This window comes from Caulobacter sp. 05L422, from assembly GCF_056397765.1.
Genome location: NZ_JBFTOB010000012.1, coordinates 106,857 through 158,998, shown reverse-complemented (window position 1 = coordinate 158,998; position 52,142 = coordinate 106,857). Strand labels below are relative to the sequence as shown.

General features: G+C 68.5%; 48 protein-coding genes, 2 tRNA genes and 1 pseudogene (1 of these 51 only partly in view). 23 read left to right on the top strand and 28 right to left on the bottom strand.

What is annotated here, in order from left to right; translation table 11 throughout:
- Window positions 1-182: 182 nt before the first annotated feature.
- The 5 genes and pseudogenes from AC1DMQ_RS13405 to AC1DMQ_RS13385 form a co-directional block, all read right to left on the bottom strand.
- A pseudogene (locus AC1DMQ_RS13405) lies at window positions 183-308 on the bottom strand (hypothetical protein); the annotation flags it as partial.
- Window positions 309-403: 95 nt separating this feature from the next.
- The gene (locus AC1DMQ_RS13400; RefSeq protein WP_477034052.1) at window positions 404-2,359 is read right to left on the bottom strand and encodes an ATP-binding protein; all 1,956 of its coding nucleotides are present in this window, start codon (window positions 2,357-2,359) and stop codon (window positions 404-406) included.
- Between the two features lie 105 nt (window positions 2,360-2,464).
- The gene (locus tag AC1DMQ_RS13395; RefSeq protein ID WP_477034051.1) at window positions 2,465-4,123 is read right to left on the bottom strand and encodes a flavin-containing monooxygenase; all 1,659 of its coding nucleotides are present in this window, start codon (window positions 4,121-4,123) and stop codon (window positions 2,465-2,467) included.
- Window positions 4,124-4,211: 88 nt separating this feature from the next.
- On the bottom strand, window positions 4,212-5,879 hold the full coding sequence (locus tag AC1DMQ_RS13390) for a sensor histidine kinase (protein WP_477034050.1): 1,668 nt from the start codon (window positions 5,877-5,879) through the stop codon (window positions 4,212-4,214).
- 64 nt (window positions 5,880-5,943) lie between these two features.
- Window positions 5,944-7,755: a methyl-accepting chemotaxis protein gene (locus AC1DMQ_RS13385; RefSeq protein ID WP_477034049.1), complete on the bottom strand. Its 1,812-nt coding sequence runs from the start codon at window positions 7,753-7,755 to the stop codon at window positions 5,944-5,946.
- A gap of 180 nt (window positions 7,756-7,935) precedes the next feature.
- Here AC1DMQ_RS13385 and AC1DMQ_RS13380 point away from each other — a divergent pair, with 180 nt between their 5' ends.
- The 4 genes from AC1DMQ_RS13380 to AC1DMQ_RS13365 all read left to right on the top strand — a co-directional run bounded on the left by AC1DMQ_RS13380 (window position 7,936) and on the right by AC1DMQ_RS13365 (window position 14,285).
- Window positions 7,936-9,123: a carbohydrate porin gene (locus AC1DMQ_RS13380; RefSeq protein ID WP_477034048.1), complete on the top strand. Its 1,188-nt coding sequence runs from the start codon at window positions 7,936-7,938 to the stop codon at window positions 9,121-9,123.
- Window positions 9,124-9,423: 300 nt separating this feature from the next.
- Window positions 9,424-12,111, top strand: a complete 2,688-nt coding sequence (gene ppdK / locus AC1DMQ_RS13375) for a pyruvate, phosphate dikinase (RefSeq protein ID WP_477034047.1) — start codon at window positions 9,424-9,426, stop codon at window positions 12,109-12,111.
- A gap of 111 nt (window positions 12,112-12,222) precedes the next feature.
- Entirely contained in the window at window positions 12,223-13,368 is a 1,146-nt protein-coding gene (locus AC1DMQ_RS13370) for a heme-binding protein (protein ID WP_477034046.1), read from the top strand.
- 2 nt (window positions 13,369-13,370) lie between these two features.
- Window positions 13,371-14,285 carry a glucosamine inositolphosphorylceramide transferase family protein gene (locus AC1DMQ_RS13365; RefSeq protein WP_477034045.1) on the top strand — a complete coding sequence of 305 codons (915 nt, stop codon included), beginning with the start codon at window positions 13,371-13,373 and terminating at the stop codon, window positions 14,283-14,285.
- Here AC1DMQ_RS13365 and AC1DMQ_RS13360 read toward each other — a convergent pair.
- Window positions 14,179-15,402, bottom strand: coding sequence for a glycosyltransferase (locus tag AC1DMQ_RS13360; protein WP_477034044.1), 1,224 nt, complete (start codon window positions 15,400-15,402; stop codon window positions 14,179-14,181). The two genes, AC1DMQ_RS13365 and AC1DMQ_RS13360, sit on opposite strands and share 107 nt — an antisense overlap.
- A 146-nt stretch (window positions 15,403-15,548) precedes the next feature.
- On the bottom strand, window positions 15,549-16,892 hold the full coding sequence (locus AC1DMQ_RS13355) for an Hsp70 family protein (protein ID WP_477034043.1): 1,344 nt from the start codon (window positions 16,890-16,892) through the stop codon (window positions 15,549-15,551).
- 121 nt (window positions 16,893-17,013) lie between these two features.
- Here AC1DMQ_RS13355 and AC1DMQ_RS13350 point away from each other — a divergent pair, with 121 nt between their 5' ends.
- Complete coding sequence (locus tag AC1DMQ_RS13350; protein WP_477034042.1) at window positions 17,014-17,823, top strand: alpha/beta hydrolase; 810 nt, start codon at window positions 17,014-17,016, stop codon at window positions 17,821-17,823.
- Window positions 17,824-17,914: 91 nt separating this feature from the next.
- Window positions 17,915-19,744, top strand: a complete 1,830-nt coding sequence (locus AC1DMQ_RS13345; protein WP_477034041.1) for a methyl-accepting chemotaxis protein — start codon at window positions 17,915-17,917, stop codon at window positions 19,742-19,744.
- 120 nt (window positions 19,745-19,864) lie between these two features.
- Here the strand turns inward: AC1DMQ_RS13345 and AC1DMQ_RS13340 are convergent, their stop codons facing one another.
- Complete coding sequence (locus AC1DMQ_RS13340) at window positions 19,865-20,149, bottom strand: type II toxin-antitoxin system RelE/ParE family toxin (RefSeq protein WP_477034040.1); 285 nt, start codon at window positions 20,147-20,149, stop codon at window positions 19,865-19,867.
- Window positions 20,146-20,394, bottom strand: a complete 249-nt coding sequence (locus AC1DMQ_RS13335; RefSeq protein ID WP_477034039.1) for a hypothetical protein — start codon at window positions 20,392-20,394, stop codon at window positions 20,146-20,148. The genes AC1DMQ_RS13340 and AC1DMQ_RS13335 overlap by 4 nt, the downstream gene beginning before the upstream one ends.
- 101 nt (window positions 20,395-20,495) lie before the next feature.
- On the opposite strand from AC1DMQ_RS13335, the gene AC1DMQ_RS13330 reads away from it, so the two are divergent.
- The gene (locus AC1DMQ_RS13330; RefSeq protein WP_477034057.1) at window positions 20,496-21,686 is read left to right on the top strand and encodes a BaiN/RdsA family NAD(P)/FAD-dependent oxidoreductase; all 1,191 of its coding nucleotides are present in this window, start codon (window positions 20,496-20,498) and stop codon (window positions 21,684-21,686) included.
- A 145-nt stretch (window positions 21,687-21,831) separates the two neighbouring features.
- Here AC1DMQ_RS13330 and AC1DMQ_RS13325 read toward each other — a convergent pair whose 3' ends face one another.
- The 3 genes from AC1DMQ_RS13325 to parE all read right to left on the bottom strand — a co-directional run bounded on the left by AC1DMQ_RS13325 (window position 21,832) and on the right by parE (window position 27,374).
- Window positions 21,832-24,174: a DEAD/DEAH box helicase gene (locus AC1DMQ_RS13325; protein ID WP_477034038.1), complete on the bottom strand. Its 2,343-nt coding sequence runs from the start codon at window positions 24,172-24,174 to the stop codon at window positions 21,832-21,834.
- Window positions 24,175-24,513: 339 nt separating this feature from the next.
- Window positions 24,514-24,951 (bottom strand): hypothetical protein, encoded by a 438-nt coding sequence (locus tag AC1DMQ_RS13320; protein WP_477034037.1) that lies wholly within the window; start codon window positions 24,949-24,951, stop codon window positions 24,514-24,516.
- A gap of 326 nt (window positions 24,952-25,277) precedes the next feature.
- Window positions 25,278-27,374, bottom strand: coding sequence for a DNA topoisomerase IV subunit B (gene parE / locus AC1DMQ_RS13315; protein ID WP_477034036.1), 2,097 nt, complete (start codon window positions 27,372-27,374; stop codon window positions 25,278-25,280).
- A gap of 157 nt (window positions 27,375-27,531) precedes the next feature.
- On the opposite strand from parE, the gene AC1DMQ_RS13310 reads away from it, so the two are divergent.
- From AC1DMQ_RS13310 to AC1DMQ_RS13300, 3 genes are all read left to right on the top strand, one after another.
- On the top strand, window positions 27,532-27,885 hold the full coding sequence (locus AC1DMQ_RS13310) for a Kazal-type serine protease inhibitor domain-containing protein (protein ID WP_477034035.1): 354 nt from the start codon (window positions 27,532-27,534) through the stop codon (window positions 27,883-27,885).
- Window positions 27,886-28,708: 823 nt separating this feature from the next.
- Complete coding sequence (locus AC1DMQ_RS13305) at window positions 28,709-29,599, top strand: LysR family transcriptional regulator (RefSeq protein WP_477034034.1); 891 nt, start codon at window positions 28,709-28,711, stop codon at window positions 29,597-29,599.
- Complete coding sequence (locus AC1DMQ_RS13300) at window positions 29,596-30,018, top strand: putative quinol monooxygenase (RefSeq protein ID WP_477034033.1); 423 nt, start codon at window positions 29,596-29,598, stop codon at window positions 30,016-30,018. The genes AC1DMQ_RS13305 and AC1DMQ_RS13300 overlap by 4 nt, the downstream gene beginning before the upstream one ends.
- A 56-nt stretch (window positions 30,019-30,074) precedes the next feature.
- Here AC1DMQ_RS13300 and glnA read toward each other — a convergent pair whose 3' ends face one another.
- Together glnA and AC1DMQ_RS13290 are read right to left on the bottom strand one after the other, a co-directional pair.
- Window positions 30,075-31,484 (bottom strand): type I glutamate--ammonia ligase, encoded by a 1,410-nt coding sequence (gene glnA / locus AC1DMQ_RS13295; RefSeq protein ID WP_477034032.1) that lies wholly within the window; start codon window positions 31,482-31,484, stop codon window positions 30,075-30,077.
- Window positions 31,485-31,523: 39 nt separating this feature from the next.
- The gene (locus AC1DMQ_RS13290; RefSeq protein ID WP_035089775.1) at window positions 31,524-31,862 is read right to left on the bottom strand and encodes a P-II family nitrogen regulator; all 339 of its coding nucleotides are present in this window, start codon (window positions 31,860-31,862) and stop codon (window positions 31,524-31,526) included.
- Between the two features lie 211 nt (window positions 31,863-32,073).
- On the opposite strand from AC1DMQ_RS13290, the gene AC1DMQ_RS13285 reads away from it, so the two are divergent.
- From AC1DMQ_RS13285 to AC1DMQ_RS13275, 3 genes are all read left to right on the top strand, one after another.
- Complete coding sequence (locus AC1DMQ_RS13285; protein WP_477034031.1) at window positions 32,074-32,295, top strand: hypothetical protein; 222 nt, start codon at window positions 32,074-32,076, stop codon at window positions 32,293-32,295.
- A 72-nt stretch (window positions 32,296-32,367) separates the two neighbouring features.
- Window positions 32,368-32,937, top strand: a complete 570-nt coding sequence (locus AC1DMQ_RS13280; protein WP_477034030.1) for a histidine phosphatase family protein — start codon at window positions 32,368-32,370, stop codon at window positions 32,935-32,937.
- Between the two features lie 17 nt (window positions 32,938-32,954).
- A complete protein-coding gene (locus AC1DMQ_RS13275; RefSeq protein ID WP_477034029.1) occupies window positions 32,955-34,412 on the top strand; it encodes an NAD(P)H-hydrate dehydratase in 1,458 nt (485 codons plus the stop codon).
- Here the strand turns inward: AC1DMQ_RS13275 and AC1DMQ_RS13270 are convergent.
- The gene (locus AC1DMQ_RS13270) at window positions 34,409-34,585 is read right to left on the bottom strand and encodes a hypothetical protein (protein ID WP_477034028.1); all 177 of its coding nucleotides are present in this window, start codon (window positions 34,583-34,585) and stop codon (window positions 34,409-34,411) included. The two genes, AC1DMQ_RS13275 and AC1DMQ_RS13270, sit on opposite strands and share 4 nt — an antisense overlap.
- Window positions 34,586-34,893: 308 nt before the next feature.
- Here AC1DMQ_RS13270 and AC1DMQ_RS13265 point away from each other — a divergent pair.
- The 6 genes from AC1DMQ_RS13265 (at window position 34,894) to AC1DMQ_RS13240 (ending at window position 39,476) form a co-directional block, all read left to right on the top strand.
- Window positions 34,894-34,978: transfer RNA gene (locus tag AC1DMQ_RS13265), tRNA-Leu, on the top strand.
- A 205-nt stretch (window positions 34,979-35,183) separates the two neighbouring features.
- Window positions 35,184-36,542: a trigger factor gene (gene tig / locus AC1DMQ_RS13260; RefSeq protein ID WP_477034027.1), complete on the top strand. Its 1,359-nt coding sequence runs from the start codon at window positions 35,184-35,186 to the stop codon at window positions 36,540-36,542.
- A 177-nt stretch (window positions 36,543-36,719) separates the two neighbouring features.
- Window positions 36,720-37,349 carry an ATP-dependent Clp protease proteolytic subunit gene (locus AC1DMQ_RS13255; protein ID WP_477034026.1) on the top strand — a complete coding sequence of 210 codons (630 nt, stop codon included), beginning with the start codon at window positions 36,720-36,722 and terminating at the stop codon, window positions 37,347-37,349.
- Between the two features lie 129 nt (window positions 37,350-37,478).
- Window positions 37,479-37,826 carry a hypothetical protein gene (locus tag AC1DMQ_RS13250; protein WP_477034025.1) on the top strand — a complete coding sequence of 116 codons (348 nt, stop codon included), beginning with the start codon at window positions 37,479-37,481 and terminating at the stop codon, window positions 37,824-37,826.
- A gap of 70 nt (window positions 37,827-37,896) precedes the next feature.
- Window positions 37,897-38,478, top strand: coding sequence for a nicotinamide riboside transporter PnuC (gene pnuC, locus AC1DMQ_RS13245; RefSeq protein ID WP_477034024.1), 582 nt, complete (start codon window positions 37,897-37,899; stop codon window positions 38,476-38,478).
- A complete protein-coding gene (locus tag AC1DMQ_RS13240) occupies window positions 38,475-39,476 on the top strand; it encodes an AAA family ATPase (protein ID WP_477034023.1) in 1,002 nt (333 codons plus the stop codon). Before pnuC ends, AC1DMQ_RS13240 begins: the two co-directional genes overlap by 4 nt.
- Here the strand turns inward: AC1DMQ_RS13240 and AC1DMQ_RS13235 are convergent, their stop codons facing one another.
- Complete coding sequence (locus AC1DMQ_RS13235) at window positions 39,477-40,148, bottom strand: HAD-IB family hydrolase (protein ID WP_477034022.1); 672 nt, start codon at window positions 40,146-40,148, stop codon at window positions 39,477-39,479. It lies immediately after the preceding gene.
- A 381-nt stretch (window positions 40,149-40,529) separates the two neighbouring features.
- On the opposite strand from AC1DMQ_RS13235, the gene clpX reads away from it, so the two are divergent.
- The 4 genes from clpX (at window position 40,530) to AC1DMQ_RS13215 (ending at window position 45,256) form a co-directional block, all read left to right on the top strand.
- Complete coding sequence (gene clpX, locus AC1DMQ_RS13230) at window positions 40,530-41,792, top strand: ATP-dependent Clp protease ATP-binding subunit ClpX (protein ID WP_056750002.1); 1,263 nt, start codon at window positions 40,530-40,532, stop codon at window positions 41,790-41,792.
- 402 nt (window positions 41,793-42,194) lie between these two features.
- A complete protein-coding gene (lon, locus tag AC1DMQ_RS13225) occupies window positions 42,195-44,594 on the top strand; it encodes an endopeptidase La (protein ID WP_477034021.1) in 2,400 nt (799 codons plus the stop codon).
- Window positions 44,595-44,741: 147 nt separating this feature from the next.
- Entirely contained in the window at window positions 44,742-45,020 is a 279-nt protein-coding gene (locus AC1DMQ_RS13220; RefSeq protein WP_007676465.1) for an HU family DNA-binding protein, read from the top strand.
- Window positions 45,021-45,181: 161 nt separating this feature from the next.
- Window positions 45,182-45,256, top strand: a tRNA-Val gene (locus tag AC1DMQ_RS13215).
- A gap of 46 nt (window positions 45,257-45,302) precedes the next feature.
- Here AC1DMQ_RS13215 and AC1DMQ_RS13210 read toward each other — a convergent pair.
- From AC1DMQ_RS13210 to AC1DMQ_RS13155, 12 genes are all read right to left on the bottom strand, one after another.
- Window positions 45,303-46,592, bottom strand: a complete 1,290-nt coding sequence (locus AC1DMQ_RS13210; RefSeq protein WP_477034020.1) for a tyrosine-type recombinase/integrase — start codon at window positions 46,590-46,592, stop codon at window positions 45,303-45,305.
- Between the two features lie 226 nt (window positions 46,593-46,818).
- On the bottom strand, window positions 46,819-47,037 hold the full coding sequence (locus tag AC1DMQ_RS13205) for a hypothetical protein (protein ID WP_477034019.1): 219 nt from the start codon (window positions 47,035-47,037) through the stop codon (window positions 46,819-46,821).
- Window positions 47,038-47,274: 237 nt separating this feature from the next.
- The gene (locus AC1DMQ_RS13200) at window positions 47,275-47,589 is read right to left on the bottom strand and encodes a hypothetical protein (protein ID WP_477034018.1); all 315 of its coding nucleotides are present in this window, start codon (window positions 47,587-47,589) and stop codon (window positions 47,275-47,277) included.
- A 1-nt stretch (window position 47,590) separates the two neighbouring features.
- On the bottom strand, window positions 47,591-47,911 hold the full coding sequence (locus AC1DMQ_RS13195) for a hypothetical protein (protein WP_477034017.1): 321 nt from the start codon (window positions 47,909-47,911) through the stop codon (window positions 47,591-47,593).
- On the bottom strand, window positions 47,908-48,162 hold the full coding sequence (locus AC1DMQ_RS13190; RefSeq protein ID WP_477034016.1) for a hypothetical protein: 255 nt from the start codon (window positions 48,160-48,162) through the stop codon (window positions 47,908-47,910). The genes AC1DMQ_RS13195 and AC1DMQ_RS13190 overlap by 4 nt, the downstream gene beginning before the upstream one ends.
- Complete coding sequence (locus AC1DMQ_RS13185) at window positions 48,152-48,406, bottom strand: hypothetical protein (protein WP_477034015.1); 255 nt, start codon at window positions 48,404-48,406, stop codon at window positions 48,152-48,154. The genes AC1DMQ_RS13190 and AC1DMQ_RS13185 overlap by 11 nt, the downstream gene beginning before the upstream one ends.
- Window positions 48,399-50,009, bottom strand: coding sequence for an ATP-binding protein (locus AC1DMQ_RS13180; protein WP_477034014.1), 1,611 nt, complete (start codon window positions 50,007-50,009; stop codon window positions 48,399-48,401). The genes AC1DMQ_RS13185 and AC1DMQ_RS13180 overlap by 8 nt, the downstream gene beginning before the upstream one ends.
- A 16-nt stretch (window positions 50,010-50,025) precedes the next feature.
- Entirely contained in the window at window positions 50,026-50,304 is a 279-nt protein-coding gene (locus tag AC1DMQ_RS13175; RefSeq protein WP_477034013.1) for a hypothetical protein, read from the bottom strand.
- Complete coding sequence (locus AC1DMQ_RS13170; RefSeq protein ID WP_477034012.1) at window positions 50,304-50,822, bottom strand: hypothetical protein; 519 nt, start codon at window positions 50,820-50,822, stop codon at window positions 50,304-50,306. The genes AC1DMQ_RS13175 and AC1DMQ_RS13170 overlap by 1 nt, the downstream gene beginning before the upstream one ends.
- Window positions 50,819-51,637: an ASCH/PUA domain-containing protein gene (locus AC1DMQ_RS13165; RefSeq protein ID WP_477034011.1), complete on the bottom strand. Its 819-nt coding sequence runs from the start codon at window positions 51,635-51,637 to the stop codon at window positions 50,819-50,821. Before AC1DMQ_RS13165 ends, AC1DMQ_RS13170 begins: the two co-directional genes overlap by 4 nt.
- On the bottom strand, window positions 51,634-51,909 hold the full coding sequence (locus tag AC1DMQ_RS13160) for a hypothetical protein (protein WP_477034010.1): 276 nt from the start codon (window positions 51,907-51,909) through the stop codon (window positions 51,634-51,636). The genes AC1DMQ_RS13165 and AC1DMQ_RS13160 overlap by 4 nt, the downstream gene beginning before the upstream one ends.
- Window positions 51,906-52,142, bottom strand: partial view of a hypothetical protein gene (locus tag AC1DMQ_RS13155; RefSeq protein WP_477034009.1) — the 3' portion only. 27 nt of this gene lie beyond the right edge of the window; the window shows 237 of its 264 coding nt (coding positions 28-264); its start codon lies beyond the right edge, outside the window; its stop codon occupies window positions 51,906-51,908. The genes AC1DMQ_RS13160 and AC1DMQ_RS13155 overlap by 4 nt, the downstream gene beginning before the upstream one ends.

Here is a 52,142-nt window from a genome sequence, read left to right as displayed (position 1 = left end):
GCGGCGGGGGGCGATCGAGCGGGACTGGGCTGGAGGGGGTTACTTCAGCGTGTCCGGGGACTCCTGTCGTTGGGGAGCCCGCCCGCCGTCGGCGTCGAACGGGGACAAAGCGCGTGTATTGCCCATTGGCCCGCGCCCTCGGCGGCTGGGACTGGCTCGAAAGGGTCGGTTCCGGGTCCGGCTAAGCCTCAACAGGGCTGCCCACCGGAAGCTGGCGGATAACGATGGCGCGGAGCGATCGGCTTCGTCGAAACGGTATTCATTCAAAGATCTCCGGACGTTGTCCGGCGCTCCGCGTCCCTTTCCATCAGCTCACAGCCGAAGGCGTGAGATCACACCTACTTGCCCCCACCTGACGGCTTCGCCGTCTGTCCGCCCCCATAGGGGGCGGAGGGCGCGCGCTCTAGCCCAGCTCCAGCGCCGCGTTGATCGCTCCGAACAGGCCGTGGATGCTGATGGGCTTGGCCAGGTGCAGGTCGGCGCCGGCCGCCAGGCAGGCCTGGACCTGGTGGGGCATGGCGTTGGCGGTCAGGGAGATGATCGGCGTTCGCGCCAGGCCCTGGTCGCGCTCGCGGGCGCGGATGGCGGCCGTCGCGGCCAGGCCGTCCATCACCGGCATCTGGGTGTCCATCAGGATCAGGTCGAACGGCTGGGCGGCGAAGGCGGCCAGGGCCGCCTGGCCGTCGGGGGCGATGGTCAGGTCCGCGGCGTCGCCCAGCATCAGGTCGACGACCTGCTGGTTGGTCGGATGATCCTCGGCCAGCAGGATCCGCAGGCGACGCTCGATCTCCGGCTGGGCTGCGGTCGGTTCCGGCTTGGGCTTGCAAGGGCAGGCCGCGTCGCCTTCGCATGCGCCCAGGATCGCCTGGAAGGTGAAGGTGGCGCCGTGTCCGGGCCGGGCCGCGCAGGCGATGTCGCCGTCCATCAGCCGCGCCAGGCGCCGGGCGATCGGCAGGCCCAGGCCCGAGCCGCCGGCCTGGCGGGTCACCGAGCCGTCGGCCTGCTGGAAGCGCTCGAACAACTGGTCGCTGCTGGCCGGATCGAAGCCCTCGCCGCTGTCCTGCACCGAGACGCTCAGCGCCACCCCGCCGCCGGGCGCGGCGGCGGTCGCGGCGTGGACGTGGACGCGGCCGGCGCTGGTGAACTTGACGGCGTTGCTGGTCAGGTTCGCGACGATCTGGCGGATGCGCAGGGCGTCGCCCACCACCTCGTCGTGGAAGCCGTCGGCGAAGTCCAACTGGAACCCGAGGTCCTTGTCGCGGGCCACGGCCTCGAACACCGCCGCCGCGGCCGTCACCGCCTCGCGCAGGTTCATCGGCTCCTCGACCAGCTCCAGCGCGCCGGCCTCGATCTTCGACAGGTCGAGGATGTCGCTGAGCAACAGGTTCAAGGTCCGACCCGAACCGAGGATCACCGACATCATCTCGCGCTGGCGCGGGGTGAGGGGGGTGCGGCTCAGCACCTCGGCCATGCCGATCACCCCGTTCAGCGGCGTGCGGATCTCGTGGCTCATATTGGCCAGGAACTCGCTCTTGGCGACGCTGGCCGCCTCGGCCCGATGCAGGGCCGCGTCCAGGGCGGCCGCGCTCAGCTTGCGCTCGGTGATGTCTTCGCAGATCGCCAGCAGATGGCGGCGCCCGTCCTCGCCGGAAATGGCGATCTTGCGGGTCTGCAGCCAGCGCCGGCCGTTGTGCGGGGTGTCGAGCGGCTCCTCGGGGATCGTCCGCAGTTCGCCGCTCTCGATCACCTCCCGGTCCTTGGCGACGAAGAAGTCGGCCTGGTCGGCGGGAAAGAAATCGTGGTCCGAGCGGCCCAGCAGCGCCTCGCGGGGCACGCCCAGAACCTCTTCGGCGGTCCGGTTGACGAGCAGGAACTTGCCGGTCGCGCCGTCCTTGACGAACAGCATGGCCGGGACGTTCTCGATCACGGTGTCCAGGAAGGTCTGGGGCGGCGTCGAGCGTTCCGACGAACCGGCGGGCTCGAGGCTGACGCAGCTGGTGATCCGCCCGCCCGACGGCGTGCGGCGCGTGGCGAAGCGCAGGCGCTCGCCGTGCTCCACGCGCTCGTCACGCATCTGCTCCAGGGTGGCGCGGCGATGGATCTGCTCGGCCAGCCAGGCCTCCGGGCGAGCGCCCGCGTCCGGATAGCGACCGGCGGCCAGTCCGGCCCGGAGCAGGGCCTCGAACGTCATGCCCTCGACGACCTGGACGCCCCATCGCGACCAGAGCTCGGCGTAGCGTTGGTTCCAGGCCACGCACCGATCCGCCGCGTCGAACACGGCCAGGCCCTCGGAAGCCGTGTCGAAGGCTTCGCGCATCAGGGTATGGAGGGCCGAGGGCGCGGCCGGATCGTCGATCATCGTGGGCGGCTCGTGCACGAATATGGATGGGCAGCTAGGACCCAAGTGTCTTTCCAGACTGAGAAAATCGTCGTTCTGCGACAATATGTCCGGCCTGGTCGCCGATCAGGATTTCAGGGCGAACCCCGCGTAGCCCCGCGTGGCCACGGCGTCGCAGCGCCGCTTATAGCCCTCGCCGACATAGGGCATGAACACCCGGGGCTTTCCGGGGATGTTGGCGCCCATGTACCAGGAGGCCGCGCGGGGGAAGAGGGTCTTGTCGGCCTCGTCGTTGACGTGGGCGACCCAGTCCTCCTGGGCGTCGACCGTGGCTTCCAGCGTCGCGGCGTTGATGCTCCGCACGTGGGTGATGGCGTCCATGATCCAGTCGACGTGCTGCTCGCAGGCCGTCAGCACGTTGGTCAGCACCGACGGGCTGCCGGGACCGGTGACGGTGAACAGGTTGGGGAAGCCCGCCACCGCCAGGCCCAGATAGGTCTTGGGACCCTCGGCCCAGGCGTCCTTCAGGCTCAGGCCGTCGCGGCCGCGGATGTCCATGCGCAGCAGGGCGCCGGTCATGGCGTCGAAGCCCATGGCGCTGACGATGACGTCGACCGGATAGTCCCGCTCGGTGGTGCGCACGCCCGTGGGGATGATCGCCGTGATCGGCGTTTCGCGCAGGTCGACCAGCTCGACGTTGTCGCGGTTGAAGGTCTCGTACCAGCCGGTGTCGACGCAGGCCCGCTTGGTCATGATCGGGAAGTCGCGCGGGGTCAGCTTCTCGGCCAGGGCCGGGTCCTTGACGGTCTGCGCGATCCTGGCGCGGACGAAGTCGCCGGCCGCCTGGTTGCAGCGCTCGTCGCGCACGATGTTGGGGATCTGCACGGCCGAGATCAGGCCCCAGCCGTTCCACAGCTGGGCGACCAGGGCGTTCAGCTCCTCATCGGACGGGACATAGTCGGCGGGCGGGATGGGCAGGGGCGGCTGGCCGCTGCGCAGCAGCTCCACATAGGCCGGGAAGTTGGCGCGGAACCCGGCGACCTCCTCGTCGGTCAGCGGGGCGTTCAGGGCCGGCAGGCTGTAGTTGGGCGTGCGCTGGAAGACATGGACCCGGTCGGCCTGCTCGGCGATCAGCGGCGTCGACTGGACCGCCGACGAGCCCGTGCCGATCACCGCCACCCGCTTGCCGCTGAAGTCGATCGGCTGGTGCGGCCACAGGCCGGTGACGTAGGTCTCGCCCTCGAAGGTTTCCGCGCCCGGCAGGTCGAAGTCGCGCGGAGCCGACAGGCATCCGGTGGCCATCACGCAGAACCGGGCGGCGATCTCGTCGCCCCGGTCGGTCGTCACCCGCCAGAGGCTGGCGGCCTCGTCGAAGACCGCCGAGGTCACGCGGGTCTCGAACAGGAAGGCGGGGCGAAGGTCGAAGCGGTCGGCCACGTGCTGGGCGTAGGCCAGGATCTCGGGCTGGGTGGCGTACTTCTCGCTCCAGCGCCATTCGGCCTGCAGGTCGTCGGAGAAGGTGTAGGAATAAAGCAGGCTGGGGATGTCGCAGCGGGCGCCGGGATAGCGGTTCCACCACCAGGTGCCGCCGACGTCGCCGGCCGCCTCGATCCCCTGGACGCTCAGTCCGGCCTCGCGCAGCCGGTGGACCATGTAGAGCCCGCCGAAGCCGGCCCCGACCACCACGGCGTCCAAGGGCGCGCCATTCTTGGTGATTGCGGGGGTCGTGCGAACGGGCTCGCGAGCGGCCGCGCTCGTCCCCGGACGGGTCGTTGCTGGCGCCATGGTTTCCTCCCCGGTTCTTGTTCTCGTCCTGCGGACGACCGGTGAGTTCAAGGCTACGGAACTGCCCTAGGGGCAGTCCATCCCTGTCTTAGGCGTTGACCACCCGCAGCGTCGGCCGATCAGGGCGGGCGCGGCGCAGGGGGACGTCGAAATAGAAGGTCGAGCCCGCGTCGGGGGCGCTGTCGACGCCGATCGAGCCGCCCATCAGGGCGACGACGTCGCGGCTGATCGCCAGGCCCAGGCCCGAACCCTCGTGGGCGCGGGTCAGGGAGCTGTCGACCTGCGAGAAGATCTTGAACAACTGCGGGCGATGCTCCGGCGCGATGCCGACGCCGGTGTCGCGCACCTCGAACCGCAGGCCGGTCTTCGACGGCGTCACCTCGATCCGCACCGAGCCCTGGCGGGTGAACTTCACGGCGTTGGCCACCAGATTGCCCAGCACCTGTCGCAGGCGGATCGGATCGCCGATCCAGACCCCCTCGCAGCCGGGCGCCACGCCGCAGGTCAGGTCGATGCCCTTGTTGGCGGCCGCGCCCGAGAACAGGGCGCAGGTCGAGTCCACCAGGACCGGCAGGTCGAAGGGCTCGGCCCGCAGGCGGACCCCGCCGCGCTCCAGCCGCGCCATGTCCAGGATGTCGTTCAGCAGGGCCAGCAGCGCCTGGCCGGAATGGTGGATCACGTCGAGGCGGCCACGCTGGCGGTCCGGAAGTTGGTCCGCCTGCATGACCTGCGTCATGCCCAGCACGCCGTTCAGCGGCGTGCGGATCTCGTGGCTCATATTGGCCAGGAACTGGGTCTTGGCGGCGTTGGCCGCCTCGGCCTCCTCCTTGGCCGCGATCAGGGCCTGGCGGCTGGCGGCGAGCTTGGTCAGGGTGTCGGTGACGCGAAGGAACAGGACCAGGGCGGCGGCGAGCAGCGCGGTGAAGACCAGGGCGATCCAGGGCGCGCCGGCCCGGAGGAGCGACATGCCTGGATCGCGCGCTGGCCAGCTGAGCGCACCCACGGGCCGACCTTGGATATCGTGCAGCGGCACGCTGGAATCGCTGGATCGGCTTTCGGCGATCAAGGCCAGGCCCTCGATCCCCAGATCTTTCTGCAGGCCGCGGGTATAGGCCGTACTGACCCGGCGCGCGGTGACCACCACCGAGGGCGGGGTTCGTTGCTGGAGCGCGGCGAGCTGGGCGGTTTCGGCGATCGCGTCGGCGGCCACCACCAGGTAGATTTCGTCGCCGGACCGCACCAGGCCTTCGCCGGTGGTCGAGCCCTCCAGGCTGAAGCGCTTGTCGCGGTGCGCGGCCCGCGCCTGGGCGGCGACCCGGGCGACCAGCGGCGCGGCGTCCTGCGGCAAGGCGCCGAGGGCGCCGGCGGACACCCGCGCGCCGGCCAGCGAGCCGTAGACCACCTGGCCGTCACGAACCACGTAGGTCAGGTCGTGCTGGAAATACTCGTGATAATACTCGCCGAAATTGACGTCGGCCCAGGCCGGGTCGAGCGGCGGGCCCATGGCCTTGGCGGCGTCGTCCCAGACCGTCGCCGAGGTCAATTCGCGGGCCATGCGGCTGAGGTCGCGCTGGATCGTCCGTTGGACCAGCGCACGCTCGTCCTGGCTCTCCATGCGGTCCAGCGAGCGGGCGGCGAACAGCATCAGCGCGATGCTGCCCAGGACCGAGACGGCCACCAGGACGATCGTCGCGCCCACGATCCAGTGCAGGGACCTCAGGCCGCGCGTCACGGAGGAGGGATTTAGCCACGCCATGCCACAATCTACTTCATTCTCGGGCGCGGCGGCGGTCGGCGCGGCTCTTGGCCGCAGCGACGCTTCAGCCCGCCCGGCGCAGGGCCGGCTGTTCCTCGCCGCCGATCTTGAAGCGGCCGACCAGCGAGACCAGCTGGGCCGTCTCGCCCTTCAGGGAGTGGGTGGCGGCGGTGGCCTGTTCGACCATGGCGGCATTCTGCTGCACCACCTGGTCCATGTGGTTGACGGCGGTGTTGACCTCGGCCAGGCCCGAAGCCTGCTCCTGGCTGGACGAGCTGATCTGGCGGACCAGGTCGTCGATCGCGGCCACCCGGCCGACGATGCGATTCAGCGCCTCGCCGGTCTGGCCGACCAGGTTCACGCCCGCGTCGACCTGCTGCGAGGAGGTCGAGATCAGGGTCTTGATCTCCTTGGCCGCCTCGGCCGAGCGCTGGGCCAGGGCCCGGACTTCCTGGGCGACGACCGCGAAGCCGCGCCCCGCGTCGCCGGCCCGGGCGGCTTCCACGCCCGCATTGAGGGCCAGCAGATTGGTCTGGAAGGCGATCTCGTCGATCACGCCGATGATCTGGGTGATCTGGCGCGAGGAGTCCTCGATGGCGCCCATGGCCGAGACGGCCTGGCCGACCACCTGGCCCGAGCGCTCGGCGTCGGTCCGGGCCGAGGCCACCTCGGCGGTGGCGCGGGTGGCGCCGTCGGCGGTCTGGCGCACGGTGGCGGCGATCTCGTCCAGGGCGGCGGCGGTCTCCTCCAGGCTTGCCGCCTGCTGTTCGGTGCGGCGCGACAGGTCGTTGGAGGCCGAGGCGATTTCCTGGGTGCCCGAACCAATTTGGCCGGCGACAGCGGAGATCGTGCGGATGGCGTCTTCCAGCCCTGCGGCGGCGGCGTTGAAGTCGTTCTTCAGGGCGATGTAGTCGCTGGCCACCTGGGCTGCGATGCGGGTGGACAGGTCGCCGCCGGCCAGGCTGGCCAGGCCCTTGGCCATCACGTCGACGACGGCCTTCTGTTCGCGGCCGGCCACTTCGAAGGCGGCTTCCATGTCGCGCAGCTTGCGGTCCAGCTCCTGCTGGAAGCCGGCCGCCTCGGCTTCGAGCCGGGCGCGCTCGATGCCCGACTGGCGGAACACCTCGACGCTCTTGGCCATCTCGCCGATCTCGTCGGCGCGACCGGCCCCCGAGACGGTGATGTCGTTCTGGCCGGCCGCCAGGCGGCGCATGTCGCCGGCCAGGTTCAGCACGGGCCGCACGATGGCGGCGCGCGAGATCATGATCAGGATGCCGGCGAAGATCACGCCCGCCACCACGGCGGCGGTCATCAGGATCTCGGAAAACAGGGCCACGCTCTTGGCGCGGGCGGCGGCGGCGGTCGATGCGGTCTCGATCCGGTCCGACGCGTTGCTCATCGCGCCTTCCAGCGTCGTGAACTGCTGCATGAAGCCGGGCATGGCGGCGACGGCCTGGGCGTGGTCGCTCGCGGCCAGGTCGACCATCTGGCCGGCGGACTTGATATAGGTGTCGAGCGGCGCCTTGAGCTCGGCCAGGGCGGCGCGGCTGGCCGGATCGGTGGCCAGCGCGTCGTTGGCGGTGATCGCCTCGCGGAAGTTGCCGACGTGGGTGGTCAGGTCCTTGCGGACGTCGTCGATCGCGATGCCCGACCCGGCGTCGCCGGCCAACTGGCTGGACAGCACGTCGGCGCGCAGGGCGTCGTGCATCATGTCGGCTTCCATGTGGTTGCGCAGCACGGCGGCCGAGACGTTGGCGTCGCGCAGCGCGCCGTCCAGCCGCGTGGTCGACCACAGGCCCGCGCCCGCGCTGGCCGTGCACAGCACCATGACGGCCGCGCCGGCGCCCATCACCTTGTGGTTGATCGTCCGAAGCATTGCCGGCCCCTGCGTCCCGTTTTGGTGCGCTCACCTTCGTGCAATGGGGTTAACGACGCCTTCGTTGTCCGTGCTCAGGGCTGTAAAACGCCCAAGTGAGGCAAAAGGCCGCGCCTCGAGAACTTTAAGGGGTGCTTCAAGCCGTGCCGGTATTTGTCCCGATGTTGATGGGGCAAGACCATGACTTCGATTAGATCAATCTGTTCCTGCGCGGCATTCGCAATTGGCGTCGCCACGGGACCGGCCGCGCTGGCCCAAACCGAAGCCGGGCAAGGCGCATGGACCCATGAGGTCACCTATACGGCCGACGTCGCCGGCACGGTGCGGGGCGGGACCGCCCACGCCGGCCGCGTCCTGGACAATCTCGACGTGATCGTCGACGGCGACCTGGAAAAGCTGGTCGGCTGGCGCGGGGCCACCGTGCACGGCTACCTGCTCAACAACAGCGGCGGCGCGCCCAACGACCTGGCCGGCACCCTGCAGGGCGTCGACAACATCGAGGTCGGACGACCCCGGGCCCGGCTCTACGAGCTTTGGGTCCAGTCCCGCTTCGCCGGCGATCGCGGCTCGGTTCTGGCCGGGCTCTACGACCTCAACAGCGAGTTCTATTCCACCGAGGCCTCGGGCCTGCTGCTGGCGCCGCCGTTCGGCATCGGCTCGGAGTTCGCCTCGACCGGTCCCAACGGGCCGTCGATCTTCCCATCGACCGCCCTGGCGGTTCGCGCCCGGATCGAGGGCGGGCAGGGCGCCTATCTCCAGGCCGCGGCGCTCAACGCCCATGCCGGCACGGTGGGCGATCCGGACGGGCCGTCGACCGACTTCGACAACGGCGCCCTGATGATCGCCGAGGCCGGGTTCGGCGACAACTGGCGCCTGGCGGCCGGCGGCTGGTTCTATACCGAGCGTCAGCCGGACCTGCGCGCCCTGGACGCCAACGGCGATCCGGCGCTGAGCAAGGCGCGGGGCGGCTACGTGCTGGCCGAATATCCGTTCGTCGACGGCGGCGAGGCGGGGCGGTCGGTGCGCGGCTTCGCCCGCCTGGGCTTCTCGGACGGCGACACCACGCCCTTCAGTTCGGGCTGGCAGGCCGGCGTTCTGGTCGAGCGGGTCTTCGCCTCGCGTCCGGACAGCGCGTTCTCGATCGGGGTGGAGCAGGGCGTCCTGTCGTCCAAGCAGCGCGCCAACACCTTCGACGAGGGCCTGTCGCCGGCCGACGCCGAATCCAGCGTCGAGATCACCTATTCGGACAAGGTCGCGCCCCGCGTCGCCCTGCAGCCCGACCTGCAGGTGATCCGCCGGGCCGGCGGCGACCAGGACGCGCGGACGGTGGTCGTGATGGCCCTGCGGATGACCGTCAGTCTGTTCTAGATCGGCCGCCGAGACTGGCTTCGACCGTCGCGAACGTCCGATCTCGAGACTCGGGTTGATCTTCGCCATATCGGTATTCGCGCAAATCTCGATCAGGACAACGTTGTCATTGGAAGAATTTGCCGAAATTTCGCTTTAGACTGCGAACCGCAAACCGCCGGTGGACGGCTTCTTTGACAAGGTGCTACTGAACCCCCGGATATTGCAGTGCGGGATGGGCGTTAACGCTCGTTGTCCCAGGCCAGGACAGCTCCAATAGAGGGCTGCCGGCTTTTTCACTTATCGCAGGGTGAACCAGAAATGCCGGTTGATACGCTGACCAAGACGCAGTGGGTCTATTCGTTCGGGGGGGGCGGCGCCGACGGCGACGCCAAGATGAAGAACTTGCTGGGGGGCAAGGGAGCCAATCTCGCCGAGATGTCGTCCCTGGGCCTGCCGGTGCCGCCGGGCTTCACGGTGACCACCGAGGCCTGCGTCCACTACTACGCCAACGGCAAGCAGTACCCGGCCGAACTGACCGATCAGCTCAACGCCGGCCTGGCCACGGTGGAGCAGTTGACCGGCAAGAGCTTCGGCGACGTGAAGAACCCGCTGCTGGTCTCGGTGCGCTCGGGCGCCCGGGCCTCGATGCCGGGCATGATGGACACCGTCCTGAACCTGGGCCTCAACGACGAGACCGTCGAAGGCCTGGCGATCCTCTCCGGCGACCGTCGCTTCGCCTATGACAGCTATCGCCGCTTCATCCAGATGTACTCGAACGTCGTGCTCGACCTGGAGCACCACATGTTCGAGGAGATCCTGGACGACCACAAGGATCGCCTGGACGTCACCGTCGACACGGCCCTGACCGCCGACGACTGGGCCGCGGTGATCAAGGACTACAAGGCCGCCGTGCGCGACGCCCTTGGCAAGCCTTTCCCGCAAGATGCCCAGGAGCAGCTGTGGGGCGCGATCGGCGCGGTGTTCGCCAGCTGGATGAACGACCGGGCCAAGTTCTATCGCCGCATGCACGACATCCCCGAGGCCTGGGGCACCGCCGTCAACATCCAGTCGATGGTGTTCGGCAACATGGGCGAGACCTCGGCGACCGGCGTGGCCTTCACCCGCAACCCGTCGAACGGCGACGGCCGCCTTTACGGCGAGTTCCTGATCAACGCCCAGGGCGAGGACGTGGTGGCGGGCATCCGCACGCCGCAGTCCCTGACCAAGGCCGCCCGCGAGGAGATGGGCGACACCGCCCCCTCGATGGAAGAGGCGATGCCGACGGTCTTCCAGCAGTTCAAGACCGTGGTCGAGACGCTGGAACGCCACTACCGCGACATGCAGGACATCGAGTTCACGGTCGAGCAAGGCAAGCTCTACATGCTGCAGACCCGCAGCGGTAAGCGCACGGCCAAGGCCGCCCTGAAGATCGCCGTCGACATGGCCGCCGAGGGCGTGATCAGCCGCGAAGAGGCCATCGGCCGCGTCGAGCCGGCCTCGCTGGACCAGCTGCTGCACCCGACCATCGATCCGACCGCCCATCGCGAACTGATCGCCAAGGGCTTGCCGGCGTCGCCCGGCGCGGCCACCGGCAAGATCGTCTTCGACAGCGACGCCGCCGAAAAGGCCGCCGCCGCCGGCGAGGCCGTGATCCTGGTGCGCGAGGAGACGTCTCCGGAAGACATCCACGGCATGCACGCGGCGCGGGGCATCATCACCGCCCGCGGCGGCATGACCAGCCACGCCGCCGTCGTGGCGCGCGGCATGGGCCGGGCCTGCGTCAGCGGCGCCGGCGACGTGGCGATCTTCCCGAAGGAAGCGCTCTTCCGGGTTCGCGGCCGCGACTACAAGGCCGGCGAGACCATCACCATCGACGGCTCGACCGGCGAGATTCTGGTCGGCTCGCCCAAGATGATCGAGCCCGAGCTGACCGGCGACTTCGCCACCCTGATGGAGTGGGCCGACGCGGCGCGCCGCATGAAGGTCCGCGCCAACGCCGAGACCCCGCTGGACGCCAAGACCGCCCGCCAGTTCGGCGCGGAAGGCATCGGCCTGTGCCGCACCGAGCACATGTTCTTCGACGACACCCGGATCGCCGCCGTGCGCGAGATGATCCTGGCCGACGACGAAGCCGGTCGCCGCACGGCCCTGGCCAAGATCGCGCCCTTCCAGAAGGCCGACTTCGTCGAGCTGTTCACGATCATGGAAGGCCTGCCGGTCACCATCCGCCTGCTGGACCCGCCGCTGCACGAATTCCTGCCGCATACGGAAGAAGACGTCGTGGCCGTGGCCAAGGCCACCGGCCTGGACGCTCAGAAGCTGATGCAGCGGGCCAAGGAGCTGCACGAGACCAACCCCATGCTCGGCCACCGCGGCTGCCGCCTGGGCGTGTCCTATCCCGAGATCTACGAGATGCAGGTCCGGGCCATCGTCGAGGCCGCCTGCGATATCGCCAAGTCTGGCAAGGCCGCGCCGATCCCCGAGATCATGCACCCGCTGGTCGCCAAGGGCGAGGAGATGAAGTACCTGCGCGACTTGACCGACCGCACCGCCAAGGCGGTGCTGGAAGAGCAGGGCGTTGATCTTCAGTACACGGTCGGAACCATGATCGAGCTGCCCCGCGCCGCCCTGCGGGCCGGCGACCTGGCGGCCAACGCCGAGTTCTTCAGCTTCGGCACCAACGACCTGACCCAGACCACCTTCGGCATCAGCCGCGACGACGCCGGCAAGTTCCTGGGCGCCTATATCGACAAGGGCATCTTCGACAAGGACCCCTTCGTCAGCCTCGATCAGGAAGGCGTCGGCGACCTGATCCGCATCGCCGCCGAACGCGGCCGCGCGGCCCGTCCGGGCGTCAAGCTGGGCATCTGCGGCGAGCACGGCGGCGACCCCGCCTCGATCAGCTTCTGCGAGACGGTGGGCCTGGACTACGTGTCCTGCTCGCCCTACCGCGTGCCGATCGCCCGCCTGGCGGCGGCTCAGGCGGCGCTGGCCAACAAGGGTTGATTATGTTGATCGCCGGGCGGGCTTCGTCCGTCCGGCGATGACAGCCTAGAGATGCTGGACACTTAGGGGCGGGGCGCCTATCCGGGTATCGAGGATATCCCGGGGGAATGCATGGCCTATCTGCGCTGGCGGCGGTTTGTCGAACTGGTCTCGCTGGACCGGCCCTGGGTCGGCGAGCTGTTCATGCGCAAGCGCCACAAACCGATCGTTCCGGCCTCCGTGGAGAAATGGGACCGCGAATATCGCGAGGGCGTCTATGACCGCCTGGCCCGCTCGGACCAGCGCCACCACCATCGCCTGCTGGCCGCCATGATCGCCGACCGCTGGCCCAATCCCCGCGTGCTCGAGATCGGGGCCGGGGAGGGCGTGCTGTTCGAGGCCTTCCGCCCGCACGTGCCCGCCCGCTATGTCGGCGTCGACTTCTCGGCCCCCGCCGTCGAGCAAGGCCTGCGGCGCCTGGCGGCCGAGCGCGCGTCGGGGCAGGTGGACCTGCTGCTGGGCGACGGGCGGACGTTCCGCAGCGACGAGACCTTCGACGTGGTCGTGTTCTCCGAGTGCATCGAGCATCTGGGCGAGGTCGAGGACCTGGTCGCCTACTACGCGCCGAACCTGAAGCCCGACGGCGGGGTGGGCCTGACAATGTGGCTGGCGCTCAAGCCCCTGCGGCTGTGGCATCGGCTCAAGGCCCTGGGCCCGGTCCTCGACGAGGCGGTGGTCAACACCCCGTGGGGCGGCGGCTGGCTGGTGGCCGTGGTTCGTCCGGTGAAGGCCGCCGTGACGGCGCTGGCGGTGACCCTGGCCGGCCTGATGACGGTGGTCCCGATCGACGCCTTCGCCGCCGAGCCGCCCGCGCTCGACCTGCCGCTGTCCATCGACCTGGCCCGCGCCGCCGTCGACGCCTGCGCGGCCAAGGGCGCGCCGATCAGCGTCGCCGTGGTCGACGACAAGGGCAATCCGCTGGTCGTGCTGCGCGCGCCCGGCAGCCCCAAGCCGCCGGTCGCCGCGCCGCGCAAGGCCGCCACCGCCGTTCAGTTCGACGCGCCCGGCAGCGAGATGGAGCCGCGCGAGAAGGCCGACCCGGCCTTCGCCGCCCTGATCAAGGCCGAACCCGAGCGCCTGAACCCGCACGCCGGGTCTCTGCCCTTGCACATCGACGGCAAGCTGGTGGGCGGCCTGGCCGTGGCCGACACCACCCACGAGACCGCCGACGCCTGCGCCCGCGCGGCCCTGGCCAAGTTCTCCGACAAGGTGCGCTAGGCGTGGGCGTCGTGAAGGACATGTGGCGTATCGGCCTGGTCCGCGCGCCGATGGCGGACCTGCTGGAGCCCGGCGCCCTGGCCCGGCATCCGGTGACCTGGATCCCCGATCCCGGCCCGCTGTGCTTCCTGGCCGACCCGATGGGCGTCTGGCGCGACGGCCGGCTCTACGTGTTCGCCGAGATCTACGACTATCGCGACCGGGTGGGCGCCATCGAGGTGCTGACCTTCGACGCGGACCTGAACCTGCTGAGCCGTGAGCCCGCGCTCAAGGAGCCCTGGCACCTGTCGTACCCCTTCATCATCGAAGAGGACGGCCAGACCTACATGCTGCCCGAGGCGCACAAGTCGGGACGGCTGACCCTTTACCGCGCCGAGCACTTCCCGACGAAGTGGACGCCGGTCCAGACGATCGAACTGGATCAGGTCGCCATCGACGCCACGCCGGTGCTCCACGACGGGCGGTGGTGGCTGTTCTACACCCCGGCCACGACCAAGGCCGACAAGGTCAGCGCCCTGCACGTGGCCTGGGCGGACAGGATCACCGGCCCCTGGACGCCGCACGCCGGCAATCCGGTGCGCTTCGATCCCTCCAGCTCACGACCGGGCGGCACGCCGGTCGCGGTCGACGGCGCGATCGTGCTGCCGATGCAGGACTGCCGGAAGACCTATGGCGGTGCGATCCGCGCGCTGCGGGTCACCGCGCTGACGCCGGACCACTTTGAAGCCGAAGCTGACGAACCGATCACGGCGCCGCCCAGCTTCGGCCGCCTGACCGACGGGCTGCACACCCTGTCGGCCGCGGGGCCGGTCACGCTGATCGACGCCAAGCGCTTCGAAGTCTCGCCGCGCTCGCTGGCCCTGGACGTGCGCCGGGAATGGCGAAAGCGCGTCCCGGGAAAGGCGCGAACCGCGTAGTCTTCGCCGCGCTGGTTCGCTTGGCGACCACGGCGTCGAACACGTCCAGATAGGTCTCGGCGATCGGCCCGAGCCGGTAGGCGTCGACCGAGCGGGCCAGGGCGCGAGGATCGGGCGCGGGGGCTTCCAGCACTTGGCGCAGGCTCTCGGCCAGGCTCTCGGCGCAGCCGATCGGGGCCACGCGGCCATTGAAGGGAACACCCAGCAGCTCCCGCGCCGCCGGCGTGCAGTCGGTGCTGACCACCGGCCGTCCGGCCCCCAGCGCCTCGACGATCACCGCCGCATAGCCCTCGTAGAACGACGTCAGCAGGAAGGCCCGGGCGGTCTCCAGCCACGGCCGGATGTCGGGGACATAGCCGGGCAGGCGCACGCGCTCGGCCACGCCCAGTTCGACGGCCAGGGCCTCCAGCTCGGCCCGCCGCTCGCCTTCGCCGACGATCACCAGGCTGGCGTCCTTGTCGTCCAATCGGGCGAAGGCGCGCAGGGCGACGTCGAAGCCCTTCTCCTTGACCAGCCGGCCGGCCGCCAGGATGACCTTGCCCTCGGCCGGCGGGACGAAGGCGTGATCGTCGTCGTCCAGGGCCGGCAGGCGGATGCACTGGGTGACGCGGCGGCCCAGGGCGCGGTTGGCGTCTTCGGTCATGCTGTCCGACAGCGAGATCGCCCGGTCGATCCGGCGCAGCTGCCAGCGGGTCTTCAGATTGTACGGAATCTGGGCCAGGGCGCTGCGGCCGTGCCGGTAGAGCGGGGTGCCGATCTGGGCGACGACGCCGGGCCGCTGGTCGGCGGGCAGGGCGTCCACGGCCGGCAGGATCGGCCAGTGATAGTTGCCGGGCACGAACAGGATGTCGGGCCGCCGCTGGGCCACGAAGGCGGCCGTGGCCCGGCCCAGGGCCTTGCGCGAGCCGCGTCCGCGCGGAATGGGCGGATCGGCCTCGACCACCTCGACGTCGGCCTGGATCAGGTCGGCCAGCGGCCCTTCACGCGTCCCGCAGAACAGGACGACCCGTCGTCCCAGCGTCGCCCAGCGGTTGGCCAGCCGCACCGCGATCCGTTCCGAACCGCCCAAAGGCAGGTCATGCAGCACGATCGCGATCGTGCGCGCGTTGTCGCCCATTTCAGCAGGTCCCCCGACCTCGACGTGATGGCGCGTCGGGCGCGGACGAACCGCGGACTTCCAAGCTCCACTAAGGGCTAGACGTCACGGGCGGGGTGGGACCGGAAACATTTGTTGCGAGTCCGCAATATTTCGAAACCTGGCCGTCAGGCGGCTGGAGCGGCCTTCTCGCTCCACAGGTCAAGGTCGTCCTCGCGGCCAATCAGGGCCAGGCCCGAGGCGATGGATTCGAACTCGCCGCCGCTCTCGATCTTGGCCGTCCCGAAGCGGCGCACGAAGATCTCGCGCACGGCCGGAACGAACGAGCTGCCGCCGGTCAGGAACACCCGGTCGACGCCGTCGGGGCCTAGGCCCGAGCGCTCCAGCGCCTGGTTGACCGCGGTCTCGATGGCCTTCAGTTCCGGGGCGATCCAGCCCTCGAAGTCGGTGCGCTTGACGGTCTTCTCGATCAGCACCGAGCCGGCCTCGAAGCGGAACGTCGCCTCGTCCTGGCTCGACAGCGCCTCCTTCAGCGCCGAGACCGCGCGGTAGAGCGCGTAGCCGTGGTTGTCGTCCAGCACCTCGATGAGCCGGCGGATCTTCTCCGGCTCCATGGCCGTGCGCTCCAGGGCGCGGATGTCGCGCATGTCCTTGGAGGCCCGCAGCAGGGCCAGCTGATCCCAGCGGGCGAAGGCGGTGTAGTAGCGCTGGGGGATCGGCAGGCGGTTGTCGAAGGCGCGGTAGAGGCTGCCCTTGCCCAGCTCAGGGGAAACAAGCTGGTCGATGATCCGGTAGTCGAAGGCGTCGCCGGCCAGGCCCACGCCCGACCGGGCCAGGGCGGTGGAGCGCAGCTTGCCGTCGCCGTTTTCGGAAGGGGCGCGCTCGAACCGCACGATCGAGAAGTCGCTGGTGCCGCCGCCGAAGTCGGCGACCAGCACGGTGGCGTCCTGCTTCAGCTGTCGGGCGAAGAAGAACGCCGCCCCGACCGGCTCGTAGGCGTAGCGGATGTCGGTGAAGCCCAGGCGACGGAAGCCGGCCTCGTAGCGCGACAGGGCCAGGGCCTCGTCGGGGTTGCCGCCGGCGAAGGTCACGGGCCGGCCGACGATCACCCGCGTCGGCAGGGTCTCCATGGCCGCGCCGCCGTGGCTCTTCAGCTTCAGCAGGAAGTCCGACAGCAGGTCCTCGAACAGGTAGCGCTTGTTGAGGATCTTGGTCTCGGTGAAGGCGGCGCTGGCGGCGAAGGTCTTGAACGACTGGATGAAGCGGGTTTCCAGCGGGTCCTCGACATAGGCCTCGATCGCCCAGGGGCCGGCCTCGGTCACCAGTTCGTTGGCGCGGCCGCCCACGCCCATGATCGCGTGGAAGCTCAGGGCCGAGCGGAACGCGAAGATGTCGCCGCCCGCCGTCGGGAACTTCACCAGCGTGGCGGGACCGTCGCCGCGGGTCATCGAGACCACGGTGTTGGTCGTGCCGAAATCGATGCCGATCGTCGCTTGGGGAACGGACGTCATGGGAGCGCCTGGGCGGGAGGAGGGCAGGGTTCCTAACCCCCCAGGCGCTGGCGTCAAGCGCGCGAGGGCGCTTTCTGCGAACGGCCCTTGGCGATCGCCGTTTCATGGCTAAGCCTTGGGCATGCATCGCAGACGATTCCTCGCCGCCGCCGGCGCCGCCGCCGCCCTGGTTCCTTCCGTGTCTCGCGCCGTCACGCCGGACGGGACCTTCATGGTCGACAGCCGCGTGTTGGGCGGCCAGCGCCGGGTCAATGTGGCCCTGCCGCCGGGCTATGCGGCGTCGAAACAGCGGTTTCCGGTGCTGTACCTGCTCGATGGCGGCACGGTTCAGGAGGACTTCCCCAAGATCACCGACTTCGTCGCCCAACTGACCGCCGCCGGAACCCTGGCGCCGATGATCGTCGTCGGGATCGAGGGCGTCGACCGCAAGCACGACCTGACCCATCCGGCCACGTTCGCCGACGACCTCAAGCTGCTGCCGCAGTCGGGCGGCTCCGCGGCGTATCGCCGCTTCCTGGTCGACGAACTCCAGCCCTGGGTGGAGGCGCGCTACCGCACCAGCGGCCGCAACGGCCTGATCGGCGAGTCCCTGGCCGGGCTGTTCGTGGTCGAGACCTTCCTGCGCGAACCCCAGGCCTTCGACGCCTACCTCGCCGCCAGCCCCAGCCTGTGGTGGGACGACCAGAGCCTGTCGCGTGAGGCGTCTTCCTTGCTGGCCAAGGGGAAGTTCGGCGGGCGCCGGCTCTACCTGTCGATCGGCGACGAAGGCACGACGATGCAGGCGGGCGTGGACCGGGTCGTCGCGGCGCTGAAAGCCATGCCGCACAAGGGTTTGGTCTGGCGCTACGACCCCATGCCCGACCAGCATCACGCCACGATCTACGACCCTTCCGCCAAGGCCGGCCTGCCCTGGCTGTTTCCCCCGCGTTAACCCGTCTTTCACGCGGTCAGGCGGAGAATTCCCTCAAATCACGACACTGGCCGCGCTTGTTTTCAGCGTTCAAGGCCCGACGGGGGAAGCCATGGGTCTCGACGACCTCAAGATCTCGACCAAGGTCCTGTTGCCCGCCGCCATCCTGGCCGTCGCCGTTCTCGGCTGCACGGGCATGGGGGTCTGGCAGGAAAAGAGCCTGCAGGATGCCACGCGCATCCTGGTCGAGCATCGCTCGCCGGCCGAGGTCCAGTCCGCCCGCTTCAGCCGTCGCCTGAGCATGATGGGCCACGCCGCCCACCGCGCGGTGACCTACGAAGGGACCTCGGAAGCGGCCCAGTCGGCCTCCAAGGAACTCGACAAGGTCTATGCCGAGGGAAAGGACAGCCTGGACAAGATGGTCAAGGCCGACCCGGCCATCGGCCCGACCGCCGACGGTTTCCGCCAGCGCATCGACGCCCTCTACGCCGACGGCCGCGCCGCCGCCGACCTCGGCCTGGCCAATGATGACACCGGTGCCATCGCGCGCCTCTCGGCGCTGGATCCGGCCATCGAGAGCCTGTCCAAGGACGCCAAGGCCTGGGGCGACGGCTACCACGTCGAAACCGACGCCCTGGTGGCCGGCGCCAACAAGAAGGCCAATCAGGGCGCTCTGACCACCATGCTGCTGGGCCTGGTCGCCGCGATCGGCGGCATGGGCTTCGCGCTGTGGATCGGCGCGACCAAGATCTCGCGTCCGGTGGCCTCGCTGTCCAAGACCATGACCACCCTGGCCCAGGGCGAGCTGGACGTGACCGTCGCCGCCACGGGCCGCAAGGACGAGGTCGGGCTGATGGCTCGCGCCGTCCAGGTGTTCAAGGACAACGCCGTGGCCCTGCGCACGTCGCAGGCCGAGCAGCAGCGGATCAGCGCCTCCAGCGAGGCCGAGCGCCTGCGCAACGAGGCGGCCAGCCAGGGCGCGGCCCAGGACCAGGCCTTCGTCATGGAGCGGATCGCCCAGGGCCTGGCCCGCCTGTCGGAGGGCGACCTGACCGTTCGCCTCGTCGACCAGTTCCCGCAGGGCTACGGCCAGCTGCGCACAGACTTCAACGGCGCCATGGATCACCTCGACCAGGCCATGGGCCAGGTCCTGGCCGCCGTCGGCGGGATCGGCCGCAACTCCGACGAGATCACCGCCGCCGCCGACAACACCGCTCGCCGCAGCGAGCAGCAGGCCGCCAGCCTCGAAGAGACCGCCGCCGCCCTGGACGAGATCACCGCCACCGTCCGCCGCGCCTCGCAGGGGGCCAACGACGCCGCCCGCGTGGTCGGCTCCACCCGCGAGGACGCCGAACGCTCGGGCGAGGTCGTGCGCGGCGCCGTCGCGGCCATGACCGGCATCGAGCAGTCTTCGCAGCAGATCGGCCAGATCATCGGGGTGATCGACGAGATCGCCTTCCAGACCAACCTGCTGGCCCTCAACGCCGGTGTCGAAGCGGCGCGGGCCGGTGACGCCGGTCGCGGCTTCGCGGTGGTCGCCCAGGAAGTGCGGGCCCTGGCCCAGCGCTCCGCCGAAGCCGCCAAGGAGATCAAGACCCTGATCTCGACCTCGGCCGGCCAGGTCGGCCAGGGCGTCAAGCTGGTCGGCCAGACCGGCGAGGCCCTGGAAGGCATCGTGTTCAAGGTGGGCGAGATCGACGCCCTGGTGAAGGAGTTGGCCGCCTCGGCCGGCGAGCAGGCCACGGGCCTCAACGAGGTCAACGCCGCCGTCAACCAGATGGATCAGGGCGTGCAACAGAACGCCGCCATGATCGAGCAAGCGACGGCCGTCAGCCATTCCCTCAAGACCGAGATTGGCGGCCTGGTTCAGATGATGAGCCGCTTCCAGGTCAGCGGCGGCCACGCGGCGTCGAGCTCCGCGCCGATGCGCCGGGCCGGCTAGGCCATGGCTCGCCGCCTGGCCAGGGCGCGGTGGATCGCGGTGTCGATCTGGTGCGGCCTGGTCCTGCTGCTGATCGGCATCGGGGTGTTCGTGCTGAACGAGCCGACGGCGGGGTGATCGCTAGGGCCGTTCGAGCGCGTGTTTGATCCGCGCTATAAGGACGGCTTCTCGGGACACGCGATACTGAATCACATAGCCGGAATTGCCGAACACAACGGGGATCTGCCGCAGGTCGGGTCGTGGACCCGAGAGACCTCGCTCGGCGTGATCCGCCAGCGACTGGACCGCGCTGGCGATCGCATCGACGGCTCGCCGCGCCGCATCCGGGCTTTTCTCGATGAGAAAGGCTTCAAGGCGCGAAAGGTCATGTCTGGCCCGAGCCGTCAGCCGGACCTCGCGCTTCATTTCCGTTTCGCTAGCCCGACTTCGACGTTCGCGCGGAATTCGGCGATGGCGTCCTCGGCGGCATAGGAAACGCCGGTGCGGTCATGGTCTTCCAGCGCCGCGACCGCTTCCGACCATTCGTCGTCCAAGGCTTGGTCGAGGGCTTGCAAGGCGTAGGTCTCAAGAGAGACGCCCGCGGCCTCTGCCGCGGCCCGGAGCCGGGCCGCGCGTTCGGGGTCGAGATGGATGTCAGCGCCGTCGGCCATGGGCGCAGGATCGCGCCCGCGGCCCTGAACGTCAACGTCGCCGCATTGACTTCCCGGCCGCCCTCCTGTCGATACGCCGCTCAATAGAGAGGGCGATGGCCTTGGAAGATTTCGACGTCGTGGTGCTGGGCGCCGGCGCGGCCGGCATGATGTGCGCCATCGAGGCGGGCAAGCGCGGCCGCTCGGTGCTGATCGTCGACCACGCCAAGGCTCCCGGCGAGAAGATCCGCATCAGCGGCGGCGGGCGCTGCAACTTCACCAACGTCAACACCGCCCCGGCCAACTTCCTGTCGGCCAATCCGAAGTTCTGCGTCTCGGCCCTGCGCCGCTATCGACCGGCCGACTTCATTGCCCTGGTCCAGAAGTACGGCATCGCCTTCCACGAGAAGACCCTGGGCCAGCTGTTCTGCGACGGCTCGGCAAAGCAGGTCATCGAGATGCTGCTGACCGAGATGGACAAGGCCGGCGTCAAGCTGCGCCTGGAGACCGAGGTCAAGAGCGTGGCCAAGGACGACACTAAACAAGAGGGGGGCTGGCGTGTCAGCTTCGCCCACGGGCCGGTGTCCTGCCGTTCGGTCGTGGTCGCCACCGGCGGCAAGTCGATCCCGAAGATGGGCGCGACGGGCCTGGGCTACGAGATCGCCCAGCAGTTCGGCCTCGCCATCCAGGAGACCCGGCCGGCCCTGGTGCCGCTGACCTTCGAGGTGAAGACGCTCGAGCGCCTGGCCCCGCTGTCGGGCGTGGCCTTGGACGCGGTGGTCTCCAGCGGCAAGACCAAGTTCGCCGAGGCCATGCTGTTCACCCATCGCGGCCTGTCGGGTCCGTCGATCCTGCAGATTTCGTCCTTCTGGCGCGAGGGCGGCGAGATCAGCGTGAACATGGCGCCGGGCGTCGACGTCTTCCAGGTCCTGCGCACCGCGCGGACCGCCACGCCGAAGCGGGCGCTGTCGACCGTGCTGGGCGAGATGCTGCCCAAGCGCCTGGCCCAGCTGATCGCCGAGGACGCCGGGGCCTACGGCAACATGGCCGACTGCTCGGACGTGCTGCTGCGCGGCGTGGCCGCCACGGTCAACGCCTGGACCTTCAAGCCGGTGGGCTCGGAAGGCTACCGGACGGCGGAAGTGACCTTGGGCGGGGTCGACACCGACGGCCTGGACTCGCGGACCATGGAGGCGAAGGCGGTCCCGGGGCTGTACTTCATCGGCGAGGTGGTGGACGTCACCGGCTGGCTGGGCGGGTATAACTTCCAGTGGGCCTGGGCGTCTGGGTGGTGCGCGGGCCAGGCGGTTTAGAACCGGCGGACTTGCCCCCACCTGACCGCTTCGCGGTCTGTCCGCCCCCATAGGGGGCGGAGGACGCGCGCGACGCCTCTTCCCCCTTTGGGGGAGGAGCGCCGAAGGCGCGGAGGGGGCAAGTGATCACCCCCTCCACGTCAAACTACTTCTTCTTGAACGGCGCCTTGCCGGCCGGCTTCTTGCCGAATGCGGGCTTGGCGCCGAACGCCGGCTTGTCACCAAACGAACCCTTGGCCTTGAAGGGCTTGGGGCCCTTGAACGGCTTGGCGGGGCCATCGGCGCTCTTGCCGACATAGGGCTTGCCGCCCGGCGCGCCGTCGCGAGGACGGGCGACATAGGGCGCCTTGGCCGGCTTGGCTTCCGGATCGTAGGGCACGCTCTCACGAGCTTCACGCGGGGCGCGGCGCGGGGCCGGGCCTTCGTTCAGCGGCGAATAGGCCTTGGGGGCCTCATCGCGCGGGGCGCGGGGCTTGAAGTCGCGCGGGGCGTCGTCGCGGGCCGGGCGCGGCTTGAAGTCACGCTTCGGGCCCTCGTCGCGGTCGCGCGGCTTGTAGTCGCGCTTGGGCTCTTCGCCGCGGGCATAGGGCTTGGCGTTGCTGACGCCGTCGGCGCCGTAGCTCGACGGACGCGGGCTGCTGTCGCGCGAACCTGGCGCGTTGGCGCGCGGACCACGGGGGCCGGCGTTGTCGCGCGGCGGACGCGGCGTGAATTCGCGACGCGGGGCGTCGTTGTCGTCACGCGGCGGACGGGGCGCGTATTCCTTGCGCGGACCCGAAGCGTCCCGGGCGGCCGGGGCCGTGGTCGGGGTGATGGTCACGTCGTCGCGCACGGTGGCCTGGACGGCCGCCCCGAACTTCACTTCCGCCTCGGCCGAGATCTCGAACTTGGTGTCGTAGTCGAAGATCCGGATCGAGCCGATGTCCTTCTTGGTGATGTGGCCCAGGCGGCAGATCAGCGGGATCAGCCACTTGGGGTCGGCGTTGTTGCGGCGGCCGGTGTTGAGGCGGAACCAGGCCGAGTTGCTCATGTCGGCGCGCGGTTCGCGTTCCGGACGGTCCCCGAAGTCACGGGCGTCGCGGCCGCCGAAGTCGCGGGGCGCGCGGTCGGCGAAGCGGTCGCCGGCGTCATTGGAACGCTCCCCGCGCACGCGCGGGCCTGGGTCAGCGCCGTGGCGCGGGTCGTCGTAGATCTCTTCCGGGGCCGGCAGCTTGGCGCGGCGGGTGCGGATCAGGGCGGCGGCGATCTCCAGCGGCGTGCGCTTGGCCAGCATGGCTTCGGCCAGGGCGGTGTCTTCCTCGACCACGGCCTCGTTGAAGATCGGATCGTCGAGCAGGCGCTCGGTGTCCTTGACGCGGATCTCGTCGGCGGTCGGGGCGCCGCCCCAGTTGCCTTCGACGCCGGCGGCCATCAGCAGCTGCTCGGCCTTGCGGCGGCGGGTGTAGGGGACGACTAGGGCGCTGACGCCCTTCTTGCCGGCCCGGCCGGTGCGGCCCGAACGGTGCAGCAGGGTGGCCTTGTTGACCGGCAGTTCGGCGTGGATGACCAGGCCGAGGTCCGGCAGGTCCAGGCCGCGGGCGGCGACGTCGGTGGCGACGCAGACGCGGGCGTGGCCGTCGCGCAGCGCCTGCAGGGCGTCGGCGCGTTCACGTTGGCTCAGCTCGCCCGACAGGCCGACCACGGCGAAGCCACGCTCGCGCAGCTTGCTGTGCAGGGCGCGGACGCTTTCGCGGGTGTTGCAGAACACCAGGGCGCCGGGGCTTTCGAAATAGCGCAGCAGGTTGACGATCGCGTGCTCGGTCTCGTTGGGCGCGACGCGGACGGCGCGATATTCGATGTCGCGGTGCGGCTCGTTGCGGCCCAGGGTGTCGATGCGCAGGGCGTCGTTCTGGTAGCTCTTGGCCAGCTGCACGATCTCGCGGGCCAGGGTGGCCGAGAACAGCAGGGTGCGGCGCTCGGCCGGGGCGGCGTCGAGGATGAATTCCAGGTCTTCGCGGAAGCCCATGTCGAGCATCTCGTCGGCCTCGTCGAGGACGGCGACCTTCAGCTCCGACAGGTCCAGGTGGCCGCGCTCGATGTGGTCGCGCAGGCGGCCCGGGGTGCCGACCACGATGTGGGCGCCGAAGTTCAGGGCGCGCTGCTCGCGACGGGCGTCCATGCCGCCCACGCAGTTGACGACCACGGCGCCGGCCTCGGCGTAAAGCCAGGTCAGCTCGCGATTGACCTGGATGGCCAGTTCGCGGGTCGGGGCGATCACCAGGCACATCGGGGCGCCGGCCTTGCCCAGCTTCTCGGCGTCGCCGATCAGGGTGGGGGCGGCGGCCAGGCCGAAGGCCACGGTCTTGCCCGAGCCGGTCTGGGCGCTGACCAGCAGGTCGCGGCCTTCGGCGTCGGCTTCCAGCACGGCGGCCTGGACGGGGGTGGGCTCGAGGTAACCTTGAGCGGCAAGAGCCCGCTCAAGAGCGGGGTGGGAGGCGGGGAAGGGCATGCGGGTCCAGTTCGTTTCAAGCGGACGGCGCACACACAAACGCACGCGGCCCGCACCACGACCAAATACGACCCCCAAACGGACCGTGTTCTTGGTCAATATCTTCAGAGAATAGACCTTTTTCGCCGGGATGCCGATGAGGCGCGGTGAAACACGGTCTGATGGGCGGCCTAAGGAGGCTAAAACCGTCTGGAAAGCAAGGGCGCCGGGGAAAGAATGCTGCGGTGCGGCGAAATGGTCGCGCGGGGCGCGGTGCGAACGAGGGGGACGCGTACTCACTCCGAGGCGCTCGCCAGGACGGCCTGGGCCTTGCCATGAGTACGCGTCCCCGACTGATCCTCAGGCCAGGCCGCGCGGCTTGGCCAGTTCGCGGCAGACCACGGCCGAGAAGGTGGCCAGGGCGCCCAGGATCAGCAGCAGCAGGCTTTCGGCCAGGCCCGGGGCCAGCACGGTCAGGGACGGGACGACCGGGCTGTTGGCGATCCCGACCGCTCCGGCCAGCAGGGTGAACAGGCAGGCGGCGACCGCCAGCAACGGCGCGCCCTTGGCCAGCACGCCCAGCTTCGAGGCGCGACCGAAGGCCAGCAGGACCGGCGCGGCGACGATGGTGGCCAGCAGGAGCAGGATGACGAACTGCACCGGCGCCGCGGCGTCGCCGAAGATGTCGCCGATGCCGAGGTGGCGGGCAGGAGCGGCGGCTCCCGCCGAGGCCAGGGCGGGGCTGGCGAGGAGCAGGGGCAGGGCGGTCAGGGCGGTGATCTTGAGGTTCAGGCGCATCGGTTTCTCCGTTTATTTACATTCGTAATAATAACAGAAAATTACGCGAGTAAACTTCAGAGTCAACCTGCCGTGAGCTGGAGGGGGCAGGCCGTCTTTCACCTCTCCCGGAGGGGGAGGGTGGGTTCAAGAGTGTCTGGGCGCTTCATGGTCTTTGACCTGGGATCACACCCACTTGCCCCCACCTGACCGCTTCGCGGTCTGTCCGCCCCCATAGGGGGCGGAGGACCCCGCACGATCTCCTCTTCCCCCTGGTGGGGGAAGACGACCGCGAAGCGGTCCGTAGGGGGCAAGTGATCGCCGCGACGACCTCTCGGAAAAGAACCCTACAGATCCAGGTCGTCCGCCGCGAACTCGGCGTTCTCCTGGATGAACCGGAAGCGCAGCTCGGGCTTGCGTCCCATCAGGGTCTCGACCAGGGCCTCGACGGCTTCCTCGGATCGGGGAAGGGTGATCTTGGCCAGGGTGCGCACCGACGGGTCCATGGTGGTCTCCTTCAACTGGGAGGCCATCATCTCGCCCAGGCCCTTGAAGCGGCCGATCTCGGGCTTCTTGCCCTTGAACATCGTGGCCAGCAGCTCGTCCTTGTGCTCGTCGTCGCGGGCATAGGCGCTCTTGCCGCCGTGGCTGAGGCGGTACAGCGGCGGCAGGGCCAGGAACAGGTGACCCTGGCGGATCAGGTCCGGCATGGTGCGGTAGAAGAAGGTGATCAGCAGGCTGGCGATGTGGGCGCCGTCGACGTCGGCGTCGGTCATGATGATGATCCGCTCGTAGCGCAGATCCTCTTCCTTGTACCGATTGCCGCCCTGGGCCCCGAGGGCCAGCATCAGGTCGCTGAGCTCCTTGTTGGCCGTGAATTTCTCGCCGCTGGCCGAGGCCACGTTGAGGATCTTGCCGCGCAGGGGCAGGATCGCCTGGTTCTTGCGGTTGCGGGCCTGCTTGGCCGAGCCGCCGGCCGAGTCGCCTTCGACGATGAACAGTTCCGCGCCGTCCACGGCCCCGGCCGCGCAGTCGGCCAGCTTGCCCGGCAGACGCAGCTTGCGGGTCGCCGAGGCGCGCTGGACTTCCTTGTCCTTGCGGCGCTTGAGCCGTTCCTCGGCCCGCTCGATCACGAACTCCAGCAGGGCCTGGGCGGCCTTGGGCGAGCCGGTCAGCCAGTGGTCGAACGGGTCGCGCAGGGCGTTCTCGACGAAGCGCTGGGCCTCGCTCGAAGAGAGTTTTTCCTTGGTCTGGCCCTGGAATTCCGGGTTCTTGATGAACACCGAGATCAGGGCGCCGGCCTGGGCGATGACGTCGTCAGCGGTGATGATCGCCGCGCGCTTCTCGTTCTTCAGTTCGGCATAGGCCTTCAGGCCACGGGTCAGGGCGGCGCGCAGGCCGCTCTCGTGGGTGCCGCCCTCGGGGGTGGGCACCGTATTACAGTACGACTGCATGAAGCCGTCGTGCTCGCCAAAGCCGCGCGGGGTCCAGGCGATGGCCCACTCGACGGCGCCGGCCTCGCCCTGGCGCTCGATGCGGCCCGAGAAGCTATCGGGCGTGACCAGCTCCAGCCCCTTGGTGCGCTCGGCCAGGAAGTCGGCCAGGCCGTTGGGGAAGTGGAAGGTGGCCTCGGGCGGGGTCTGGTCGTGGATCCGCGACGGATCGCAGGACCATTTGATCTGCACGCCGCGGAACAGATAGGCCTTGGAGCGGGCCATCCGGTACAGGCGCGCCGGCTTGAAGCCGCAGCCCTCGCCGAAGATCTGGTCGTCGGGCTTGAAGCGCACCTGGGTGCCCTTCTTCTTGGACGGCTGGATCTGCTCGACCGGGCCCAGCGGCTTGCCGCGGGCGAAGCTCTGGCGGTGCTCGAAGCCGTCGCGCCAGACGGTGACCTCGACCAGTTCGGACAGGGCGTTGACGACGCTGGCGCCGACCCCGTGCAGGCCGCCCGAGGTTTCGTAGGCCTTGCCGCTGAACTTACCGCCCGCGTGCAGGACGGTCATGATCACTTCCAGGGCCGACTTGCCCGGGTGCTTGGGGTGCTCGTCGACGGGCATGCCGCGGCCGTCGTCGCGCACCGACAGGTAGCCGTCGGCGTCGAGCTTGACCTCGATGGTCTTGGCGAAGCCGGCCACGGCTTCGTCCATCGAATTGTCCAGCACTTCGGCGAACAGGTGGTGCAGGGCCCGCTCGTCGGTGCCGCCGATGTACATGCCGGGACGCATGCGGACGGGCTCGAGGCCCTCGAGCACCTCGATCGAGCTGGCGTCGTAGCCGCCGGACGAGGGCGGCGGCGCGCTGGGCGCGGCCGTCGGAGGCGGCGGGGCGGCCGGACGCGGCGCGGGCTCGGGATGCGGCTCGCGGGCGGGGAACGGCGAAGCGGGCGGCGGCGACAGGGCGTCGTCGCCGAACAGCGAGAAGTTGGGATCGTCTTTAGCGGACATTACGGGAACATGCGTCGATTCGGCGGGAGCGCCCCGTATGGGCCGCGCGGCTCGGGAAGAAAAGGGGTGGAAAGCTGGGCCGGCGGCGGATTTGCCCGGCTTGGGCGGCGCATGCCAGGATGCGGGCCGCATCTGCCCCCGAACGTGGAGACCGTCGATGACCTGGCGCCCCCTGACGATCCTCCTGGCTTCCCTGGCGCTGCTAAGCTGCACCGCGGCCGCGCCTTCCGGTCCATCCTCGCCGCCGCCGACCAACGCACGGACCCCCGTGGCCAAGGGCGGCATGTGCGGCGGCTTCGCGGGCTTCCAGTGCGCCTCGGGCCTGGTCTGCCAGACGCCGGCTGGTCAGTGTCATGTGGCCGATGTCGCTGGGACCTGCCGCAAGGCGCCGCAGATGTGCACGATGATCTACGCCCCGGTCTGCGGCTGCGACGGCAAGACCTACGCCAGCGCCTGCACAGCCGCCGCGGCGGGGGCCAGCGTCGCGACCCAGGGCGAGTGCAAGGCCTAGGGCAGCCGGCTGAGCTTGGGCTGATAGGACCAGGTCTCGACTCGACGCTTTTGACCAGGGCCGCCGCGCGGGCCTGGTCCGGGTTCGCGCCATAAGCCGCCGCCATCAGGCCTGTCAGGTCGGCGGGGCGGCCGGCCAGGTCGGCCCAGGCCCGGCGCGGGACCAGAACCAGATAGCTCCCAAGCTCGCCGCCGCCCGCCAGGCGGTACCAGGTCCAGGCCAAACCATCCTTGCCGGCTTTGGTCGAAGCGAGCAGGGCGGTCTCGAAGGCCGCGATGTCGCCGGGCGAAACGCGAAGGCTGTAGACGTCGAGCGCCGGGCTGGGCTGACGGGTCTCAAGGCTGCGGACCGTGCTGGGCTCGGGCCACAGCACATGGGCCGAATAGGCGCGGGCCTTGGCGTAGGGCAGGACACGGGCCTCCATGTCGGCGCCGTCGCCGGCGGGATCGGGGCGAGCGTCCATCGCCGCGAACGGAACGCCGAAGGTCCCGTCGACGAACAGGCCGGTGCGCGGGCCGCTGGTCACGTACCAGCCGAACCAGGGCAGGGTGTCGGCGTGGGCGGCGTGCCATTGCAGGTGCGCGGCGTAGCCGGCCTCGAACGCGGTCTCCTTGCCGCGATCGACGTCGTAGGTGAACAGGAAGGCCGCCTGTTCAGTCCGGGCATGGGCTGGGCCGCCGGTCAGACCGACCGCCAGGGCGGCCGCCAGCGTCAGGTGTCTCCAGGTCATCGGCGCCTCCTTCGAAGAAGACCCAGACCTAGCGCCGAACGCGGTTCGGCAATATTTCGAACGGATAGGCCCTCCGTTCTGGATTGCGAAACGATGCGACATGTCGATCTGCGGCGGGCGGCGGTGTTCCACGCGGTGGCGGCGGCGGGCGGCATCGCCGCGGCCAGCCCGCGCCTGGGCAAGTCGCCGCCGGCCATCCATCACGACCTTAAGGCCTTCGAGCGCGAGATCGGCCGGCCGCTGTTCGAGCGGGTGGGGCGAGGCCTGCGCCTGACCGCCGCCGGCCAGGCCCTGTTCGAAGCCGTCGGCCGGGCTTTGGACGAGGTGGAGCGCACCCGCGAGCGGCTGAGTCGCGCCGACCCGGCCCTGCGGCCGCTGCGCCTGGCCGTGGTCTCGGCCTTCGGACGCTATCGCCTGGCGCCTCGGCTCTATGCGGGACTGCCGGCGGATCGCCCGATCGAGCTGCTGTTCGGCTCGCACGAGACGCTGCTGCAGGCCGTGTCGACCGGGGCCGTCGACCTGGGCGTCACCTACCGGCCGGTCGTCGCCGCGCCGGTGCAGTCGACGCCGATCGCTCGCGAGGAACTGGTGCTGGCCGCCCCCGTCGGGATGGAGGTCCCGCAGGACCTGGCCGCCCTCTCGCGCACCGCCTTCGCCACCTACGACGAATACGAGTTCGTGTTCGGGCACTGGTTCGAGACGGTGTTCGGCGCCCAGCCGGAGGCCTTGCGGCGGCTGGACCACGCCGGCGAGATCGAGGAGGCGATGGAAAGCTGCGCCGCTGGGCGCGGGGCGATCATCGCGCCGCTCGACCTGGTCCGCTCTGCCTGCTGGATTGATCGGGTGCGGATCGTCCGCCCCGCCGGGCGGCCTCCGTGCTTCAACGCCCTGCACCTGCTGGGGCTTGGCGCGGCGCTGGCTTCGCCGGATGCTGACACGATCCGGTCCATGCTCGCCGAGACTGGCGAGGGGGAGGAACCATGACGCATCCAATCGACGATATCGAACGGCGCGCGCTGTTGGCGGGCGGGCTGGCCCTGGCGGCCGTCGCCGCGCCGTCGCTGACCCAGGCCAAGGAGGAGAAGACCCCAATGGACAAGGGAATGTACGGACTGATCGGCCAGATGAAGGCCGCGCCCGGTAAGCGGGACGAACTGGTCGCCATCCTGTCGGAGAGCACCGAGGGCATGCCCGGCTGCCTCAGCTACATCGTCGCCAAGGACTCGGCCGACGCCGACGCCCTGTGGATCACCGAGGTCTGGACCGACAAGGACAGCCACGCCGGGTCACTGAAGCTGCCGTCCGTCCAGGCCGCCATCGCCAAGGCCCGCCCGATCATCGCCGGCTTCGGGCACCGGTTCGAGACGGCGCCGGTCGGGGGCGTGGGTCTGGCCAAAGCCTAAAGAAAAGGCCCGCGGATCGCTCCGCGGGCCTCGTCCTTCGTCCTAAGCGGTTAGGCTTAGCACTTGTAGTACATGTCGAATTCGACCGGGTGCGGGTGCAGGGTCAGGCGCATGACTTCTTCCATCTTCAGCTCGATGTAGCTGTCGATGAAGTCGTCATCCATGACGCCGCCGGCCTTCAGGAAGGCGCGGTCCTTGTCGAGGTTCTCGAGAGCCTCGCGGAGCGAACCGCAGACTTCCGGGATCTTCTTCTGCTCGCGAGGCGGCAGGTCGTACAGGTTCTTGTCGGCGGGCGCGCCCGGATCGATCTTGTTGTTGATGCCGTCGAGGCCAGCCATCAGCAGGGCGACGAACGTCAGGTACGGGTTGCCCATCGGGTCGGGGAAGCGGGCTTCCAGACGCTTGGCCTTCGGCGAGTCGACGTGCGGGATGCGGATCGAGGCCGAACGGTTACGCGACGAGTAGGCCAGCTTCACCGGGGCTTCGTAGCCGGGCACCAGGCGCTTGTACGAGTTCGTCGTGGAGTTCGAGAACGCGTTGATCGCCTTGGCGTGCTTGATGATGCCGCCGATGTACCACAGGCACATGTCCGACAGGCCGGCGTACTTGTCGCCGGCGAACAGCGGCTTGCCGTCCTGCCAGATCGACTGGTGCACGTGCATGCCCGAGCCGTTGTCGCCGAACATCGGCTTGGCCATGAAGGTGGCCGACTTGCCGTAGGCGTGGGCCACGTTGTGGATCACGTACTTGTAGAGCTGCATGCGGTCGGCCATCACGACCATGGTGTCGAACTTCAGGCCGAGTTCGTGCTGGGCGGGCGCCACTTCGTGGTGGTGCTTTTCCGGCTTCATGCCCAGCTCGCCCATGACGGCCAGCATTTCGCCGCGCAGGTCCTGAGCCGAGTCGATCGGGTTGACCGGGAAGTAGCCGCCCTTCGGACCCGGGCGGTGGCCCATGTTGCCTTCCGGATATTCCTTGGCCGAGTTGCCCGGCAGTTCGACGGAGTCGAACGAGTAGCCGGTGTTGTTCGACGAGGTGTTCCAGCGCACGTCGTCGAAGATGAAGAACTCGGCTTCCGGACCGAAGAACACGGTGTCGCCGATGCCCGACGACTTGACGTAGGCCAGGGCGTTCTTGGCGATCGAGCGCGGGTCGCGGTTGTAGGGGGTGCCCGTGTCGGGGTTCACCACGTCGCAGAACAGCGCCAGGGTGGTCTGCTGGTAGAACGGGTCGATGATGGCGCTGTCGAGGTCCGGACGCAGCTTCATGTCCGACTCGTTGATGGCCTTCCAGCCGGCGATCGACGAGCCGTCGAACATGGTGCCGTCGTTGAGGAAGTCGTCATCGACCAGATCGATGTCGAAGGTGACGTGCTGCAGCTTGCCGCGCACGTCGGTGAAACGAACGTCGACGTACTTGACGTCCTTTTCCTTGATCAGATCCAGGATTTGCTTGGCGGTGCTCATCGTTATCCCCTTTGAGCGTTAAGCTGTTTTCGGCGCGGCCTAGACGGCGGACGGGCCGGTTTCTCCGGTGCGGATGCGGACGACTTCCGTGATCTCGGACACGAAAATCTTGCCGTCGCCGATGCGGCCCGTGCGGGCGGCGTTGGTGATGGCTTCGAGCGCGGGTTCCAACTGGCTGTCTTCGACCACGACTTCGACTTTGATCTTGGGGAGAAAGTCGACGACGTACTCGGCGCCGCGATAGAGCTCGGTATGGCCCTTCTGGCGGCCATAGCCCTTGGCTTCCAGCACGGTCATGCCCTGCACGCCCATGTCCTGGAGCGCCTCTTTGACCTCATCGAGCTTGAACGGCTTGATGACGGCTTCGATCTTTTTCATCAGACTTCTTTCACGCCCAAACGGCGCGGGCGCCGCTGACAGAGCGGCACGGAGCACGCCGGCCTGTCGGCTCACAAGCACGCTGACGCGCTTTATGGGGCGAGTTCCGTCGAGTTTCGCTCATTGATGATTATTTGTGCACGTAAAGCATCAAAACTGATCAGCGCGTGTTTGGTCGGCCAAACCGTCCCGTGGACATCGATTGTCGACCATGGATCGCCAAAACGGCGGTTTTGTCGGCGAAGAACTGGACGCAAGGCGCATCCTCCGCGACTGGATGGCGTCGGCGGTGTTTCGGCGGGATGGCCAAAAATGCGCCGTCGATTCGAAAACTGCTGAAGATTGCGGCGGAATCCGAAGCGGGCGAGGCGATAAGGTCGAGGTTTGTTTTTGCGCATTCGCACGCTCCGATGGCGAAGCGCGCCCGATCTGACGCCGGAAGCGTTAGAACGAAACCCGGCGTCGCGGGCGACGCTGGGAAGATCTTGCGGGGATGGGAAAGTCGATGATCCGTATTCACATGATCCGTCACGGCCGTCCGGCCTCGACCTGGGGCGACGCGGATCAGGATCCCGGGCTGGACGAGGTCGGCGCCGAACAGGCGCGGGCCGTGGCGGGCGTTCTGCTGGCCTTGCCCGAGATCGAGCGCCCGTCCCGGGTGGTGAGCTCGCCCCTGCGGCGCTGCCGGGAGACCGCCCAACCGCTGGCCGACGCCCTGGGCGTGAGCGTCGAGATCGATTCCCGGGTCGGCGAGATCCCGACGCCGGCGGCCCTCGACGCCGAGGCGCGCCCTGGCTGGTTGCGCGCGGCCTTCCAAGGGCGATGGAGCGATATCCAGGGCGATCTCGACTATGCGGCTTGGACCCGGCAGGTCGCCGAAGGCGTGGCTTCGCATCCCGGCGCGGCGGTGTTCAGCCATTTCGTTGCCCTGAACGCGGCGGTGTCGGTGGCGACCGGCGGCGAGGCGGTGGCTGCGTTCCGGCCCGACCATGTCTCGGTGACGGTGTTCGATCTGGTCGACGGCGACCTGATCCTGGTCGAAAAGGGGCGCGAGGCCTCCACTCAGGTCCTTTAGTAAGAAGAGGAGCCGCCGTGCCGCGCGAGATCATGACCGTCGCCGAGATGACCGCGGCGGACCGCGCGGCCGCCGAGGCGGGAACGCCGACGATCGTCCTGATGGAACGAGCCGGCCAGGCCGTGGCCGAGGTCATCCGCGAACGCTATGCGCGCTGCCCCACGGTGGTCTGGTGCGGTCCGGGCGACAACGGCGGCGACGGCTATGTGATCGCCCGGCATTTGAAGCGTCGCGGCTGGCCGGTGCGGGTCGAGGCGCTGGGACCGCCCGCCAGCCCGGCGGCGCAGTGGGCGGCCGGGCGCTGGAGGGGCGAGACCGGACCGCTGGTTTCACAGCCCGGCTCGGCGTCGCTCTATATCGACTGCCTGTTCGGCGCGGGCCTGTCGCGACCCTTGGAAGGCGAGGCCGATCGCCTGGCGCGGGTCATGCCGGGCGCGGCGCGGATCGTCGCCGTTGACGTGCCCAGCGGGATTGTCGGCGACACCGGACGGCCGCTCGGCGAGCGGGCCCTGAAGGCCGAGCTGACGGTCACCTTCCATCGCCGCAAGCCCGCCCACGTGCTGGCCCAGGGGCGTGCGGCCTGCGGCGAGGTGGTGGTCGCCGACATCGGCCTGCAGGAGACGGGGCAGGGGCGCCTGTTCGAGAACGATCCCGGCCTGTGGGCCCAGCGGTTCCCCTGGCCGGCGGTCGACGCCCACAAGCACGCCCGGGGGCGGATGATGGCGGTCAGCGGCGAAGCCTGGAACACCGGGGCGGTCCGGCTGGCGGCGCGGGGAGCCTTGCGGATCGGCGCGGGCGTGGTGACGGTGCTCTCGCCGCCCAACGCCCTGGCCGTCAACGCCGCCCACCTGGAGGCGGTGATGCTGGCGCCGTTCGAGAGCGAGTACGACCTGCAGACCCGCGCGGCGAACGCGGACGCGGTGGTGATCGGACCGGCGGCGGGGGTGGGGGAGGCGACTATGCGTCATGTCTTCGCCCTGGCCCGCAACGGCGCGGCCCTGGTGGTCGACGCCGACGCCCTGACCAGTTTCGCCGAGGACCCAGGCGCGCTGTTCTCGGCACTGGATCGCGACGACGTGCTGACCCCGCATCCCGGTGAGTTCGAGCGGATCTTCCCCGGCCTGCTGACCGCTTCGCCCGAACGGATCACGGCGGCGCGGGAAGCCGCGCGACGGGCGGGGGCGGTGGTGCTGCTGAAGGGTTCGGACACGGTGGTCGCTTCGCCCGACGGACGGGCCGCGGTCAGCCTGAACGGCGCGCCCTGGCTGGCGACGGCCGGGTCCGGCGACGTGCTGACCGGCTTCATCGCCGGCCTGATCGCCCAGGGCATGGAAAGTTTCGAGGCGGCGTGCGCGGCGGCCTGGATCCACGCCGAAGCGGGGGCGGCCCATGGACCGGGCCTGATCGCCGAGGATCTGCCGGACCTGGCGCCGACGGTGCTGGGGGCGTTGTGGCGGGCGCGACCGCGCGTCTAGTTGTCGTTGCGGATCAGGACGACCTGGGTTCGGACGCCTTCGTCGAACAGGGTGTGGCTGATGGCCAGCGCCGTCTGGAACGTTCGTTCCTCGACGGTGTCGATGAACAGGATCCGGGCGCGGTGCTTGACCGTCCAGCCCTTCTCGCCCTCGACGACTTCAATGGTTTCCATGGCGCAAGCTCACTGCGGGGACCCAGGCGCAAACCCGTCCGAGACCAGATCGTTCCACGTCGAATGTCGGAAGGGGAACACCGGCCCGGGCGTCAGTCGGGGGGGCATGGCCCGGGCCGGCGTAAATCCGGGGCGTTGTTGAACAGCCTCGGACATCTGCATAACCGGCCGCGCGGGAAGTTGTTCCCTGGGGTTGAAAGAAAATCGCATGCCGCGAGCCAGAGCGCCGAACGGTCGAGAAAAGCGCCTCGATCGCCGGGCGGCTTGCCAAGCCGGCCAGGCATGTCTAACCCGCTCCGGCGCATCATGCGGATGTGGCGAAACTGGTAGACGCACTAGATTTAGGTTCTAGCGCCGAGAGGCGTGGAGGTTCGAGTCCTCTCATCCGCACCACTTCGCCGGGCTCTCGCCCGGCGGGGCGCACGTCTTCATTGGGACTTTCGTCCCATGAGGGCGCCAATGCCCTTGGACGGTCGCCAAACGCGTGACATAAGGGCGCTCTTTCGCCGCCCCGGTGACGTGGGCGGCTTTGATGTTTTGACCCCTGGGGCGGACGACGGGCGCGAACGCCCGAAGAGCCGAGAAGCTAAGAATGTCGATGCAGATCGTTGAAAAGTCGGGCGAAGGCCTCAGCCGCGTTTATGGCGTGACGGTGCCCGCGAGTGAACTCGCCACGCGTCTCGAAGCCCGGATCGCCGAGGTCGCGCCCCAGATGAACGTCAAGGGCTTCCGCCCTGGCAAGGTGCCGACCGCGCACGTTCGCCGCCTCTACGGCAAGGCCCTGATGGGCGAAGTCATCGAGGCGACGCTGAACGAAGGCGCCCAGAAGGTGCTGGAAGACAACAAGCTGCGCCCCGCCGGCCAGCCGGACCTGAAGCCGTCGTCCGACATGGACAAGGTGCTCGCCGGCGGCGAGGACCTTGCCTTCGAACTGGCCGTGGAAGTGATGCCTGACTTCGAGCCGATCGACCCCGCGTCGATCGAGCTGATCAAGCCGGTCTACAAGGTCTCGGACGCCGAAGTCGGCGAGGCCCTGGCCGACCTGGCCAAGCAGGCCCGCACCTATGAGCCGCGCACGGGCAAGTCCCTGAAGGCCAAGGACGGCGACCAACTCCTGATCGACTTCGTCGGCACCATCGACGGCGTGGCCTTCGACGGCGGCACCGCCAGCGACGCCGAGCTGACCCTGGGTTCGGGCCAGTTCATCCCGGGCTTCGAAGCCCAGCTGGTCGGCGCCAAGCCGGGCGACGAAGTGACCGTGAAGGTCGCGTTCCCCGCCGACTACCAAGCCGCCAACCTGGCCGGCAAGGACGCCGAGTTCGCCACCACCGTCAAGGAAGTGCGCGCCCCGGTCGACGCCGAGCCCGATGACGAGCTGGCCAAGCGCCTGGGTCTGACCGACCTGGCCGCCCTGAAGGACCTGCTGAAGTCGAACCTGGAAGGCCGCTACAGCAACTCGTCGCGCTTCAAGCTGAAGCGCGCCCTGCTGGACATCCTGGACAGCAAGCACGACTTCGCCCTGCCGCCGCGCATGGTCGACGCCGAGTTCGCCGGCATCTGGCAACAGGTCCAGGCCGACAAGACCCAAGGCGGCCTGCCGCCCGAGGACGAAGGCAAGAGCGAAGACCAACTGAAGGACGAGTACAAGAAGATCGCCGAGCGCCGCGTGCGCCTGGGTCTGGTGCTCGCCGAGATCGGCCGCAAGAACGACGTGGCCGTGACCGAGCAGGAACTGGCCGACGCCATGATGCGCGAAGCCCGCCAGTACGGCGCGCAAGCCCAGCAGGTGTTCGACATGTACCGCCAGCGCGCCGACCTGCAGGCCGCCCTGCGCGCCCCGATCTACGAAGACAAGGTCGTCGACCTGATCTTCGGCAAGGCCAAGATCGAGGAAAAGGAAGTCTCCAAGGAAGAGCTGATGGAAGAAGACGATCTTCCGGAAGGCTACGGCGGCTAAGGCCGGCTTCCTCGAACAAAATCAGGGCGCGGTCCGCGAGGGTCGCGCCCTTTTTCATGGCTCGCGCTTCGGCCCGGCTCCTTGCAACCTGTTAAGCGCCACGCGATATGCGTTGGCGACGGCGCGCGGGGGCTGATTCGCTCGCGCCGCCCAGACACAATGAAAAGGGCGATCCCTATGTATGATCCGATGGCGACGGCGATGAACCTCGTGCCGATGGTGGTCGAACAGACCAGCCGCGGCGAGCGGGCGTTCGACATCTTCTCCCGTCTGTTGAAAGAGCGGATCATCTTCCTGACCGGTCCCGTCGAAGACGGGATGGCCAGCCTGATCTGCGCCCAGCTGCTCTTCCTGGAGTCCGAGAACCCCAAGAAGGAAATCGCCATGTACATCAACTCGCCGGGCGGCGTGGTGACGGCCGGCCTGGCGATCTACGACACCATGCAATACATCAAGAGCCCGGTCTCGACGGTGTGCATGGGCATGGCGGCCTCGATGGGCTCGCTGCTGTTGCAAGCCGGCGCCCCCGGTCAGCGCATCGCGCTGCCGAACGCCCGCATCATGGTCCACCAGCCGTCGGGCGGCTTCCGCGGCCAGGCCTCGGACATCGAGCGCCACGCCGAGGACATCATCAAGACCAAGCGCCGCCTGAACGAAATCTACGTCAAGCACACCGGCCGCACCTATGAGGAAGTCGAAAAGACCCTCGACCGCGACCACTTCATGAGCGCCGAGGAAGCCAAGGCCTGGGGTCTGATCGACCACATCAACGAAAGCCGCGACGACGCTTCGGACGAGAAGGCCTAAACGCCTTACTCTTCTTGAGACCCTGGAAAAGCCGTCGGCCGCGAGGTCGGCGGCTTTTTCGTTTCGGATAACTTTGGTTTGTCTTCGGGCCTAATCGCGTGCGAACTGCGGGCTCAGGGGATGCAAGTCATGGCCTTCAGGTTCAGCCGGCGCGCGGCGATCGCCGTGTCCAGTTTCGTCGCGGCGCTGTCCACGCCCATCGCGGCTCACGCGCAGTGCGACCCGTCGGTGTGCGCCAACCCGTCGGCCTACCAGAACCTGCCGACCACGCTCGCGCCCCGGACCTTTTCGACGCTGAAGGCCGCCAAGGCCTATTGCCGGTCGGAGCCGATCGTCTGGCGGGCCACAGCCGGCGGGAAGGTCTACGCCGCCAAGGCCAAGGGCTACGGCAAGATCAAGCCGGGCTTCTACATGTGCAAGTCGCACGCCCAGACCGTGGCGCGGATCGAAGCCGAGAGCGGCCGGAAGCCGCGCTAGCCGAGCGCAACGCGCTGGCGGCGAGGCTTTGGCTTGAGTAGGTTCCAGGCTTTCCGAAGCGGGGGCGCCGGTGAGCTGGCTCGAGATCGGCGCGACGATACTGACCTTGGTGAGCGTGTTCCTCACCGTGCACCTGAAGAAGGCGCTGTATCCCGTCGGCCTGGTCGCCACAGCGCTGTTCTTCTGGGTGTTCTGGAGCGCCAAGCTCTACGCCAGCGCCGGACTGCAGATCTATTTCACCGCCATCCAGGTCTATGGCTGGTGGTTCTGGGCGCGGGGAGATCGCGGCCGGGAGCCGCCGATCGGCGACTGGTCCTGGGGGCGGGTAGGGCTGGTCCTGCTGGCGGCCGCCGTCCCCAGCGTCTCGATCTCCTGGCTCCTGGCGCGGCTGACCAACGCCAGCTCGCCCTATCTGGACATGGCGATCTTCACGCTCAGCGTCCTGGCCCAGTTCCTGCTGGACCGGAAGCAGATCAAGCACTGGGCGGTGTGGGGCGCGGTCAACCTGCTGTCGATCTACGTCTATGCCGGCCAGGCGCTATGGTGGACGACCGCGCTCTACGGCCTGCTGTTCGTCAATGTCTTCTACGGCGCCTGGACCTGGCGACGCGCGAGATCGGGCCAGGCGCTCGTCGCGGCGAGCGCCGGATGAGCTTCCTGGCCAAGCCCGCCCGGGGCTTCCTGCTGGGCAAGTTCATGCCGCCGCACCAGGGGCATGTGTTCCTGGCGGATTTCGCCCGCGCCTATTGCGAGCGGCTGACCATCCTCGTCTGCTCGCTGCCGGACGATCCCATCCCGGGCGCGTTGCGCTGGGCCTGGATGAAGGAGCTGTTTCCGGATTGCCGGGTGCTGTGGTGCGAGGAGGACCTGCCGCAGGAGCCGGCCGACCATCCGGGGTTCTGGGACATCTGGCGCGACGTGGTGCGGCGCTACGCCGGCGAGGTCGACGTGGTCTTCGCGTCGGAAGACTACGGCCATCGCCTCGCCGCCGAGGTTGGCGCACGCTTCGTGCCGGTGGACGGCGCCCGCCTGGCAAGACCGGTGTCGGGCACGGCGGTGCGCGCCGATCCGTTCGCCCAGTGGGACTTCCTGCCCCAGCCCGTGCGGCCCTATTTCGTCAGGCGGGTCTGTCTGTTCGGTCCGGAATCGACCGGCAAGAGCACCCTGGCGAGGCGGCTCGGCGAGCGCTTCGGCGCGGTGGTGGTCCCAGAGTACGGCCGCACCTATACCGAGGCGTTCGGCGCCAGTGTCCAGGCGCTCGACATCCAGCGGATCGTCCAGGGCCACCTGGCGGCCGTGGCGGCGGCCAAGCGCCAGACCCGGCGGATTCTCATGGAGGACACCGATCCGGTCTTGTCAGCCGTTTGGGCCACGATGCTGGAAACCGGTCTGGACCCCTGGTTCGAAACCTTCGACGACCATGCCGACCTCTATCTGCTGTGCGACGTGAGCGTTCCTTGGGCCGACGACGGCTCGCGATATTTTCCGCGGGAGGCCGACCGCCGTCGCTTCTTCGAGGCCTGCGAGGCCGAACTGCGCAAGCGCGGCGTTCGCTACGTGACGATTTCCGGGGCCGATTGGGCGGACCGCGAGGCTCAGGCCGTGCGGGCGATCACCCAGGCCTATCCGGGTCTCGAGCCATCGGCCTGATCAGCCCGGCTTGCCCCGGAAGATGCGGTAGCCCTTCTCGTGGGCGATGGCCAACATCTCGCGGTCGCCGGAGGTGTCGCCGTAGGCGGCGGCCAGCGACAAATCGTCGCCGAAGACTTCCTTCAGGCGGGTCACCTTCTCGGCGCCCCGGCAGTTGGCGCCCAGCAGGGGGCCCAGCACCTTGTCGTCGGCGCTGATCATCAGCTTCGAGCCGATCAACAGGTCGGCGCCCAGGCCGCGGGCGAACGGCGCGACCACCACGTCGGGCGAGGCGGTGACGATCACCAGCTTGGCGCCCTTGGCCCGCCAGCGCCGCCAGACGGCCAGGGCGTCGGGGCGGAAGAGCTTGGGGGCTTCGGACTGGGCGAAGGCGCGGGCCTCGCGCTCCAGCTGCTCCAGGGGCACGCCGCGCAGGAACTCGCGGATGGCCGCCGCCTTGATCTTGCCGCGGTTGCGATCGAACACATAGCCCACGGCGGCGGGGAACAGGCGCACCATGCCCATGAAATGCCGCGCGGGGCTGACCCGCCATTTCAGGAAGGCCGTGAAGCTGTCGCGAACCGTCAGGGTGCCGTCGAAATCGAAGGCGACCAGGGGCGGGCCCTCGTGCAGGTCTCCCGTCATCGGCGTCGAAGCCGACAGGCCCTTGGCCAGCAGGGAGGAACGGGCCATCAGTGAACGTTTCGCCATTCGTCTCCGCGCTCGCGCGCCCCGCAACCGAGCCCGTCTTGCATCACGATTCCGCTTTTACCGCTAAGCTCTTCGCGGATTTCGAGGCGCCCGCGCCCGGCCGCCCGACGGAGCGAACGACCATCGGCTTGCGTTGAGGGTCTGGAACGCCATCTTAGAGAAGAATTCCATGAAACCGTACGCATCATCCACGAACTTGGGGGCTGTAAATCGGCTCCAAGGCTTGTGCCGTGCGTCCGGATCGGGGAATGTCAAGGATTAGACAACTCCCGGCGGATATCCTGCTGCCTCGGTGGCGGGATAGGCGCTAAGGAGTCGGTGGTTTCGGCTTCGGCCTGGACCGCCCTAGCGTGAGAAGCGACCATGACGAAAGCCGCGAGCGGCGACACCAAGAGCACCCTCTACTGTTCTTTCTGCGGAAAGAGCCAGCATGAGGTGCGCAAGCTCATCGCCGGCCCGACGGTGTTCATCTGCGATGAATGCGTCGAACTCTGCATGGATATCATCCGTGAAGAGCACAAGATCGCCTTCGTGAAGTCCAAGGACGGCGTGCCCACGCCGCGCGAAATCTGCGAAGTCCTGGACGATTACGTGATTGGGCAAAATCACGCCAAGAAGGTGCTCGCGGTCGCGGTGCACAATCACTACAAGCGCCTGAACCACGCCTCGAAGAACAACGACGTCGAGCTGGCCAAGTCGAACATCCTGCTGGTCGGTCCGACCGGCACGGGTAAGACCCTGCTGGCCCAGACGCTGGCCCGAATCATCGACGTGCCGTTCACGATGGCCGACGCCACCACCCTGACCGAAGCCGGTTATGTGGGTGAAGACGTCGAGAACATCGTGCTCAAGCTGCTGCAAGCCGCCGACTACAACGTCGAGCGCGCCCAGCGCGGCATCGTCTACATCGACGAAATCGACAAGATCAGCCGCAAGTCCGACAATCCGTCGATCACCCGCGACGTGTCGGGCGAAGGCGTGCAGCAGGCCCTGCTGAAGATCATGGAAGGCACCGTCGCCTCCGTGCCGCCGCAAGGCGGGCGCAAGCATCCGCAGCAGGAGTTCCTGCAGGTCGACACCACGAACATCCTGTTCATCTGCGGCGGGGCCTTCGCGGGCCTGGAGCGCATCATCTCGGCGCGCGGCCAGGGCAAGTCGATCGGCTTCGGTGCCAAGGTGGCGGACCCGGAAGAGCGTCGCACGGGCGAGATCCTGCGCGGCGTCGAGCCCGACGACCTGCAGCGCTTCGGCCTGATCCCGGAATTCATCGGTCGTCTGCCGGTGATCGCCACCCTGGAGGACCTCGACGAGGCCGCCCTGGTGAAGATCCTGACCGAGCCGAAGAACGCCTTCGTCAAGCAGTACCAGCGCCTGTTCGAGATGGAGAACATCGGCCTGACCTTCACCGACGACGCCCTGCACGGCGTCGCCAAGAAGGCCATCGCCCGCAAGACCGGCGCGCGCGGCCTGCGCTCGATCATGGAAGGCATCCTGCTGGAGACCATGTTCGAACTGCCCAACTACGAGGGCGTCGAGGAAGTGGTGGTCAACGCCGAGGTCGTCGAAGGCCGGGCCCAGCCGCTGTTGATCTACGCCGAGAAGAAGGGCGGGGCCGCTTCGGCCTAAACCCTCTTCGGCAAGGCTTGTGAAATTGGGCGCGTCCGGCTTGGCCGGGCGCGCCCTTTTCATCACACCGGCCCTGATCCTGTTGTGACGCTGGGCGCGAACGCCGCCCGTGGAAACCTCGGTCGCGGCAGGACTTAGGCGTCGCCGACCGCGCGCCAGCAAGGATCGTGCATGGTGGAGCCGGGCAAGGGGCATGGATATTGCACCTTGGCCACTCGGCCGCGACCCGTCGCCGCTACCAGGCGAGTGCGCTTGAACCGTGTTGCAAAAGGTCCACATAAATAACGAACATCCGCTCAGTCCCGAGCGGACGGGTCGCACGACTCAGGCGCATCGTCTGAGTGACGGCGGCCCGCGTGGCCGAGCGCGAGTGCAACGCGCCGGCCAGGAGTAGAAAGCATCATGTCTGAGATTCGTACGCTTCCTGTGCTGCCCCTGCGGGATATCGTTGTGTTCCCGCATATGGTGGTCCCGTTGTTCGTCGGGCGTGACAAGTCCGTTCGCGCCCTCGAAGAGGTGATGCGCGGCGGCAAGGAGATCCTTCTGGTCACCCAGAAGAACTCGGCCGACGACGATCCGGCGCCGGCCGACATCTACGATGTCGGCGTGCTGGCCACCGTCCTGCAACTGCTGAAGCTGCCCGACGGCACCGTGAAGGTGCTGGTCGAGGGCAAGGGCCGCGCGGCCGTCGTGCGCTTCACCGACCAGGAGGCCTATTACGAGGCCCAGGTCGGCGAGGTGAACGAGGACCAGGGCGTCGGCCCCGAGGCCGAGGCGCTGTCGCGCGCGGTCGTCGAGCAGTTCGAGAACTACGTCAAACTGAACAAGAAGGTGCCGCCCGAGGCCCTGGCCTCGATCCCGCAGATCGCCGAGCCCGGCAAGCTGGCCGACAGCATCTCGGCCCACCTGTCGGTCAAGATCGGCGACAAGCAGCACCTGCTGGAAATCTTCGACGTCGTGAAGCGCCTGGAGAAGGTCTTCGCCCTGATGGAGGGCGAGATCTCGGTCCTGCAGGTCGAGAAGAAGATCCGCTCGCGCGTGAAGCGTCAGATGGAGAAGACCCAGCGCGAATATTACCTGAACGAGCAGATGAAGGCGATCCAGCGAGAGCTGGGCGACCCCGACGATCAGCGCGACGAACTGATCGAGCTCGAAAAGCGCATCAAGAAGACCAAGCTTTCCAAGGAAGCCCGGGCCAAGGCCGAGGGCGAACTGAAGAAGCTGCGCAACATGAGCCCGATGTCGGCCGAGAGCACCGTGGTCCGGAACTATCTGGACTGGATGCTGTCGATCCCGTGGGGCAAGGCCAAGACCAAGAAGATCGACATGGTCGAGGCCGAAGCGGTGCTCGAAGAGGACCACTACGGCCTGGAGAAGGTCAAGGAACGCATCCTTGAGTACCTGGCCGTCCAAGCGCGCACCAACTCGCTGAAGGGCCCGATCCTGTGCCTCGTCGGTCCTCCGGGCGTCGGCAAGACCTCGCTGGGCCGCTCGCTGGCCAAGGCCACCGGTCGCGAATTCGCCCGCATCTCGCTGGGCGGCGTGCGCGACGAGGCCGAGATCCGCGGTCACCGTCGGACCTATATCGGCTCGATGCCCGGCAAGATCATCCAGACCATGAAGAAGGCGAAGACCACCAACGCCTTCGTCCTGCTGGACGAGATCGACAAGATGGGCAGCGACTATCGCGGCGACCCGTCCTCGGCCCTGCTGGAAGTGCTGGACCCGGCCCAGAACTCGACCTTCGGCGACCACTATCTGGAAGTTGACTACGACCTGAGCCAGGTGATGTTCGTCACCACGGCCAACAGCCTCAACATGCCCCAGCCGCTGCTGGACCGCATGGAGATCATCCGCATCCCCGGCTACACCGAGGACGAGAAGCTGGAGATCGCCAAGCGCCACGTGCTGCCCAAGCTGATGAAGGACCACGGCCTGAAGACGACCGAGTTCGTGGTGCCCGAAAAGGCGATCCGCGACCTGATCCGCTACTACACCCGGGAAGCCGGCGTGCGGTCGCTGGAGCGGGAACTGGGCGCCCTGGCCCGCAAGACCGTCCGCGATCTGGCCCGTGAAAAGGTCGCCTCGATCACGATCGACGACGAGCGCCTGGCCAAGTACGCGGGCGTCCAGAAGTACCGCTACGGCGAGACCGACGAGATCGACCAGGTCGGCATCGTCACCGGTCTGGCCTGGACCGAGTTCGGCGGCGACATCCTGACCATCGAAGCCGTGAAGATGCCGGGCAAGGGCCGCATGACGGTCACCGGCAACCTCAAGGAAGTGATGAAGGAGTCGATCTCGGCTGCCCAGTCCTACGTCCGCTCGCGGGCCCTGCACTTCGGCGTCAAGCCGCCGGTGTTCGAGAAGACCGACGTGCACATCCACGTGCCGGACGGCGCGACCCCCAAGGACGGCCCGTCGGCCGGCGCCGCCATGGCCGTGGCCATGGTCTCGGTGCTGACCGGCATCCCGATCCGCAAGGAAATCGCCATGACCGGCGAGATCACCCTGCGTGGCCGGGTCACCGCGATCGGCGGCCTGAAGGAGAAGTTGCTGGCCGCCCTGCGCTCCGGCGTGAAGACGGTTCTGATCCCTCAGGAGAACGAGAAGGATCTGGCCGACGTCCCGCAAAGCGTGAAGGACGGTCTGGAAATCATCCCCGTCTCGACGGTCGACGAAGTGCTCAAGCACGCCCTCACGGGCCCGCTGACGCCCGTCGAGTGGAGTGAAGAGGATGAGCCGATTGCTGCAACTGCGAAGGTTGAAGACGGCGACAGCGACGCTGTTCTGACCCACTAGCAGTAACTTATCGTCGATAACTTGGGCGGCGCGGAGATTTTCCGCGCCGCCTTCGTTTGACGAGCCGTCTGAACCCCGCATACTCCCGGTCGAGCGAAGCGGCGTGAGCTGTAGCCAGCGCCGCCGCTTTCATGCTGGGAGAAGAACATGACCACAAAGGCCGAACTCGTCACGGCGATCGCCGAAAAGGCGGGCATCAACAAGAACCAGGCTAAGGACGCTCTCGAGGCTTTCATCGACGCCGTGACCACTTCGCTGAAATCGGGCGAGGACGTACGTCTGGTCGGCTTTGGCACCTTCAAGGCCGTCGCTCGCGCCGCGGGCACCGCGCGCAACCCGCGCACCGGCGAGACCGTGAACCGTCCGGCGTCCAAGACCGCCCGGTTCCAGGTCGGCGAAGGTCTGAAGACCACGCTGAACGGCTGATCCAGTAAACGGATTTCGAAGGGCGGGCCGCCATGAAGGCGTCCCGCCTTTTCTATGCAGGACTTTTCCGGGCGGACGGGGTATCTCCCACACCCTCGTCCGTCTTGGCCTCGTCCGCCTCGAATTGGCTTGCTTGAATTGGCACGCTTGAACTGGAGCGGGGGCGGTTAGCTCAGCGGTAGAGCGTCTCGTTTACACCGAGAGGGTCGGGGGTTCGATCCCCTCACCGCCCACCAAGCGCTATAAGGGTTTGCGGATTTCGGGAGCGATCTGCTCCCGGGATTACTCCCGGGAAACCACCGTCAGGACAGGCGTCCGTCGGCGGCCACCCGAGGCTTCCTTGGCCTCCTTCTGGTGGTCCGGATGATGGTGGCCGTAGTTGGTCTCCAGCATCGTGGGCGACATGCCCGTGAAGCCCGAGGCGTCCCAGAGCTTCGCGCCCCCAAGCATCAACCAGGTGGCGCAGGTGTGGCGCAGCCAGTGCGGCGTGATCTCCGGCGGCAGGCCTGCGTCAGCGACGCAGCTGGCGAACCCGGTTCGCGCGGGCCCGGCGATCGGCGATCCACCGAAGTGCATCACGCTGACCAGGCGGTAGTTCGGGTCGGGCTTGCGCCCGGTCTTCTTGTCGCCCTGACGGCGCAGCGCCTCGGTCGCCAGATCCATCCGTCGCCACCGGCGCATGTGGGCCAGCAGGCGATCGGGAATATTGACTACGGGTCGGCGCTTGTTGGGCCGGTCTTTCTCAGCCTTGCCGCGGCGGAAGATCATCCCTCGATCGAGATCGACCCAGGCCTGCAGGGCGGCTTCCTCCCAAAGGAGCAGGCGCTTCACCTTCGACCTCGTGCCGGTGTAGAGGCCCATCAACACCAGGCGGCGCAGGTGCATGCGGTTGGCGCGCACCGCCTTGGGGAGGCGCTTCCAGGATCCGTCCGCCTGCTTTTGCCAACCCATCGTCCCGAGCAGCAGCAGGGCGGCCTGGGAACGGGTGAGCGCGTCGCGCGGGCTTTCGCGCTTGTCGGGCAGCCAGACCGATGGCCGCCTGTCGAGCTTGTACTCGCCGTCCCAGAAGCCGATCGCCGAGGATAGCTCCTCGAGCTCTCGCCTGGCGGTCTGATCCGAGACCGTCTTGTCGGTCGGGTTCTTGGTGAACGAGGCGTTCACCTGTGCGGTGCGCCAGGCCACATAGGCCTTGCAACTAGACCGCTTGACTTCGCTGATGGTCTTCAGCGCCCACCACGCGCCCAGCTTGGCCAGGTAGCCCGCGATGGTGTCGGCCTCGCTGTCCAGCTCGGGCGCGCGCTCTTCAGCATAGTAGGTCAGGACCTCGGCGATCAGGACCGAATTGGAATCACCTCGGCTTGCGGGCGGGGTGGCGGCCGTCGGCGTGTCCCTCTCAGCGACGTAGGCGGCGAGTGCCCCTTCAGCTTCTTCAAGGCGGTCCCGAGTGAAGCCTGTGCCCACCTCCCGCGGTCCGTCGACGATGAACCATGTGTCGGGGAGGGCGCGGCCCGAGCGACGGTCGATTCGGCCCTTCCGGAGGTAGAGGCGGATGCCTTTTCTGGGGCGGGGCATGGCTTTGACCGTTCGAAGAGGCCGCGAACCGTCGCGGGCGTGACGAAGTACTTTCCCGCGAACACGGCCGGGATCAACCGGCCCTTGCGGATTTCGGTGCGGAGCGAGGAAACCTTCAGCGGGCCGCGGGGGTAGAACACGGCGATATACTCGGCCAGGAGCATCTCCTCGTCGTCGGCCCATTGGTCGGGCCGGGGACGCTCAAACACGCGGGGAAGGGAGGAGGTCACGGCTTCCACGGATCCGACGGCTGGGCGTCGCGGATGAAGCGCCGCAGGTTCTCGAGGCTATCCAGCGCATAGGTCCGGCCGGCCGCCCGGGCCAAGTACTCGGCGCCCAGCATCATCCACTGCTTGAGCAGGGTGGCGTGATCCGCCTCGCTGCCGCCGACGGCCAGGTGGTCCTCGATCATTCGATTGAGCGGGGGAACGTCAGGCTCGTACATCGGTCGCTCCCGTGACCTGCGCTATGAACACCTCGAGCGGACTCGGTCGAGCGCCATACCCGTAGCGGGCTAGGTAGGTCTTGCGCGCCTTCAGCCACGCCTTGTAGGGCCAGTGGCTACGGCCGCCGAACGGGTATGCGGCGTCGACCGCTGCCTGGCGCTCGTCAAGCGTCGCGGACGGCGGGAGCCTCTCGTGCACCCTGGCGATCGTGGCGACCGCGCGGTTGGTCCAGTTCGTCATCGGCCGGCGCGCCCCGCCTGCAGCGCCAAGCGTCCAACCTGGGTCAGCGTGTACTCCCGCACCGAGGGCCAGGCGCCCTTGGTGGCCGCGAATGCACCCTTGTCGGCGGCCGCCTCGAGCGTCCGGACGCCTACATACTCGGTCGGCACGTCGTAGCCGTGGGTGCTCTCGGCCAGGCCGCGCGGCTTCAGCGCGCAGCCTGGGTAGGTCCAGAACCCGCTGGGCAGCCTGATCAGCCGACCTTCCGAGGTCTTTAGGGCGAGCTGGACGGCTGCGCGCTGGGACGGAGTGAGCGGTCGGGCGACGGCCATCCTAGGTCCCTGTCGCAGTTGAGATGGGCTCAGCGGAAACACCCATCTGAGCCAGCACCAGGCTGCCGTGGCCGCAGCCCAGCTCGCGAACTCGCTTCGCCATTCCGAAGGCAAGGGCATCGAAGTTCCCCTTGCACCTCGCCGCCAGGCCGCAGATCGCCATGGCGTGCGAATGCTTCGCCGGCAGCGTCGCCGTGATGCCGAACTCGTCCTCGTCGTATTCGACAGTCGCGACTAGAGCGAAGCCCCGTTCCTGCGCCAGTTGGGCGGCTCTGAGCAGGAGAGGCGCGATTTCAGCGTCATAGAATTCTTCGGCCGTCATGCCGCGCTCCGTTCGGCTTGCTCGAGCAGGCGCGCGCCGTCCTCGAGGGCCTGGGCCCGGGCGCGGTTGAAGGCGACGATGTCGCGGGCCTTGCCGGCGGCCATGACGTACTCGTGCCGGCGCTGTTGGTTCGGCTGAACGGCCGCGCCGCGATCGTGCATCTTGGCGCGCTCCTCGGCCGCCAACGCGCCGGCGTCGTACTCGGCGGCCATCGCGCGCAGCAGCTGGGACGAGGTCATCTCAACAGGCATCGATGGGCTCCGCCTTGAAGACGGCGCGGTCCTGGCCATGGGCGGCCCGGAAACGGCTAAGGTCGGGACGATGCGCTGATCCGACGACCTCGAGCCTCGGCGGCGTGGCATAGCCGGTGCGGAACGCGGCGACGTTGCCGATGATCAAGCCGTGGGCGATCAGCATGTGGTTCCGGAAGGTCCGGCGGGCCTTGATCCGCCTGGCGCAGACCGGGCAGGCGAACTTGATCAACTGCTCAGCCATGGGCGGCCTCCCGCAGCTCGCGCAGGATCAGCGCGACGTCCCAGCGATGATCGCCGAGCTCCCGGACCAACGGTGAGCCGCGCAGCGCCTTCCAGGTGGCGTTCCAGTAGCCGCCCTGGCCGGCCATGCCGAGGACGGTGGCGATCTGGGGCTTGGTCATTGGGCCTTCGACATAGAGGGTCGAGAACACCCTTGTGGCCGCGCCTTTCGTCAGCTTGCGGCTGAACTTCTCGAGCAAGTCGACGCCGGCGATCATCGGCCCTTCGGCGGCCATATCGTTGCCCGGCGGCACGCCTCCCCAGCCGGCGTCCTTAAGTTCACGCCGCAGCCCGTTGAAGTAGCCGCCGCTGGGGATCATTCCAGCCAGCAACGCCGCCTCGTTCCAGTCGACCAGGCGAGGGGCCATGCGCGCGGCGTTGAGGATGTTCGCCGCGGCTTCCGAGAGGTCGTCGGTCGGCCCCCCCCTGTTAGGCGGCGAGACCTTGGGCTTGGCAGGCGTCTTGACCTTGGGCGTGGGCGCAGGCGCGAGTGCGACCTTGGACGCCGGCACCGTCGGCTGGGTCTCGAAGGGATACTCGGGGCGGTCCTGAAACGCCGCGTCGACCCGCTCACGGAGGTCGTCCAGGGCCTGGTCCAGGATGCGGTTGGTGACGGCCTGTGCGCGCCGCCATTCGGCCAGCTCGCCGGCGCTGAAGCCGCGAGCGAAGGCCGCCGCCTCGAGCGCGGCGATGTCGACGTTGATGACGGCATCTGACGACACTGCTGGCGCGGTGCTGGCCAGCGCCAGTCTCAGAGCCGCGACGTCCACTCTGGCCAGCGCTTTCACGCCGACGCGCGTCTCGCCAGCCTTGGGCGTCGCACTGTTGTCGAGCGTACGGATCGCCGGGAAGCTCACCCGCTCCAAGATCCCGAGCTCTGGGGCCAGGACATAGCCCTCGCCGACCTTCAGGCTCGGCAGGGTGGTGAGGATCTGGTCGGCTTGATCCTTCGTGCCGTGGGCGAGAAGCCACTTCTTCGCCGCCTCGCGGTCCTGGGGCGACATCAGCCGCATCAGGACCATCGTCGTGGTCTGCGACAGGGTCTTCTTGTTGATCTCCTGCGGCCGCTGGCAGATCGTCCACAGCCGGAAGCCCCGCTGGCGACCTCGGCGCGCGATCATGTCCACCTCGTGGAGCATGAAGGTCTCGTTGGCCTGCGGATTCTGAGGCGCGAACACGTCGGCCTCTTCCAGGACCAGCCACAGCGGGTCGCGGTTGAGGCGATAGAGCTCGCCCAAGAAGGCGGTGGAGAACGTGATCAGCGCGCCGGCGCGAAGCTCCGAGACGTCGATCACCATGCGCACGTCGGCGCCGGCCACGTAGGTCGCGAGCTCAATGCCCATTGTCGGGTCGAGCGGCACGTCGGCATGCGGGCCACCGACCACGACTACCGGATAGCCGGGCGATCCATCCGCCAGGGCCTTCAAGCCCCACCAGATCGACAGCGGGTCCATCACGACCACCCGTCGCTTCATGTCGAGCAGGCGCTCAACCAAGCCCTTGTTCAGGTAGGTCTTGCCGGCGCCCTTCTTGGCCAAGGTCGCGATGTCGGCGTCGAGCGCCACGTCGGGAATGGGGTGCTCAAGCATCGGCGGCCTTTTCGCGCTTGGTCTTCGCGGCGCACATGGCCGTCCATTCGGTGGCGTGGGTCGGACACAGGTCCTTGTCGGGGGCGGGCACGTGGGTGCAGGCGTCGCAGATCCAGGCGTCGCAGGTGCCGCTGTGACGGATCGGGACCTTCCAGTCGCACTGACGCGTGGCCCGCTGGCCGGATCCGCATGCGCACCGGCGCGAGCGCGCGCCCGAGGTGCAGGCGAAGCCGCGCGTCCCATTGCCGAAGTCGACGACGGTGCAAGGCATCAGGCCGGTTCCTCGCCGTCGGTTTCGCAGCTCGAGCACAGGTCGTCGTCGACCCACCAGCATCCGCTGCCGCAGGCCTCGAGCTCCCAGCATCCGCAGACCCTGCAGGTTCGGCGCTGGGCCGCCCGGTTCCAGGCTACGGCCTGGCCGTGACCGAATGCGGCGATGACGCCGCGCGCGAAGGCGTCGGCAGCTTCCGGCGCGAAGCCGTCGGTCTCTTCGGCGATCAGGCGCTCGACCAGGGCGACCCGGTCCTTGGCGACATCGTCGTTGCGGGGCTGGTCGGGACGACACAGCTGCAGAGCAGCGCGGGCGAGAGGATGAAGGCCGCTTTGGTCGCAGACCTTGCACGGTACGACCTCCGATCCGGTCTTGGAGCGATTGAGGTAGGTCCGCTTGCCGCCGCAGCTTGGGCAAGCCCATTCGCGTAGCGTGCCCTCGAGGGTCGCGACGTAGGACATCGCGATCGCCAGAAGCTCATCGGGATTGGCGGAGGGTGCGAGGGCCTGGGTCGTCACGACACCGCCTCCGTCGCAGGCGGAGCATCCTGGGAAGGCGACTCCGCCGGCGGCGTGGCCGCTCGCTCGCGCGCGGCCGCCATCTGCTCCTGGCCGACCTCGCCCCACTCGTCGCCGTGCTCGAGCACCAGCTCGAGGAGCCACTGGATCACCCAGGCCTGCTCGGCCTCGCACTTGGCGCGGATCTGGGCGCCGCCGGCGCGCATCACGTGGGCGATCGGGCCCGTGCGGAAGTTGGGCAGGCCCAGAACGGTCTGAGCGGCGTCGGTGGCCAGGAAGGCCCGGAGCGACGCCAGGCAGATGCCGTGGTCGTCGCGGACGATGCGCGCGGCGGCGTCGTGAAAGATCGCGTCCTGCTCGCCCAGGGCGGCGACGGCGTGCTGGCGATCGGCGGCGACGAGCATGGGGGCGCGGCCGGCGTCGGCCACCTGCAGCTTGTCGCCCATGGCGCGGGCCGCCTTGGCCCGGGTGGCGGCGTTGTCGCTCTGCAGGGCGTGCCAGTCGGCCAGCTGGTCGCGCGTGAGACTGCCGACGTCGGCCGACCGTTCGGCGGGCCTGGCCGCACCAAAGCCGAGGACTACGAAGCCGTGGATGACGCCGAACTTCTCCTCGCTGAGCATGTAGGTGATCAGCCGGGTTTCGGTCTCGCCGGTGTAGACGCCGCGCTCGGGATCGAACTCCTGCTGGATCACCGTGTCGCCGACCGCGAAGTCACGATCATTGATCCGCATGTCGAACGGTTTCTCGCCACGGCGAATGGCGGCGAAGTAGTCTGGCCAGCACTTCAGCTCGTGGACGGAGCGGGTCACGGTCATGGCAGCGCCTCCAGGCTATCGAGATCGGGGATTTTCTCGTCGGGCAGGGGCATCCAGCCGATGAAATAGAAGCTGTCGGCGTGCTCGCCGGACCCGCCGTTCATCGCGTCGGGCGTCTTACAGACCCACCAACGGTCGTCGGCCGACCAGGACGAGATCAGGCCGCCGGCCCAGAGCCGGTAGCCGGACCAGTCGGCCCGGTCGCGCGGGACCAGCAGGACGTGGCGACCATCGCGAAAGGCGACGTCCATGTGCCTGACCTGGCCGCTCATGACAGCCAGCTCTCGACGATGACCGGGTCGTCGCACTCCTCGCGCGGTAGCAGCGTGAAACCGCAACCGGCGTAGTAGAGACGCAGCGCCTCAAGGTTCGGGCTGACCATCACCAGTTCGGTAGGCTCGGGCCAGGGGAGGCTGTGGTGCATGCGCGCGACGAAGTGGTCCGGAAAGTCGGTGGGGTGGTCGTAGATCACCCAGATCGGGATGCGGCGCGGGTCGATGACCGG

Excerpts from the sequence above, each read along its gene's own strand:
- AC1DMQ_RS13320 (WP_477034037.1), bottom strand. The coding sequence starts at position 24,951 with ATGCGCCTGAACCTCAAGATCACCGCCCTGACCGCCCTGCCCCTGCTC.
- parE (WP_477034036.1), bottom strand. The coding sequence starts at position 27,374 with ATGTCCGCTAAAGACGATCCCAACTTCTCGCTGTTCGGCGACGACGCC.
- AC1DMQ_RS13235 (WP_477034022.1), bottom strand. The coding sequence starts at position 40,148 with ATGGCCCGTTCCTCCCTGCTGGCCAAGGGCCTGTCGGCTTCGACGCCG.
- AC1DMQ_RS13380 (WP_477034048.1), top strand. The coding sequence starts at position 7,936 with ATGACTTCGATTAGATCAATCTGTTCCTGCGCGGCATTCGCAATTGGC.
- AC1DMQ_RS13285 (WP_477034031.1), top strand. The coding sequence starts at position 32,074 with ATGGATCGCCAAAACGGCGGTTTTGTCGGCGAAGAACTGGACGCAAGG.
- AC1DMQ_RS13335 (WP_477034039.1), bottom strand. The coding sequence starts at position 20,394 with ATGGCCGACGGCGCTGACATCCATCTCGACCCCGAACGCGCGGCCCGG.
- AC1DMQ_RS13205 (WP_477034019.1), bottom strand. The coding sequence starts at position 47,037 with ATGTACGAGCCTGACGTTCCCCCGCTCAATCGAATGATCGAGGACCAC.
- clpX (WP_056750002.1), top strand. The coding sequence starts at position 40,530 with ATGACGAAAGCCGCGAGCGGCGACACCAAGAGCACCCTCTACTGTTCT.
- AC1DMQ_RS13290 (WP_035089775.1), bottom strand. The coding sequence starts at position 31,862 with ATGAAAAAGATCGAAGCCGTCATCAAGCCGTTCAAGCTCGATGAGGTC.
- lon (WP_477034021.1), top strand. The coding sequence starts at position 42,195 with ATGTCTGAGATTCGTACGCTTCCTGTGCTGCCCCTGCGGGATATCGTT.
- AC1DMQ_RS13255 (WP_477034026.1), top strand. The coding sequence starts at position 36,720 with ATGTATGATCCGATGGCGACGGCGATGAACCTCGTGCCGATGGTGGTC.
- AC1DMQ_RS13190 (WP_477034016.1), bottom strand. The coding sequence starts at position 48,162 with ATGCCTGTTGAGATGACCTCGTCCCAGCTGCTGCGCGCGATGGCCGCC.
- AC1DMQ_RS13195 (WP_477034017.1), bottom strand. The coding sequence starts at position 47,911 with ATGACGGCCGAAGAATTCTATGACGCTGAAATCGCGCCTCTCCTGCTC.
- glnA (WP_477034032.1), bottom strand. The coding sequence starts at position 31,484 with ATGAGCACCGCCAAGCAAATCCTGGATCTGATCAAGGAAAAGGACGTC.
- AC1DMQ_RS13355 (WP_477034043.1), bottom strand. The coding sequence starts at position 16,892 with ATGACGTCCGTTCCCCAAGCGACGATCGGCATCGATTTCGGCACGACC.
- AC1DMQ_RS13250 (WP_477034025.1), top strand. The coding sequence starts at position 37,479 with ATGGCCTTCAGGTTCAGCCGGCGCGCGGCGATCGCCGTGTCCAGTTTC.
- AC1DMQ_RS13175 (WP_477034013.1), bottom strand. The coding sequence starts at position 50,304 with ATGCCTTGCACCGTCGTCGACTTCGGCAATGGGACGCGCGGCTTCGCC.
- AC1DMQ_RS13310 (WP_477034035.1), top strand. The coding sequence starts at position 27,532 with ATGACCTGGCGCCCCCTGACGATCCTCCTGGCTTCCCTGGCGCTGCTA.
- AC1DMQ_RS13300 (WP_477034033.1), top strand. The coding sequence starts at position 29,596 with ATGACGCATCCAATCGACGATATCGAACGGCGCGCGCTGTTGGCGGGC.
- AC1DMQ_RS13390 (WP_477034050.1), bottom strand. The coding sequence starts at position 5,879 with ATGGCGTGGCTAAATCCCTCCTCCGTGACGCGCGGCCTGAGGTCCCTG.
- AC1DMQ_RS13370 (WP_477034046.1), top strand. The coding sequence starts at position 12,223 with ATGGCCTATCTGCGCTGGCGGCGGTTTGTCGAACTGGTCTCGCTGGAC.
- AC1DMQ_RS13325 (WP_477034038.1), bottom strand. The coding sequence starts at position 24,174 with ATGCCCTTCCCCGCCTCCCACCCCGCTCTTGAGCGGGCTCTTGCCGCT.
- AC1DMQ_RS13360 (WP_477034044.1), bottom strand. The coding sequence starts at position 15,402 with ATGGGCGACAACGCGCGCACGATCGCGATCGTGCTGCATGACCTGCCT.
- AC1DMQ_RS13280 (WP_477034030.1), top strand. The coding sequence starts at position 32,368 with ATGATCCGTATTCACATGATCCGTCACGGCCGTCCGGCCTCGACCTGG.
- AC1DMQ_RS13185 (WP_477034015.1), bottom strand. The coding sequence starts at position 48,406 with ATGGCTGAGCAGTTGATCAAGTTCGCCTGCCCGGTCTGCGCCAGGCGG.
- AC1DMQ_RS13340 (WP_477034040.1), bottom strand. The coding sequence starts at position 20,149 with ATGAAGCGCGAGGTCCGGCTGACGGCTCGGGCCAGACATGACCTTTCG.
- ppdK (WP_477034047.1), top strand. The coding sequence starts at position 9,424 with ATGCCGGTTGATACGCTGACCAAGACGCAGTGGGTCTATTCGTTCGGG.
- tig (WP_477034027.1), top strand. The coding sequence starts at position 35,184 with ATGCAGATCGTTGAAAAGTCGGGCGAAGGCCTCAGCCGCGTTTATGGC.
- AC1DMQ_RS13160 (WP_477034010.1), bottom strand. The coding sequence starts at position 51,909 with ATGAGCGGCCAGGTCAGGCACATGGACGTCGCCTTTCGCGATGGTCGC.
- AC1DMQ_RS13240 (WP_477034023.1), top strand. The coding sequence starts at position 38,475 with ATGAGCTTCCTGGCCAAGCCCGCCCGGGGCTTCCTGCTGGGCAAGTTC.
- AC1DMQ_RS13270 (WP_477034028.1), bottom strand. The coding sequence starts at position 34,585 with ATGGAAACCATTGAAGTCGTCGAGGGCGAGAAGGGCTGGACGGTCAAG.
- AC1DMQ_RS13345 (WP_477034041.1), top strand. The coding sequence starts at position 17,915 with ATGGGTCTCGACGACCTCAAGATCTCGACCAAGGTCCTGTTGCCCGCC.
- AC1DMQ_RS13400 (WP_477034052.1), bottom strand. The coding sequence starts at position 2,359 with ATGATCGACGATCCGGCCGCGCCCTCGGCCCTCCATACCCTGATGCGC.
- AC1DMQ_RS13200 (WP_477034018.1), bottom strand. The coding sequence starts at position 47,589 with ATGGCCGTCGCCCGACCGCTCACTCCGTCCCAGCGCGCAGCCGTCCAG.
- AC1DMQ_RS13350 (WP_477034042.1), top strand. The coding sequence starts at position 17,014 with ATGCATCGCAGACGATTCCTCGCCGCCGCCGGCGCCGCCGCCGCCCTG.
- AC1DMQ_RS13385 (WP_477034049.1), bottom strand. The coding sequence starts at position 7,755 with ATGCTTCGGACGATCAACCACAAGGTGATGGGCGCCGGCGCGGCCGTC.
- AC1DMQ_RS13165 (WP_477034011.1), bottom strand. The coding sequence starts at position 51,637 with ATGACCGTGACCCGCTCCGTCCACGAGCTGAAGTGCTGGCCAGACTAC.
- AC1DMQ_RS13395 (WP_477034051.1), bottom strand. The coding sequence starts at position 4,123 with ATGGCGCCAGCAACGACCCGTCCGGGGACGAGCGCGGCCGCTCGCGAG.
- AC1DMQ_RS13220 (WP_007676465.1), top strand. The coding sequence starts at position 44,742 with ATGACCACAAAGGCCGAACTCGTCACGGCGATCGCCGAAAAGGCGGGC.
- AC1DMQ_RS13305 (WP_477034034.1), top strand. The coding sequence starts at position 28,709 with ATGCGACATGTCGATCTGCGGCGGGCGGCGGTGTTCCACGCGGTGGCG.
- AC1DMQ_RS13210 (WP_477034020.1), bottom strand. The coding sequence starts at position 46,592 with ATGCCCCGCCCCAGAAAAGGCATCCGCCTCTACCTCCGGAAGGGCCGA.